Source organism: Arthrobacter sp. 05N429 (assembly GCF_056397045.1).
Map to the genome: position 1 here is coordinate 55883 of NZ_JBFTMQ010000001.1, position 56292 is coordinate 112174.

Genomic DNA, 56292 nt, shown 5'->3' on the forward strand with positions numbered 1-56292 from the left:
TCGAGACAAGGGGACTGATCCGGTGGGTTTCCGCCCCGATGCCCCAGAGGCGTTCCAGCGCCATTGTGACGTCTGCCAGCAGCAGTGACATCGCGTGGGGGCCCTGGGCGGGATTGGACAAATCGCGGAGCGCCAGCGCGGATTGCAGCTCGGCGGGGGTCAGGTAGTTCTTCATGAGGGGTCCTTGGTCTTGTGTGCGGGAAGGGGGAAGCTTCACCCTCAGCCGCTGCACCGGACGGACCCCGGCGGCTGCAGTTATGTGCGCGACAAGAAGCCCGTGCGGCCGGAAAGCGGCCGAGGGCTGATAAATCGCTGCTGCGTATGCATACCGCCCATGCTACTGCAGGCCGTAGGCGTCCGGACCGACCGCCCTGCACGGGCCCTGACCACGGGCCTTGACCTTGACGTAGCGTCAAGATCTAGCATCGGATGACCGGCCCGGAAGCGGCCGGCACGGAGCGGAAGGAGGGTGCCAAGTGGAGTGGTCCGTGCAACAGATCGCCCGAAACGCCGGCACCACGAGCCGGACACTGCGCCACTATGACGACGTCGGGCTGCTCAAACCGAGCCGGACCGGGGCCAACGGCTACCGGTTCTACGACCAGGCTTCGCTCGTGCGGCTGCAGCGCATCCTGCTCCTGCGGGACCTCGGGCTCGGGCTGCCGGCCATCGCGGAGGTCCTCGACCACGAGCCCGACGCCGAACAGGCACTGGGCCGCCACCTGGACTGGCTGCGGCAGGAACAAGACCGGCTGGCGCGGCAAATTGCGTCGGTCCGGCAGACGATTGAAGCACTGAAAGTTGGAGGAGAGATCATGGCGGAGGAAATGTTCGACGGCTTCGACCACACCCAGTACAAGGACGAGGTGGAACAACGTTGGGGCAAGGAAGCGTACGCGGACAGCGACGCCTGGTGGCGCGGGATGGACCCGGCCGGGAAGGAAGCCTGGAAACTGCGTTCCCGCCAGCTGGGCAGTGACTGGACTGCGGCCGCCGAGGCGGGAATCGCGGCGGACAGTGCCGAGGCCCAGGAGCTGGCCCGGCGGCACGTTGACTGGCTGACCGGAATTCCGGGCACGCCGGCCTCGTCTTCCGCGACGGGGAGCGGTGGCGACGTGAAGGGCTACGTCACGGGGCTCGGCGAGATGTACGTTGCCGATCCGCGGTTCGCCGCGAACTACGGTGGCGACGCCGGGGCAGCCTTTGTCCGCGACGCCCTGGGGATCTACGCCGCGAAGCATCTCTAGGGCCGGAGCTTGAGCCCCCGGCCGCAGGGGGCCGAGCTGCGCCGGGACTAAACTTGTCCGGTGACTCCCTCAACGCATTTCACGGCCGGCAACACTCCCGACGCGCCCCGCAGCGACCTCCCCGGCCTGTTGGGTTCCCTGGCCACGGACCTGCACGGCATCGGCTATACCGTTGACGGCGTCGCCGGACTCCTCGGCCCGGCAGCGCACAGCGCCCTGAGCCGCGACCAGCTCGTCCCCGCGCTGATCGTCACCGAGGCGGCCGCTCGGGCGGAGACGACGGCGGCGCTCGCCGCCGTCGTCCGTCTCTGGCTGCTGGCCGAACCGCAGCCGGCTGCAACGCTCGATGCCGCACTGCCCGGCGTCCGCACGGAGGGCCTGCTGGAACTGGGTCTTGTGGAGCCGTCGGCGGAGGGCCGGATGCAGGCCAAGGTGGATCTTCGCCCGTACGGCTGGGACGGCACCCAGGGGGACGGCACCCACGGGGAGAACGCCGTCGGCAGCGGCGGGGCCGAGCTCTGGGTGGCCAGTGACCTGGCTGCCCACCAGCGCCCGGGCGTGCTGCGCCACGACCACGTGCTCGGGATCGGGCAGGCCTCCACCACCCTGGTGCAGGTCACCGCCCGCCGACACGTGGCCCGTGCCCTGGACCTTGGCACCGGCTGCGGCATCCAAACGTTCCACCTGCTGCACCACGCCGAGCACGTCACCGCCACCGATATCTCGGACCGCGCCCTCGCGTTCACGCGCTTCAACCTGTTGCTCAACGCCGGCCAGCTGCTCCTGGACCCCGCCGATCTGGAAGCCCGGGTCAGCCTGCGGCAGGGCTCCCTGCTCGATCCTGTGGCGGGCGAGGAGTTCGAGCTGGTGGTCTCCAACCCGCCCTTCGTGATCACGCCGCGCAGCGTGGGCGAGGCCGCCGCGGACCAGTTCACCTACCGCGACGGCGGCCTGCCGGGCGATGACATCGTCGCCTCGCTGGTCCGGGCCCTTCCCTCGGTCCTCACCCCCGGCGGAACAGCCCAGCTTTTGGGCAACTGGGAGATCCCGGCGGGCGCTGCCTGGGCGGAACGGCCGCAAAGCTGGGCCAGTCCGGACGCGGATGTCTGGTTGATCCAGCGCGAGCAGGTCAGCCCGGAGCAGTACGCCGAGACGTGGCTGCAGGACGCCTCGGAGGCGCGCGACCGGCGGCTCTACCAGGACTCGTACGCCGCGTACCTGGACGATTTCGCCTCCCGCAGTGTCGAGGCCATCGGCTTCGGGATGATCTGGCTGCGGCGGCCCGCCGCCGGCGCCCCGGTGCTGACGCGCTTCGAGGAAATCACCTATCCGATCGAGCAGCCCGTCGGCCCGCACCTCGGCGCCGCCGTGGAGCGCGCCGACTGGCTGGCCGCCCACGATCTGGCGGCCGCGCACCTGCTCGTGGCCGGGGACGTGACCGAGGAGCGGCACCAGCGCCCCGGAGCAGAGCACCCCGGCGTCATCCTGCTGCGCCAGGGTGCCGGCCTGCGCCGCACCAACCTGCTGAGCACCGAACTGGCGGGCTTCGTCTCAGCGTGCGACGGCGACCTGTCCGCCGGGCAGATCATCGGCGCCCTCGAGGCGCTGCTGGGCGGGGGAGAGGGCTGGGACGGGGAGGCCTTCCGTGCCGGCCTGCTCGCCGAGGTGGCCAATCTGGTCCGCGACGGCTTCCTGCTGCCCGCCTGACCCGGCCAACCGTACCGGGGCGCCGGGCGCGGCGTCGTCGGCGGCGGGGACAGCTGCTCCGTCGCTGCCGTAGCGCGGCAGGACATAGACGGTCACGGCGAGGGCCACCAGGACCCCGCCCACCCCGGTGACCAGGAAGCTCACCCGAATGGGGAGCAGCGCGCCAAGCAGCCCGCCCAGCGCGAGCGCCCCGATGGAGACGGCCCGGGTCATGCCGCCGATGATCGCCATGGCCTGGCCGCGTCCGCTTTCCGGGATCCGGAGGATGGCAATCGCCCCGAAGCACGCGTTCAGCACCCCGCAGGCGGCCCCCATGGCCGTGTAGGCCACGAACAGCAGCTCGACGCTCGGCACCAGGGCCATGATTCCCAGGAAGGCCGAGGTCAGGGCCATCGAGGCCAGCAGTGCGCGCAGGCGGGCCGGCGGGGTCTTGATCCGGCTGGCAAGTGCCGCGCCCGAAGCCATCCCGAGGCCGAATGACGCGGCCAGCAGCCCGTACTGCGTCTCGGAGGCGCCGAGCTCGTCGCGGGCAAGGAACACCTCAAGGACGTTGGTCGCCTCGCCGACGGTGATGAAGAACAGCGCGCCGAGGACCAGGGCCCAGACCAGGCCGTCGCGGCGGATCAGGCGCAGTCCATCCAGCAGTGCGGGCTTGTCCCTGCCGACCCGTTCGGCGGCGGTGCCGCGGCGGGTCCGGATCAGCAGGGCGCCCAGGGCCATCGCCAGGTAGCAGGCGCTGGCAGCGGCAAACACGAGGCCGGATCCGCCCCAGCCGCTGAAGAGCCCGCCCGCGGCCGGCCCCACCATGCCCGCGATCATGATGGTTGCCTGCATGGTGCCCAGCGCGCGCGGGGTGCGCTCCTCGCCCACGATCCGGGGCAGCAGGGCCTGCCAGGTCGGCCCGGCCACCGCCTGGGCGGTGTCGAGGAGGAACGTCATGGCGAACAGCACCGGAAGGTAGTTGTCCAGATACTGCATCCCCAGCCCCATGCCGGCGACCGCCGCGGCACTGACCACGGAGGACGCCGTCGCGAGCGTCCTGGAATCCCGGGTGTCGGCCAGCCGGCCGGCCCAGGGTGCCAGCAGCACCAGCGGGAGCGCGGAACAGAGCAGATAGGCCGCGACGAGCCAGGGCCCGGCCACGGCGGTCTGGCCGGCGGCGGCGATGTTCTGCAGGTGCAGCATAACGCTGACGATGACGGCGCCCATGCCGGCCGTGGCAATGAAGCGGGCACTGCTGGCAAGAACGAAATCGCCGTTGCGCCAGAGGGGTTGCGAGGCCACGGAATCGCCGGGCAGGTTATGAAGTGTATGTTTCATAATCGCAAGGTACTCCCCGCCGGAACTTAGTGTCAAGCACTTCTTTCATAGTTTGGCGGCGCTCGGTAGACTGGTGGTGTGAATGCAGAAACCCCAATGGCGGAGGCTCCGCTCCCTCCGGCCACGAAGCGCCGGCAGCGCCCGGAAAAGAAAGTGGAGATCACCGACCCGAAAGCGATCCGGGCGCTGGCCCATGCTGCCCGGCTGGAAGTCATCTCCGAACTGTATTCAACCCAGGTGAGCCGGACGGCCACCGAACTCGCCGCGCAGACCGGCCTCACGCCGAGCGCCATGAGTTATCACCTCCGCGCGCTGCAGAAGTGGGGCATCGTGGTGCCGGCCGCCACGGCCGGTGATGCCCGGGAACGCCGCTGGAAAGCCGCGGGCACCGACTTCACGATTAAGTCGGGCGGAGGCGTTGCGAGCCCCGAGTTCGCCGTGCTGGACCTTGAATTGGACGCCTACCGCCGGCGCGTCAACGCCTATGCCAAGACCCGGGACGAGCGGCGCCAGCGCGGCGAAGCCGGGGACGGCCCCTCCTCCGTGGTGCTTGCCAGCAGTTTGCTCTACCTGACTCCGGCGCAGCGGGCCGAGCTGAACAGCCGGCTCTTCGACCTGCTGCGGGACTACGAGCTGGAGGACCCGGACCACGTCCCCGAAGGTGCAGAGCGGATGGCGACCATGTGGTCGATGATCCCGGATGACCGCGGGAAGGCCCTGGCCAGCCCGTCGGGCACCCCCGCCTGAGGCCATCCCGGCTGCGGTGGCCGCGCCCGGCAGCAGGGGCCGAGGCGCAGGGCACATTACGTCCGGAAGCTGTGTCCGGAGGCCCGCGATTACGGGCTGGATGCGCGGGAATCTGCAAAATATGGTGAACTAGGCGGGTATGGGCGCATCTGCCCGAGAAACCTTTTTCTGTAGGAGCACCGTGCCAAGCAAGGCCAAAACCGGTAAGAAACTCGTGATTGTGGAGTCTCCCGCCAAGAGCAAGACCATCGCCAAGTACCTCGGCGAGGGCTTCATTGTTGAGGCCTCCATTGGTCACATCCGCGACCTTCCGCAGCCTTCGGAACTGCCGGCGGATCTGAAGAAGACCTCGGTGGGCAAGTTCGCCGTCGACATTGATAACGACTTCAAGCCGTACTACGTGGTGTCCCCGGACAAGAAGAAAAAGGTCGCCGAACTCAAGGCCCAGCTCAAAGACGCCGACGCTGTCTATCTCGCAACCGATGGGGACCGCGAGGGCGAGGCCATCGCGTGGCACCTGCTGGAAGTGCTCAAGCCCAAGGTGCCGGTCTACCGGATGACCTTCGGTGAAATCACCAAGGAAGCCATCCACCGCGCCATGGACAACTTGCGCGACGTCGACCAGGACCTGGTGGACGCGCAGGAAACCCGCCGCGTGCTGGACCGCCTCTACGGCTACGAGATTTCCCCGGTGCTGTGGCGCAAGGTTGCCCGCGGACTCTCGGCCGGGCGCGTGCAGTCCGTTGTGACCCGCATGGTGGTGGACCGCGAACGTGAGCGGATGGCCTTCAAAGCGGCCTCCTACTGGGACCTGACCGGCCAGTTCGGCGCCGGGTCCGGCTCCTTCAAAGCGAAGCTGGCCATGGTCGACGGCGCCAAGGTCGCCAGCGGCCGCGACTTCAACGACAACGGTGAGCTGACCTCCCGCAACGCCGTGCACCTCAACGAGGAACTCGCCACCTCGCTTGCCGCCGGCCTGCAGAACGCCGATTTCCGCGTCCGCTCCGTCGACACGAAGCCGTACACCCGCCGCCCCGCCGCGCCGTTCACCACGTCGACGCTGCAGCAGGAGGCCGGCCGCAAGCTGCGCTTCTCCTCCAAGAGCACCATGCAGGTGGCCCAGCGGCTGTACGAAAACGGCTACATCACCTATATGCGTACGGACTCCTCCGCGCTGAGCAACGAGGCCATTACGGCGGCGCGGCGCCAGGCCTCCGAGCTTTACGGCCCGGAATACGTCCCCGCGTCCCCGCGCGTCTACAGCGGCAAGGCTGCCAACGCGCAGGAGGCCCACGAGGCCATCCGTCCCGCCGGTGACTCCTTCCGCACGCCGGCCCAGGTGGCCAAACAGCTCTCCGGCGACGAGTTCCGCCTTTACGAGCTGATCTGGAAGCGCACCGTCGCCTCGCAGATGGCCGATGCCAAGGGCTCCACCGCCACCATCCGCCTCGGCGCTGTCACTGTTGGTGCCCCGGGCGAGAGCCGCGACGCCGAATTCTCGGCTTCCGGCACCGTCATCACGTTCCCCGGCTTCCTCGCCGCCTACGAAGAAGGCAAGGACGAAAGCCGCGGCGACGACGACTCCGAGGAAGCACGCCGGCTGCCCAACGTGGCCAAGGACGACGCGCTCACCGCCTCGGAGATTGTCGCCGTCGGACACGAGACCTCCCCGCCGCCGCGCTTCACGGAAGCGTCTCTGACCGCCGAGCTGGAAAAGAAGGGCATCGGACGCCCGTCCACCTACGCCTCCACCATCTCCACCATCCAGGACCGGGGCTACGTCCGGAAGCAGGGTTCGGCGCTGGTCCCAAGCTGGATCGCGTTCTCCGTGATCCGGCTGCTGGAACAGCACTTCCACGACTACGTGGACTACGAGTTCACGGCCGACATGGAAGCGGACCTGGACAAGATCGCCAACGGCCAGGCGGCCGGGCCCGCCTGGCTCAAGCACTTCTATTTCGGCGAGGATTCCGAGCCGGGCCTGCTGAGCATCGTCAACAACCTCGGCGAGATCGACGCCCGCGAAATCAACTCCATTCCGATCACCGACGGCATCACGCTGCGGGTCGGGAAGTTCGGCCCGTACCTGGAGAGCTCCATCCCGACCGTCGATCCGAAGACCGGCGAAGTCGTGGAGGCCGCCCGCGCCAACGTCCCCGAGGATCTGGCCCCGGACGAGCTCACCGCGGCCAAAGCGATCGAGCTGATGGAAACCGCCGCGCCCGAAGAGCGCGTGCTCGGCGCGGACCCGCACACCGGACACACCGTCGTCGCCAAGAACGGCCGCTACGGCGCCTACGTCACCGAGATCATCCCGGAGATGACCGAGGAGCAGCTCGCCAGCCAGCCGGTGGAGTACTACAAGAACGGCAAGCCCAAGCCCCCGAAGAAGCCCGTGAAGGCCAAGCCCCGCACCGGGTCCCTGTTCGCATCGATGGGCGTGGACACCATCACCCTGGACGAGGCCCTGCAGCTCATGAGTCTGCCCCGGGTGCTCGGCCAGGACGCCGAGGGCACTCCGATCACGGTGCAGAACGGCCGCTTTGGCCCGTACCTGAAGAAGGGCACGGACTCGCGGTCCATCGGCTCGGAAGAGGAAATCTTCACGATCACGCTCGAGCAGGCGCTGGAGATCTACTCCCAGCCGAAGCAGCGCGGCGCCCGCGCCGCCGTCCCGCCGCTGGCGGAGTTCGGCCCGGATCCGGTCTCGGAGAAGAACATCGTGGTGAAGGAAGGCCGGTTCGGCCCGTACATCACCGACGGCGTCACTAACATCACCGTGCCGCGCTCCACCGCGCTGGAGGAGCTGACCCGGGAACAGGCCGTCGAACTCCTCGCCGAGAAGCGCGCCAAGGGTCCGGTCAAGCGCACGACGACGGCGCGCAAGGCCCCGGCCCGCAAGGCTGCCGCGAAGAAGTAGGACTGCCACACCGAAGTCGCCGGAAACGCGCGGATTCGCCGGAAGCTCCCGGCGGCTTCGCGGGTTTCCGGCGATTTCGCGTTTGCGGACCCGGGCGCAACGTGATCGAGTAGAGGCATGACTGAACAGCCCGCCCACTTGGACCTCCAGCCGCTGAACGACCTCGAAGAGAAGCTTGCCGTGGGGGAGCAGCCGGACGCCAACCCCGTTGACGTCATCCTCGCGTTCCTCAACAACGAGGTCTACATCGTCAGCTCCGATGCACTCGAGGGTGCCGATGCCCAGGTCGAGCCGCTGGTGCTGGCCAACTCCTCCGGGAATCCTGTCCTGGCCGTGTTCTCCCACCCGAGCCGCGTCGCCGAGCAGTACCTGGAAGCCGCACCCAACGTGCTCGGCACCGAGGGCGCCGCGATCCTCGGCAACCTCGGCGACGATCTCGGCATGGTCATCAACCCCGGTGCCGCCTTCGGCTTCGAGATCGATCCGGAAGGCGTGGCAAACATCCGCCGCGACTTCAAGCCCGCCGAGGAGCCGGACGATGCCTCCCAGGACGGCCAGGCCTAACCGGGTCGTCCGGACGCGGACCGTTAGGCGGGCCGCGTCCCCGGGGGAATAATGGCACTATGCGTCTTGGCGTCCTTGATATCGGATCAAACACTGTCCACCTGCTGCTCGTGGACGCCCATCCCGGCGCGCGCCCTGTGCCGTTTGCCTCGCACAAACGCCCGCTGTCCCTCGTGCAGTTCCTCGAGAGCGACGGCAGCATTAACGACGACGGCCAGCACGAGCTGATCGAGTTCGTCCTCGAAGCGTGGGAATTCGCGGCCAAGCACAAAGCCGAGGACCTGCTGGCGTTTTGTACGTCAGCGATCCGCGAGGCCACCAACGGTCCTGCCGTGCTGGCCCGGGTCAAGCATGAGACCACTGTGACGCTCCAGGAACTGACCGGCAGCGAAGAGGCCTCCATGACGTTCTTCGCCGTCCGCCGCTGGTACGGGTGGGGCGCCGGTCCCATTCTGAACCTGGACATCGGCGGCGGCTCCTTCGAAATGGCCTACGGGGAGGACGAACTCCCCGAACTGGCGACGTCCGTACCGCTCGGGGCGAGCCGGCTCACCCGGGACTGGCTTCAGGAGGACCCGCCGTCGGCCAAGAGCGTCAAGGAACTCCGCCGCTACATCCGGACCACGCTCAAGCCGGTCGTGCGTGACTTTGAAAAGCTGGGCAAGGCGAACCACGTGGCAGGCACCTCCAAGACCTTCCGCTCGCTGGCCCGCATCGCAGGGGCCGCGCCCAGCGGCGCCGGCCCCTACGTCAAAAGGGAACTGTTCTCCACGGATCTGGGTCTCTGGGCGCAGCGCATCTCGGCCATGGAGGTGGAGGACCGGCTCAACCTGCCGGGGGTCTCCGAAGCCCGCGCCCCCCAACTGCTGGCCGGCGCTCTCGTGGCCGAGGCTGCCCTCGAGATGTTCGAGTTCCCCAGCATGGAGATCTGCCCCTGGGCGCTCCGCGAAGGACTGATCCTCCGCCGGCTGGACCAGCTGGTCTTCGAGGGGCCGCTGGGGCCCGCGCCCCACGTGACCGGGACCGGCCACCCCCCTGTGCTGCAGTCGCCCGACGGAGACGAGGCGGAAGCAACGCAGGGCGCACCGGCCGACGCCCGGTAAGGGGCCACGGCTGCCGGGTTGCCCCGGGTGGCGTGTCGATCCGGACGCCCGCCGTTCGTCTAGAAGGTGAGAGGCCGGTACGGAGCCGGCCCAATCGTCAAGGAGGACACCACCATGGCACAGTACCTGCTCAGTGTTTACCAGCCCGTCGGTCCCGCACCGGCCCCGGAAATCCTGGAGCCCATCATGCGGGACCTCGAGGCCCTGAACCGCGAAATGAAGGCCGCCGGCGCCTGGGTATTCGCGGCCGGCCTGCATCCCGCAGGGTCCTCCACTGTCGTGCGGCAGCAGGGCACCGAGGTGCTCATCACCGACGGTCCCTTCGCCGAAGTGAAGGAACACCTCGGAGGATTCACCGTCATCGAAGCATCCGACCTCGACGCCGCCCTCGGCTGGGCCGGCAAGCTTGCCCGCGCCACCACCCTCCCCATCGAAGTGCGACCCGTCCAGCACTAGGCACCCGGGAACGGTTCGCGCAACCATGCCAGGCGTACCGACGCCGGAACCCGGCGGGACACCGGAGGAGGACATCGCCCGTGTCTTCCGGCAGGAATACGGGCGTGCGGTGGCAGTCCTGACCCGCGTCCTCGGGGACATCGATGCCGCCGAGGACGCCATCCAGGATGCCTTCATGATCGCCGTCCGGCACTGGCCGTCATCAGGCATCCCGCCAAGCCCGACAGGCTGGATCATCACGACGGCCCGGAACCGGGCCGTGGACCGGCTGCGCCGGGAAGCCGGACGCGGGGACAAACAGCGCATGGCCGCGCAGCTGCAGGTGGCCCGCTCGCCGGCAGTGCCGACACCCGAGGAAATCGTGATCACTGAACTCACAAGGGAGGGCACGGTGGACGACGACAGGCTGCGGCTGATATTCACCTGCTGCCACCCGGCCCTGGCCACAAACGTCCAGGTGGCACTGACGCTTCGGCTGCTGGGCGGACTCACGACGGCGGAAATCGCCCATGCCTTCCTGGTGCCGGAATCCACCATGGCCCAGCGCCTTGTCCGGGCCAAAGCCAAGATCCGGGATGCCAGGATCCCGTACCGGGTGCCGCGCGGGGCGGAACTTCCGGGACGGCTGCAACCGGTGCTGGCCGTGGTGTACCTCATCTTCAACGAGGGCTACAGTTCCAGCTCCGGCGGCCCGCCGATCCGCGAGGACCTCTGCCGGGAAGCGGTCCGGCTGGGCCGCCTGCTCGTCGCGCTGATGGCGGACGAACCCGAAGCCAAGGGACTGCTGGCCCTGATGCTGCTGACCGAATCACGACGCGCCGCGCGGGAGGCCGGCGGCGGCCTGGTGCTCCTAGCCGACCAGGACCGGCGGCTGTGGGACCGGACCCTGATCGCCGAAGGCCAGGAGCTGGTGCGCCAATGCCTGCGGCGGAACCAGCCAGGACCGTACCAGCTCCAGGCCGCGATCAACGCCGTCCACAGCGACGCGAACGACGCCGCAGCAACAGACTGGCGGCAGATCCTCCGGCTCTATGACCAGCTCACCGACGCCGCGCCCGGACCCGTCGTGGCCCTCAACCGGGCGGTGGCGCTTGCCGAGGTCGAGGGTCCCGAACCTGCCCTGCTCCTGGTCGACGCGCTCGGGCTCGACAGCTACAGCCTGTTCCATGCCGTGCGTGCGGATTTGCTGGTCCGGCTGGGCCGCCGGGCCGAGGCCGCCGCAGCGTACCGCGCCGCGCTGGAGCTGGTCCGAAATGCTGCCGACCGGAATTTCCTGGATGCCCGCCTGCGGACCGCCGGGCCGGGACCGGCCGTTTAACGACGAAGGCACCGGCCGTCCGCTGCGGGAAAATGGGGGGAAACCCGCTGCAGACCACCGGTGCCGGGCAGACATCCGCATGCCTGCCGCATCACTCGCACCCTCAATGAGGTAACTACTACGCTAGCCGTGGAGTTTGTGAAGACCCTGACCTGAGGATGTGAGCTGGCTGTGAATCGGGGCGGACTGCAATGATGGGGGGATGAGCAACCGAATCGCATTCCTGGGCTGTGGATCAATGAACGAGGCCATTATGGGCGGCCTGATCGCGGGCGGTACTGACCCGGCGGACATCGTCGCCACGGTCCGCCGCGCGGAACGCGCCGACGAACTCGCCAAACGGCATCACGGCATCACGGCGATCGCCGGCGAGGAAGAGCCGGAGAACAACAAACAGGCCGCCACCGGCGCCGGCGTCGTGATCCTGGGCGTCAAGCCCGTGGGCATCGCGGATCTGGCCCGTGAGATCAGCGATTCGCTGGCACCGGACGCGATCGTCATCAGCGTCGCCGCCGCTGTGTCGCTGGAGCAGCTGGAAGCCGCGCTGCCGGCCGGCCAGCCGGTGATCCGGACGATGCCGAACACCCCCGCGAAGCTGGGCCGCGGCGTCGTGTCCGTGTCCCCGGGGACGCACTGCTCCGCCGCGCAGCTCCAGCTGGCCAAAGACGTCCTCGCTGCCGCGGGCACCGTCGTCGAAATCCCCGAGCACCAGGTCGATGCGCTGTCCGCAATCAGCGGCTCTGGCCCGGCGTACGCGTTTTACCTGGCCGAAGCCATGGCGGACGCCGGCGTCGAACTGGGACTCGACCGTGACCTGTCGCTGCTGATTGCGCGTGAAACCGTCGCCGGGGCGGGCTTCATGCTGGCTGAGCCTGGCGCTGATCCGACGGCGTTGCGCAAGGCCGTCACCAGCCCCAACGGCACCACTGAACGCGCCATCGCCACCTTTGATGAGCGCGGGCTCCCCGCGATCATTGCCGGCGGCGCCAGCGCCGCCGCAGCGAGGGCCGCGGAGATCACCAAGCAGCTCGGCTAGCCCAACCCGGGTGAAGCCATGACGCAGACCGGACCGGATGGCAGGATAGGACCCATGGAACTGCACATCACAGGGGATCCCGCGGCGGACAAACTACTCGGCGACGACGCGTTCGCCCTGCTCACCGGCATGCTGCTTGACCAGCAGGTGACCATGGAGTCGGCCTTTGCCGGTCCCGAAAAGATCCGGACGCGCATCGGTTCCATGGACCCCGCCGCGATCGCCGGCTACGATCCGCAGGCATTCGTCGAGATGTTCAAAGAACGCCCGGCCGTCCACCGGTTCCCAGGATCAATGGCAGGCCGCGTCCAGACCCTCGCCGAGACGGTGCACAGCGACTGGAACGGCGACGCTGCTGCCATCTGGACGCAGGGTGATCCCGACGGGCAGGAGGTGCTGCGCCGGCTCAAGGCGCTGCCGGGTTTCGGCGAACAAAAGGCGAAGATCTTCCTGGCGCTGCTGGGAAAGCAGTGTGGACTCCAAGCCGAAGGCTGGCGCGAGGCTGCCGGCCACTACGGGCAGGAGAACGCCTTCCTGTCCGTCGCCGACATTGTGGATCCGGAGTCGCTGAGCAAGGTGCGCGCCAGCAAGCAGGCCGCCAAGGCCGCCGCGAAGGCGGCGAAGACCGCCGGTCCCTGATCCTGCGGTAGCTAAAGGCAGCGACGCCGGGAAGAACGCGCCCGACGGCGGAGGAAACCTAGTGCGTGGAGGTCGGGACCGTGAAGGAACAGCCGCCAGGACGACTCCTTTCCCTCTGGACTGCCACCGGAGGAGCCGCCACCTACCCGTCCCTGGACGTGGACGCTGCCGCGTCCCTGGACGTGGATGTTGCCGTGATCGGCGGCGGCATCGCAGGCCTGACTGCCGCCCTGGCCCTGAAGAGGGCGGGCCGGACGGTGGCCGTGCTGGAGGCGGCGCGGGTGGGCACCGGCGTCACCGGAAACACGACGGGCAAGGTCACCTCACTGCACCGGCTTGCCTACTCCGAACTTGCGGCCCGCCACGGCGTTGGCACCGCCGCCACCTACGGGCAGGCCAACGAGGCAGCAATTGAGCACATTGCGGACGTCGTGGCGGCGGAAGGAATCGACTGCGGCTTCCGGCGGGTGATTAACTACACCTACGCCGAATCCGAGCCTGCGCTTGCACTGGTCCGGGAGGAAGCGGCGCTTGCCGGACGGCTCGGGCTGCCGGCCTCCTTCACCAATGACGTGCCGCTGCCCTTCGCGGTCAGGGGCGCCGTCCGTTTCGACGGCCAGGCCCAGATCCACGCGCTCAGGTACGTGCAGGGCCTGGCCCGGGCCGTGGACGGGGATGGCAGCTTCGTCTTTGAGGAGTCGCCTGCCACGGGTTTCCGGGACGGCTCTCCGGCCGTGGTGGACACGGAGCGGGGATCAGTCCGGGCGAGGGACATCATTGTGGCAACGAACCTGCCTTTCGGGGACAACGGACAATTCGCCGGGCGATGCTATGCGCACCGCTCGTATATCGTCGCCGGACGCAGCGCAGTTCCCCCGCTGGATGCAACCTTTGTCAGCGTCGATGAGCCGATGCGCTCTATCCTGACCGTCGACGTCGAGGGCACCAGCTACGTGTTGGCCGGCGGTGAAGGGCACCCGGCTACCGAAAGCGTTGACTCCGCTGAGCGGTACGGTCGGCTCGCGGCTTTTGCCCGCGACCGCCTGGGCGCCGGGGAGATCGCCTTCCGCTGGTCCACCCAGGACGCCATGCCGGCCGATGGGCTGCCCTACGTGGGCCTCATGGCTCCGGAGTCCCGGCATGTCCACGTGATCACCGGCCTCCGCAAATGGGGCCTCACCAATGGCACGGCCGCTGCCTTGATCCTCCGGGACACGCTCTGCGGCACCGCTAACCCGTGGGCCGCAGTTTTCGACAGCACCAGGAGCGGTGGAGCAATGCGCGCGGCGCCGTCGCACCCGGCAGAGGGGGTGCCCCCGGCCGGCGCTGCCCCGGCGGAAGTAGCCCCGGCGGAAGTAGCCCTGGGAGAGGGGAAAGTGGTGGACGTCAAGGGGGCCAAGACTGCCGTCTACGTCAATCCCGCGGGGGACGTCCAGGCTGTATCGGCCATCTGCACGCACCTCGGCTGCACCGTCGAGTTCAATCCGGCGGACGTGACGTGGGACTGTCCCTGCCACGGCTCCCGTTTTAGCACTGACGGCACGGTTATCCAGGGGCCGGCCACGAGGAATCTGGCCACCGGCCCGGACCCGGACGGCGCCGCCCCCACCCGCGGAGGCGACTAGGCCCGGCCGCCGCCACCGGCGCTATGGCCGGGCGGCGAACCTCTCCAGCAGGTCCACGTGCCCGGAAACGATGAGCATGTCCCGTGAGGACACCTTCGTCTCCGGCCGGGCGTAGGTGAAGTCCTCGCCCGGGGACTTGACGCCCACGATCGTGACGCCGTACTTGGACCGGACCTTGGACTCGTCCAGCGTGAAGCCCACGGTTTCACGGGGCGGATACATCTTCACGATCGCGAAGTCGTCGTCGAACTCGATGAAGTCCAGCATCCGGCCGGAGACCAGGTGCGCGGCGCGGACGCCGGCGTCGGCCTCCGGATAGATCACATGGTTGGCGCCGATCCGGGTCAGGATCTTTCCGTGGGAGGGCGTGATCGCCTTGACCCAGAGGTGCTCGATGCCGAGGTCCACGAGGTTCACCGTGATCAGCACCGAGGATTCGATCGAGGTGCCCACGCCCACGACGGCGGAACTGAACTCCTGGGCGCCGAGCTGGCGGAGGGCATCGATGTTGGTGGCGTCGGCCTCGACCACGTGGGTCAGGACGCTGGACCACTTCTGGACCAGGCTCCGGTCGCGTTCGATGGCCAGCACCTCGCGGCCCTGCTTGACGAGCTGTTCAGCCGTGGATGCGCCGAAGCGGCCCAGCCCGATCACCAGCACGGGGGCGTTGTGGGCGGGGCGGTTGACGGCGCCTGAGGAACTAGCCAATGATGGGTCTCTCTTCCGGGTAGTGGTACAGCTGGCTGCGCTGGCGCAGGGCCAGGGCGGCGGCGAGGGTGACGGTGCCGACGCGCCCGGCGAACATCAGGGCGCTCAGGACGTAAACGCCCGACGGCGGCAGCTCGGCACTCAGGTTCGTGCTGAGGCCGACCGTGGCGAAAGCGGAAATCGTTTCAAACAGCACCCGGTCCAGGGACGCACCGCTGATGTGGAGCAGGAGCATGGCCGACACTGCGACGAGTGTGGCGCCGGCGACGATGACCGAGATGGCCACCCGCATGGTGCCCTCGGGGATGGTGCGGCCGTAGACCTTCACATCGGAGTCGCCGCGGGCCTCGGCCGCGATCGCCAGGAACATCACCGCGATGGTGGTGACCTTGATGCCGCCCGCCGTCGACGCCGAACCGCCGCCGGCGAACATCAGGGCATCGGTCAGGAGCATCGTGGTGGATTCCATATGGTTCTGGTCCACGAGGTTGAAGCCGCCGGAGCGGGTCATCACGGACGCGAAAAGTGAATGAGTGACCTTGTCCGCCACCGTCATATCGCCGATGGTCCGCAGGTTGTCCCATTCCATCAGCCCCCACAGCACGGTCCCGCCGACGAGCAGGATCAGCGAGACCTGGATGGTCAGCTTGGTGTGCAGGTTCCACTTCTTCCAGTTCAAACCGTTCTGCTGCAGCACCATCACCACCGGGAACCCCAGGCTGCCCAGGAAGACGCCCAGCATCAGCGGGACCAGGATCCACAAGTCGGTCTCGTACGGGACGATGCCGTCCGAGTGCGGCGTGAAGCCGGCGTTGTTGAACGAGGAAATCGAGTAGAACACACCATGCCAGACAGCTTGGCCGAAGCTTTCGCCCAGCAGCAGGAACCGGGGGATCAGCGCCAGCGCCAGCGCGGCCTCGATGACCACGGACGTCACAATGACGATCCGCAGCAGGGTGCCCACCTCGCCAAGGCGGCCGGCGTTCATGGCCTCCTGGGCGATCAGCTTGCCGCGCACACCCAGCTTCTTGCTCACCATGAGGGCCAGCAGCGAGGCCAGCGTCAGGGTGCCCAGGCCGCCCACGAAGACGCCGACCAGGATGACGAGCTGGCCGAAGAAGGACCAGTGCACGGCCGTGGACACCACGGTCAGGCCCGTGACGCAGACCGCCGACACCGCGGTGAACAGGGACTGGTATAGCGGGGTGAACTCACCCGCGGCTGAGGACACCGGCAGGGACAACAAGGCGGTGAACACCAGGATCACCACGCCGAACGCGGTCAGTGCCAGCCGGGCAGGGGAGGTGTTGGCGATGTTGTCGATGAAGTCGCGAAGGCGTGTAAAAATCCACAGGCCCTCCCGCTCCGGAATGCCGGGGTGCCAGCTGGCCGGGCTCTTGGACCTCGACTGGCTTTGCGTCATGTGTGACATTTCCTTGCTAGAAACTGTTTCCTTCAGTAGTAAACCACTAAACCCCGCGCAATGACTGGGGAGCGGGCTCCCGCGCTCGGGTAGCCTGTGATTGATGACATACCTGCCGGGGCTCACACAGGCCGCACTGCCGACGACGGTTGTGTGGGACCCTGCCATGACCGCCTATAACTTTGGCCACGGCCACCCGATGGCCCCGGAGCGGATGGAACTCACCGCCAGGCTGGCGGGAAGCCTCGGCCTGCTGGATCTGGACCACGTTACGGTCTCGGCCCCGGACGTCGCCAGCGACGCGGAGCTGTGCACGGTCCACAGCCCGGACTTCGTCGCCGCCGTGCGGCGGGTGAGCGCGGATCCCGGGACCCCGGACCTGGAACGCGGGCTCGGTACCGAGGATGACCCGGCTTTCGCCGGCATGCACGAGGCCAGTGCCCGGCTGGCCGGCGGCTCCCTCCTGGCCGCCGCCGCCATCCTGGACGGCACCGCCGTCCGGGCGGTGAACTTCGGCGGGGGCATGCACCACGCGGCCCGCGAACGCGCGAGCGGTTTCTGCATTTACAACGACGCGGCCCTCGCCATCCAGCGGCTGCTCGACGGCGGTGTGCAGCGCGTGGGGTACATCGACATTGACGCCCATCACGGCGACGGAACCCAGAGCATCTTCTGGGACGATCCGCGCGTGCTGACGATTTCCCTGCACGAGACGGGGCTGACCCTGTTCCCGGGCACTGGGTACGCCAACGAGATCGGCGGGCCCAACGCGCAGGGCAGCGCCGTGAACGTGGCCCTGCCGGCTGGGACCGGGGACGGCGGCTGGCTCCGGGCCTTCCACGCCGTCGTGCCGCAGCTCGTGGGGGCATTCGAGCCGGAGGTCATCGTGAGCCAGCACGGCTGCGACTCCCACCGGCTGGATCCGCTGACGCACCTCAACATCAGCGTCGACGGCCAGCGGGAGGCCGCCACTGCCATCGGCAACCTCGCTGCCCGGTACTGCGACAACCGCTGGATCTCCACGGGCGGCGGCGGCTACAACGTCGTCACTGTGGTGCCGAGGTCATGGAGCCACCTGATCGCGATCGCCGCCGGGCGCCCTGTCCCGCTCCGCACACCGGTCCCGGAGGACTGGCGCAGCTATGTGAAGGACACCTACGGGTCAAAATACGGAGTGGACGCACCGGAAATGATGGGCGACGACGTCGACCTTTGGTGGCGATCCTGGGAAGTCGGCTTCGATCCGAACGACGAAGTGGACCGGACAGTGATGGCCACCCGCAAGGAAGTCTTTCCGCTCTACGGACTGGACCCCTGGTTCGACTAGCCGGCTGTTGCGGTTAACCCGCGGCGGAAGGTTCGGGGCTGGGTTTCTCGGTCTGGAACACCACCCCGGCGGCGCCGATGATCCAGCCCAGCAGCGAGAGCGAGAACGCCCCGATCAGGTCGGAAGAGGCGGTGCCCTTCACCAGCCACACGCCGAGCACCAGCAGCCCGATCGCGAGGTACACCATCAGCGCCGTGATGACCCGGCCGGAGAGCTTCGTGGTGATCCCTCCGGCGTCGAAGACACCGGCCTGGGCCTTCCCCGCGGCCTCCCCGCTGCTTTGCTCCTCCCGGCGCACTTCGGCGATGGTGAAACCGAGGGCGGAGGCGGTCAGCGAACTCAGCGAGGTGGACAGCGCCCCGGCGGCGCAGACGACGGCGCCGTTCAGCTGGGGCGGGGTGCCCGGTATCTCCGGGACGAACACCCAGACCTGAATCAGGACGTTGCCCCAGACGATCACGAACAGGGCCAGGAACACGGCAGCGATGATGTTGAACAGCTGTTTCCGGAAGAAGTCCCCCATGGCGTCCACTCCTCTGGGTCGGTGGGCTGCGGCCTCACCTGCCGGGCAGGCGGTGTGTCCGTTCTAGCACCGCCCCTGGTGCGGGGCAATGCCCGGCGGGTACCGTCGGCGGCGGCAATTGGTGGATGCCATCCGGCGTATATGTCGCTAGTGTGGAGGGCATGGTGACAGACGACGTATTTGCCGTCATTGCTGAGGCAACCCGGCGTGACATTCTGGTGTCCCTCCGCAAGGGGGACAAAGCGGTGGGGGAGCTGGTCCAGGAGCTCGAGGCCAGCCAGCCCACCATTTCCAAGCATCTCAAGGTACTCCGCGAAGCGGACCTGGTGAGCATGCGCGCCCAGGGCCAGAAGCGCTACTACACGCTCAATCCCAAGCCGCTGGCCGGGATCGCCAGCTGGCTGGAGACATTCGGCGTCGGCGCTTCCGCCCCGGCGCCGGCACCGGCGATGTCAGCTGCGCCGTCACCGGCCCGGACGCCGGACCACCGGCTCCAGACCGTCCCGGACACCCTGGCCGAGGCCGCCACCTCCGCGCCCGCCCCGGCCTCACAGCCTGCCGCGGCGCTCGCCGGACGGGCCGCGGGCAGCCCGCTGAGTCCCGCCGTCGTTCTCCCGGTCGGCACGGCAGGCGAGGACAAAATGCCCCAGCAGATCGGCCGTACTGTCGGCCGGGCCGCCACCAAGGCCGCCGACCTCCTGGCCAACCTGCCGAAGTTCGGCCGCAAGAAGTAGCCCTTCCCGTTTGTGCTCCCCATCACCCCGTTCCTGTCACACGGGGCAATTAGCGGCGCCCGAATGGATATCGGTTCCGGCGCGGTGCAACCATGGAAAGGCTTGTTTTGTCGCGCCCGACGAGGGGCGCTGAAAAGTTTGAGGAGTTGCAATGGACGCACGGCTTGAAGCCATCAGGGACACGGTGCTGGCACGGAATCCCGGCGAAGGGGAGTTCCACCAGGCCGTCACCGAGGTCTTCGAAAGCCTCGGCCCGGTGCACGACCGGCACCCGGAGTTCCTTGAAGGCGCCGTCCTCGAGCGGCTCTGCGAGCCCGAACGGCAGATCATCTTCCGGGTCCCGTGGGTCGACGACGCCGGCCGCTTCCAGATCAACCGCGGCTTCCGGGTGGAGTTCAACTCGGCCCTGGGGCCCTTCAAGGGCGGGCTGCGGTTCCACCCGTCGGTGAACCTGGGCATCGTGAAGTTCCTCGGCTTCGAGCAGATCTTCAAGAATGCCCTGACCGGCATGCCGATCGGCGGCGGCAAGGGCGGCTCCGACTTCGACCCCCGCGGGCGTTCGGACGCCGAGATCATGCGCTTCTGCCAGTCCTTCATGACCGAGCTGTACCGCCACATCGGCGAGTACACGGACGTCCCGGCCGGGGACATCGGCGTCGGCGGCCGAGAAATCGGCTACCTCTTCGGGCAGTACAAGCGGATCACCAACCGCTACGAATCCGGCGTCCTCACCGGCAAAGGCATCTCCTGGGGCGGCTCACTGGTGCGCCCCGAGGCCACCGGGTACGGCACCGTGATCTTTGCCGAGGAAATGCTCAAGACCCGCGGCCTCTCCTTCGACGGGCAGCGCGTGGTGGTCTCCGGCTCCGGCAACGTCGCGATCAACGCGATTGCCAAGGCCCAGACCCTCGGCGCCACGGTCGTGGCCTGCTCCGATTCCTCCGGCTACATCGTGGATGAGGCCGGGATCGACGTCGCTCTGCTGCGTCAGATCAAGGAGGTCGAGCGCGGACGGCTCAAGGACTACGAAGCCCGGCGTTCCGCCGTCACGTACGTCGACGGCGGCTCCGTCTGGGACCTCGACGCGACCGTCGCGCTGCCGTGCGCCACGCAGAACGAGCTCGACGGCGCCGCCGCCGCCCGGCTGGTCCGCAACGGGCTGCTGGCCGTGGGGGAGGGCGCCAACATGCCCTCGACCCGTGACGCCGTCGCGGTCTTCCAGGAAGCGGGCATCCTGTTCGGCCCGGGCAAGGCCGCCAACGCGGGAGGCGTGGCAACGTCCGCGCTGGAAATGCAGCAGAACGCCAGCCGCGACTCCTGGTCCTTCGCGCACACCGAGGAACGGCTCACGGAGATCATGGTTGGAATCCACGACCGCTGCGCAGCCACCGCCGAAGAGTACGGGGACCCCGGGAACTACGTGCTGGGCGCGAACATCGGCGGCTTCGTGAAGGTGGCCGACGCGATGCTCGCCCAGGGGCTCATCTAGGAGTTCCCGCGCCCCAGCGCCCGCCGAGTTGGCAGTTCGCGGCAATGTCGTCGACTGACATTGCCGCGAACTGCGCACTCGCGGAACCGGGAGCTGCGATCCGTGGCTACCTCTTGAGGATCCGCACGTGGTCCGGCGTCAGCTCGGAGATCCGGCTGACGCCCAGCAGGGCCATGGTGCGGAGCATGTCCTTTTCCAGGATCTCGATAGCCCGGTCCACGCCGGCCCTTCCACCGGCCATCAGCCCGTAGAGGTATGCGCGGCCAATCAGCGTGAAGTCGGCGCCCAGGGCCAGCGCGGCGATGATGTCCGCGCCGCTCATGATGCCGGTGTCCAGGATGACCGCCGCGTCGCTGTTGTCCGCCTTGAGCGCCGCCGAGACGTCCGGGAGCAGGTGGAACGGGATCGGGGCCCGGTCCAGTTGGCGGCCGCCATGGTTGGAGAGCACAACGCCGTCGGCGCCGTGGTCCACCACCCGGCGGGCGTCCTCCACGGTCTGGATGCCCTTGACCACAAGCTTGCCCTTCCAGGTTTCACGCAGCCAGTCGAGGTCATCGAACGTCAGGGTGGGGTCGAACATCGAGTTGATCAGGTCTGCGACGGTTCCCGTGTAGCGGGAAAGCGACGCGAAGGTCAGCGGCTCGTGGGTGAGGAAGTTGAACCACCACGCCGGCCGGTAGGAGGCGTCCAGCACGGTCTTGACCGTCAGCGCCGGGGGGATGGTCATGCCGTTCCGGACGTCGCGCAGCCGGGCGCCGGCGACGGCGGTGTCCACCGTGACCATGAGGGTGTCGTTGCCGGCCTTGGCCGCGCGTTCGATCAGCTCCAACGAACGGTCGCGGTCCGTCCACAGGTACAGCTGGAACCAGTTCCGGCCGTCCGGTGCGGCGGCGGCCACGTCCTCGATGGAGGCCGTGCCCATGGTGGAGAGCGTGTACGGGATCCCGGCGGCCGCGGCTGCCTGGGACCCTGCGTATTCACCCTCGGACTGCATCATCCGCGTGAAGCCGGTGGGTGCGATGCCGACCGGGAGCCGCGACGGCTTGCCAAGGATCTCGGTGCCCAGGTCCACGCGGGACACATCGCGCAGGATGCCGGGACGGAACTCGATGTCCAGGAATGCCTCGCGGGCCCGGCGGAGCGTGATTTCGGCCTCGGCGGCGCCGTCGGTGTAGTCGAACGGGGCCTGCGGCGTGCGGCGCTTCGCCATGTCCCGGAGGTCCCAGATGGTGCTGGCGCGCCGCAGCCTGGCGGCGCGGCTGAACTCCGGCTTCTTGAACTGCATCAGCGGGGCCAGGTCCGAGTACTTGGGGACGCGGCGCTTGAGGGCGGCCGGAACGCTTCCCGGGGTGGCTGCGGCGGAGGGGTGGCCCGCGCCGGTATCGTCCGCTTGGGTGGGCGCCTCGGGGTTGCCGGGTTCTATCGTCTGAGTCATTGCTGCCTCCGGGCAGGTCTCGTGTTACTGGTGTCGAGTCCCCCAGAGGACAAAGCCGCCGGGAGTGTGGTCCAACCACAGTCTAGGCATGTGGTCCAACCACATCAAGTAGGATGAACCCATGCGTACCCACCAGCTCGTCTTGCAGTGGATCGAGGGCCAGTTCTCCAGCGGTCAGCTCACCCTGGGCGGCCGGCTTCCGGCCGAGCGCTCGCTCGCCGAGCAGCTTCAGGTCTCCCGCACGTCCGTCCGCGAAGCCATCCGCGTCCTGGAGGCCATGGGTGTACTCCGGGCCGGGGTGGGGTCGGGTCCAGATGCGGGGACCGTTGTCATCGCCGACCCGGCTGCGGCGCTGGGCTCAGCGCTCCGGCTGCACGTGGCCACCTCGCACCTGCCCGTCAAGGACATCGTGGAGACGCGCGTACTGCTGGAGTCCTGGGCCGCTTCCCGGGCCCGCCCGGAATCGCCCGCGCTGGCCGAGGCGGCCCGGCTGCTGGAGCAGATGGACAATTGCGCGGAGACGGAGGCGTTCCTGGCGCTGGACGTCCGCTTCCACCTGGCCCTGGCGGATGCAGCGGGCAACGCCGTGGTCAGCGCCATGATGGGCTCCCTGCGCGAAGCCATCCAGGACTATGCCGGCCGGCTCACCAGAAACCTCCCGGACTGGGACGCCACTGCTGCGCGGCTCCGTGCGGAACATCGGGGCATCCTGGCGGCCATCACCAGGCACGACGGCGGCCACGCGGCCCAGCTGGTGGCGGACCACATCCAGGGCTTCTACGCCGAGGCCGGGCTGGGTTCGGGGGACTGATTCGCTGCCTGATGTGCAGGCTGATCCTGCACCTGACCAGCCGGCCGGGGCCTCAATGTTACGTGCCGGATTTTGCTGTCATGACAACCGCCGGGCTATGGTCGGGGCATGACTAACCGTTGGTATGCGTATTTTTCGTTGGCTCTGGAGGGGCCCGCGTCTAGCTGACACGCATCCAACCTTCCTTCAGAGCCAACAGGGCAGAGATCATTCTCTGCCCTTCGCCATTTCCCGGCGGGTTCTGATCTGGGCCCGCTCCGCACACCGGAACAGGACCCCCAAACATGAGCATCGAAGCAGCCCCCGAATCCCAGCTGTCCACCTCCAACCTGCGCGTCAGCGAGTTCACCCCGCTGCCGACCCCGCAGGATATGGTCGCAGAGTTGCCGTTGGATGCCCGCCTGGCCGAGGTCGTCGCGAGGGGCCGGGACGAGGTCCGCGCGGTCATGGACGGGGTCGATGACCGCGTGCTGGTCATTGTGGGTCCCTGCTCCATCCACGATCCCAAGGCCGGCCTGGAGTACGCCCGCCGGCTGGTCAGCCAGGCCGAAAAGCACAAGGAAGACCTGCTGATCGTGATGCGGGCGTACTTCGAGAAGCCGCGCACCACGGTGGGCTGGAAAGGCCTGATCAACGATCCCCGGCTCGACGGCAGCCACGACATCGCAGCCGGGCTGCGCGCCGCACGCCGGTTCCTGCAGCAAGTCACGGCCCTCGGGCTGCCCGCGGGCACCGAGTTCCTGGAACCGATCAGCCCGCAGTACATGGCGGACCTTGTCTCCTGGGGCGCCATCGGTGCCCGCACCACCGAAAGCCAGATCCACCGCCAGCTGGCGTCGGGACTGTCAATGCCGATCGGGTTCAAGAACGGGACGGACGGCGACCTGCAGGTCGCGCTGGACGCGTGCAGCGCCGCCGGGGCGGCCCAGGCGTTCCTCGGCATCGACGGCGACGGCAGGGCCGCACTGGTTTCCACCGCAGGCAACCCGGACACGCACATCATCCTCCGCGGCGGACGCAAGGGCCCCAACTACTCCTCAGCCGATGTTGCGGCCACGACGGCCAAGCTGGCCGACAAGCAGCTCAACCCGCGGCTGATCGTGGATGCGAGCCACGCCAACAGCGGCAAGAACCACCACCGGCAGGCGGAAGTCGCCCTCGAAATCGGCTCACAGCTGGAGGGCGGCAGCGCCTCGGCGGGGGCCATCGCCGGCGTCATGCTGGAGAGTTTCCTGGTTGGCGGGGCGCAGAATCTGGATGTCGCCGAGCACGCCGCCGGTACGGACGCGCTGGTCTACGGCCAGAGCGTGACCGACGCCTGCATGGACTGGGACGTCACGGCTTCGGTCCTGGCTCAGCTTGCGGCCTCCGCGCGCATCCGCCGGAGTCGTGTCTAGGAGGCCGGGCGGGGGGAGGTAGTGCCAGAAAAAACTGTGACCGGACCCGGAGATTCCCGTGCAGCTCTTTCACATTGGCACCATCAGCCCCTAGAGTATCTAACACATGGTTGTTTGATGGCTCAGCATCGGCACACCGCCATGTCGTTTAGATGGGGCTGCCGTTCGCTTGAGTAAAGGAATAGGGAAATGTCTTCGGAGGCTAACTTCTCCAACGCACGCTTCTTGACCGTGGCCGAAGTCGCGGATGTGATGCGCGTGTCCAAAATGACCGTGTACAGGCTTGTTCATTCCGGTGAGATGCCGGCCGTCCGTTTCGGGCGCTCCTACCGGGTGCCGGAAACCGCCGTCGAACAGTACCTCAAGGGTGCTGTCGTCGACGGGCACACGGAAACAGCCTGAGTCTTCCGCGTCTTCTGCGGCCGGAATGAGGACCTGCAGGCGCCCCGGGGTGCCTGCGGTCGTGGTGTGCCCCCGATAGGCGGTACCCTGTTAAGGAACGTTTTACGTCATTGTAAGAACCTGTCAGTTGTACAGTCTGCTGCTTAGCCCGCGGACCCTTTCCAACAGGCAGGTACTGCATCTAGCCGGTAAGGAACTTTCGTGGGTTCAGTTATTAAGAAGCGTCGCAAGCGTATGGCCAAGAAGAAGCACCGCAAGCTGCTTCGCAAGACGCGCCACCAGCGTCGCAATAAGAAGTAGAAATACTTCACATCATGTGAATGCCCGTTGCCTTTCCGGCAGCGGGCATTTTCTTTGGTCTTTCGCCCCTGATCCGTCTGGCCGACGCGGCTTCAGCTGTGCGACACGGTTGCAGGTCGCCGACGCGCAGTGGAATGACAGACCTGGGGTGGCATCGGCGCTGCGGTTTCGGGCAGGCGACGCGGTTGTAGACCCACGCTGCGCGGATCCGCGCAGCGTCCGTCCGAAAGCACAGCCCTGAGCCGGAAGCGCAGCGGAAGTGGTGGGGCGGAGGTTCAGGTCAGCCCTGAGCGGGGCATTGGCAGCCGGCGCGGGTTGGCATCGGCGCTGCGGTTTCGGGCAGGCGACGCGGTTGAGCCGGAAGCGTAGCGCTGAGCCGGAAGCGCAGCGGGGAGCGGTCCGGCAGCGGCGCCGGAAGAGTCAGACCGTGGGGCCCCGGAAGCGGGAGAACCCCCGCCAGAGGCCGTAGATAGCCCCTCCGGCGGTGGCAGCTTTGAGCCCCAGGGTGGCCGCGCGCCGTCCGGAGCGGAAGTCGTAGACCGGCCAGTTGTGTTCGCGGGCGTGGCGGCGGAGCCGGGAGTCGGGGTTGATGGCCACGGGGTGCCCCACCATGCTCAGGAGCGGGATGTCGTTGTGCGAATCGCTGTACGCCCAGCACCGGGCCAGGTCCAGGCCCTCGGCCTCGGCGATCGCGCTGACGGCCACCGCTTTTGCGGGGCCGTGCAGGATGTCGCCGACCAGCCGGCCGGTGTAGGAGCCGTCTCGGATTTCGCCCACCGTGCCGAGGGCGCCGGTGAGGCCCAGCCGGGTGGAGATCACCGTGGCCACCTCGATCGGAGTCGCCGTCACGAGCCAGACCTTGCGTCCCACCCGGAGGTGCTGTTCGGCCAGGGCCTTGGCCCCGGGCCAGATCCGGGATTCAATCATTTCGTCATAGACTTCTTCGCCGAGCGCCTCGATGTCCTCAACGGTGAATCCGGAGGCTAGGCCCAGGGCGGTGTCGCGGACCGCGTGGACGTCGTCCATGTTTTCCCCGCGCAGCACGAACATCAGCTGTTTCCAGCCGAATCCGGCGGCCTGGGGAATGGTGAACGCCCCGCGCTGATGCATTTTGCGGGCCACATGGAACAGGCTGGCACCCCGCATGAGGGTGTTGTCGACGTCGAAGAACGCGGCTTCGCCGAGCTGCGGTGCTGCAACAGGCTCTGTGGCCACAGCGACGTACTTCTCTTCGGACATGCCACGAGTCTAGTCAACGCCGGGGCCCGCTCCTGCCGCCCGGGCCGCGGCGGCGCTACCGGATGCGTCCGGCGCGTCGACGCGGGACGGGCCGGCGGGCTACCGTGGAGCCATGCCAAAGCCCGACGTCGTCCTCATCACCAAAGCTGACTGCCACCTGTGCTCGGCGGCTCGCGCCGCCGTCGAGCGCGTGACAACAGGCCTGGGGATCGGATGGAGGGAGCAGCCGGTGGATGACGACGCCGAACTGCGGGAACGCTTTGCGGAGGAGATACCTGTGGTGCTGGTGGACGGTGTCCAGCGGGACTTCTGGAAGATCGACGAAGTCCGGCTGGAGCGGACGCTGCGGCGGGTGCTGGACGGGCCGGCCTGAAACGCCGGGGAGCGGCCGGAGAGCTCTGCTTTGTCCGCTGATCGGCGGGGGCTCTAGAGTGGAAGTCACAACGCGACAATGGAGCAGATAGTGACTTCGCTGGATTCATCCCCTGACGCGCTGCCCGGGGGAACAGGGACTGCTTCCAAGCAGATTCCGCCCGCGGCAGTGGCCCGGCTGACCATCTATCTGCGCGCCCTCACCACCCTGCTTTCCGAGGGTGTTGACAGGGTCTCCTCCGAATCCCTGGCCGAGGCCTCGGGCGTCAGTTCCTCCACGCTCCGCAAGGATCTTTCCTATGTCGGCTCCTACGGGACCCGGGGCGTCGGCTACGAAGTGCAGTACCTCAACCGGCATATTGCCGCGGCACTGGGCCTGACGCACGACTGGAAGGTCGCCATCGTCGGTGCCGGCAACCTGGGTAAGGCCCTGGCCCGGTACGGCGGGTTCGAGTCCCGGGGTTTCGATATTGTTGCGATCTTCGATGCGGACCAGCTGGTGGTGGGCAGCGAGGTGGGTTGGCTACGTGTCAGTGATGCCGCGGACCTCGAACCGGTGCTGCAGCGGACCGGCGCCAACATGGTGGTGCTGGCCCTGCCGGCCGCCGTGGCCCAGGGCGTCTGCGACCGTGTGATTGCCGCCGGTGTGCGGAGCATTCTCAGCTTTGCCCCCGTGATGCTGCAGGTGCCGCCCGGGGTCAACCTGCGCAAGGTGGACATGGCCACCGAACTCCAGATCCTCGCCTATCACGCACAGAGGGCGCAGGACCCGGAGGATGCTGACTAGCTTCAGTCAGCCCGTCCGGCTCCCGCGCCCTCCGCGGTGGTGCCTTGCTGTTTAGTACTGTCCGCCCGGCTGCCCGTACGGGTTGGCGAACGGCTGCTGCTTGCTGAAGTAGGGTGACGCTGCCGGCAGGTACAGCATCACGATGCCGGCGATGCCGAGGAGGACTGCCAGCGTGCCGAGGCTCAGCGGGAAAATGCTGAAGATCGACAAGGCGGCGAAGACAGTGCCCAGGATGCGTGCCCAGTTCTTGCCCTTGCGGACGTTCAGGGCGACCAGGGCGTAAAGCCCGGCGCTGATCAAGGCGAACACCAGGATGCTCCCGACGAGGACGCCCCGGATGTCCTCATAGGGAATGTCGGCGCCGCTCGCGGCCATCTGCTGTTCGAACATGTTCCGCATCTCCGGAGAATCCAGGGTGCCGAGGGCCATCAACAGGGAGAGGATCCATACCGCGCCGGACGCGACGATGAGCCAGAACGCCGTGTTGACGCTCTTGGGCATGCCGGCCGCGGTCTTCGGCTGCTCGGACGGGTAGTTGGCGTAGGGGGACTGGCCGTACGCGGGCTGTCCGAACTGCGGAGCCTGCTGCCCGGGCTGGTTGTACTGCGGCTGGTTGTACGGGGGCTGGTTCTGGCCGTACTGGGGAGCCTGCGGGGCGTTCTGGCCATACTGCGGCGCCTGCTGACCGTACTGCGGCGCGGACGGCGCCTGGCCATACTGGGGCGCGGAGGGTGCATTCTGCCCGTACTGCGGGGCGGACGGCGGCTGCTGGCCGGGCTGGGGTGTGTTCTGGCCGTAACGGGGCGCCTGCTGGTCGCCCGGCTCGGGGGCTTCCGGGTTCGACGGCGGGACTGGCGGGATGCTCATGGGCGTTCCTTTGCGTGGCGGTCTTGGTCAGATACCGGAAACAGCTTCCTGCCCTGCCCCCAGCATGGTTAAGTCCACCGTACCGCGGGCCGGTGCCGGTGTGGATCATTCCGGAGAGGTATTCTCGCCGGCGCCCGGGCGGCCGCCGCGGGGTCACGTCAGCGAACAGCTGGAGGCGCCACGGCGTGCGTCGGGACGAAATTCAGAGGCGGTTCAGCTGCGCCCCCGCAGTGAGGCGAACCAGGCCTGCGAGTTGGGCAGCCACATCAGCACGGTCGCCACCAGGCTGATGACGAAGCTCGGCCAGCTCCCGCCGCCCCGGCCCTCAGCGGCGTTGGCGTTGAGGATGGCCAGCAGCAGGGAAATGCCGGCGACGATCGTGAGGGCGAACCGGGCCCACTCGCGGCCCTCCTTCATCTTCATGGCCAGGATGACCTGTGCCGCGGCGAGGGCGAGGGCCACGAGCACCAGCAGGAGCACCACGATTCCCAGGCCAGGAGCCACCGCCAGGAGCACGAACGACCCGAAGAGGCCGATGACTCCGCCCAGCAGGCCCAACAGTCCGCCGATGAGCCAGATCCAATAGGCGACTTTTAGCTCTGTCGGCAGCCACGTGACCGTAAACATGCCGGCGAAGCCCCCGCTGGGCATGGCGTCGTTGAAGTTCCGCGGCCGGTCCGTGGGCAGTTCGAAGCGGAAACCGCCGGACGGCTGGTCCGGCGCCTGATAGGCGGGCGGCGGCTGGTAACCCTGCTCCGGCGGCTGATATCCGGGCGGGGGCTGGTGGCCAGGTGCCTGATAGCCCGGCGGAAGGTTTCCGTCCGGCAGGTTTCCATCCGGAAGGCTTCCGGCCGGCAGGTTCCCGTCCGGCGCCGCCGGAGTGCCCCGAGGCGCGTCGTCGCCGGCGGGAGGAACGCTGCCCGGCTGCGGTGGCCGGACGCCCGGCTGCTGCGGCGGAGGTACCTCATCAGGGTTGCTCATGGCTCTCACTGTAGACCGCGAATGTACCGGCATCTAGGGAATATGGCCGTGTTGCCGGGCATGACGGGACGCCGCCGAGAGGGGCCCGTGCAGACTGCACGGGCCCCTCAGGAGCCGCAGCAGCCCCAACTAACCGCAGCACCCGGGTTAACCGCAACATCCCGCTCCGTCACTGGGACGAAGCGGGGTGCCTGCGGCTGCAAGTCTCAGGGTTCCGGTCCCAAAAGAACCGGCCCAGTGTTGCGGACTAGGCTGCGGGGGCGATGAAGGCCAGTTCCAGGTTGATGGCAACCTTGTCGCTGACCAGCACGCCGCCGGCTTCGAGGACTGCGTTCCAGGTGAGGCCGAAGTCCTTGCGGCTGATCGTGGTCTCGGCGGACAGGCCGGCGCGGGTGTTGCCGAACGGGTCGACGGCAACGCCGTTGAATTCGGTCTCGAGGGCCACCGGGCGGGTAACGCCCTTGATGGTGAGATCGCCCTGGAGTTCGTAGGCGTCACCCTTGGGGACGATGGTGTTGGAGACGAAGGAGATCTCGGGGAACTGCTCGACGTCGAAGAAGTCTTCGCCGCGGACGTGGCCGTCGCGGTTGACATCGCCGGAGTCGAAGCTGGCCGTCTTGATCGTGGCGTTCACCTTGGAGTCGGTGACGTCCTCGGCGAGGTCAAGGGTGGCGGCGGCGTCGGTGAACTGGCCGCGGACCTTGCTGATGCCCGCGTGGCGGACGGTGAAGGCGATCTCGCTGTGCGACGGGTCGAGGGTCCAGGTGCCGGTGGTGACGTTGGCGGGAAGTGCCATGGTGGTTCTCCTTGAGTCGGGTGGGTCGTTCGGTGGTCTGATCGTCAGTTGAAGGATCATTTGTTGAAGTCTCAACTAACTGCTTCACCCAGTATAAACATGCATTTGCATCTTTTATTCCAACTCCGGGGAACATTTCTCAAAACACTTCAGTTCTACTTCTTGTAGAAGATTTCGTCATTGCCCCTGCCCTTTGAGAAACTGGTACACATGCCCCAAGCCACTGTTCATTTGCTCCGCCACGGCGAGGTCTACAATCCCGACGGCGTCCTGTACGGAAGGCTGCCCGAATTCCACCTCTCCGAGCTCGGCCAGGAGATGGCCCGGATGCTCGCGGAGCACTTCAGTGCGAGGGCCGCGCAGGGATCCAAGATCGTCCACCTCGTCGCCTCGCCGCTGACCCGCGCGCAGGAGACGGCGCAGCCCATCTCCGAGGCGCTCAACCTCCAGATCACCACCGAGGCCCGCATCATCGAGGCCGCCAACTACTTCGAAGGGCTCCACGTCGACAAGGCGGAGATCCTCAAGCCGAAGCACTGGCCCATGCTGCGCAACCCGTTCCGGCCGTCCTGGGGAGAGCCCTACAAGGACCAGGCCGCCCGGGTCATGGCCGCCGTTCAGGACGCCCGATTGCGGGCACTCGAACTCGGCGGCGAGGGTGCCGAAGCCATTCTCGTCAGCCACCAGCTGCCCATCTGGGCCACCCGGCTCAGCGCCGAGGGCAAGCCCCTGTGGCACGATCCGCGCAAACGCGAATGCACCCTCACCTCGGTCACCTCCCTGACGTTCGACGGCGCCGGGAACCTTCTGGGCGTCGAGTACAGCGAGCCTGCGGCCGCCCTCCTTCCCGGTGCATCCAGCACCCCCGGAGCCTGAGCATGAGCGCTAACAACGGCAATCCGTCGCCTCTGACCCGCCGCAGCCTCCTGACAGCCGGCGGCGCGGCGCTCGCCGTCGTGCTGGGCCTGTCCGGATGTGCCCAGGAGGATGCGCTGGCCCAGCAGGCCAAGGCCGGCGACAACAAGAACTACGTGGCCGGCGACGGTTCGGTGACGGAATTCGCCGTCGCGGACCGCAAGAGCCCGATTGCCATTAAGGGCACGCTGTTCGATGGCACTGCTGTCACTGCCGAGGCTTTCCAGGGCCAGGTGACCGTGCTCAACTTCTGGTTCGCGGCCTGCGCGCCCTGCCGGGTTGAGGCACCGTCGCTGGAGGCCCTCCACCAGGAGTTCAAGGGCCAGGGCGTGCAGTTCTTCGGCGTCAACCTGCGCGACGAAAAGGCCACGGCGGAGGCGTTCGACAAGACCTTCAACCTGACCTACCCGAGCTTCAACGACAAGGACGGCGCCGTGCTGCTGGCCGTTTCCGGCCTCGTTCCGCCCGGTGCCGTACCCACCACGCTGGTGCTGGACAAACAGGGCCGCGTGGCGTCCCGAGTCCTCGGGGAGATCCAAAAGGGCACCCTGAAGTCCCTCATCGCCGCTGCCGTGGCCGAGTAAGGGCCAGCCACCGTGAACAGCCCCTTCGCCGAAGCCATCCTGAGCGGATCGCTGCTGCTTGCCATCCCGGTTGCACTGCTCGCAGGCTTCGTCTCCTTCCTGTCGCCCTGCGTGCTGCCCCTCGTGCCCGGGTATCTGGGCTACGTCACCGGCCTGACCGGCGTCGACCTCCAGAAGCAGAAGCGCGGCCGCATGCTGGCCGGCATCGGGCTCTTTGTCCTGGGGTTCTCGGTGATCTTTGTGCTGCTTGGCGGCGCGTTCGGGCAGCTGGGGACGCTGATCACCGGCTCGCAGAACGCCTGGATCACCCAGGTCCTTGGCATCCTCGTGATCATCATGGGTGTCGTGTTCATGGGCGGCTTCGGCTGGCTCCAGCGCGATGCCAAGATCCAGTCCAAGCCGCCGGCCGGTCTGTGGGGGGCGCCGCTGCTGGGCATCACCTTCGGCCTGGGCTGGGCGCCCTGCATCGGCCCGACCTATTCCGCGGTCCAGCTGCTGAGCCTCTCCGGCGGGTCGTCGGCGGCCAAGGGCGCGTTCCTGGCGTTTATCTACAGCCTCGGCCTGGGCATCCCGTTCCTGCTGATCGCCCTGGCCGTGCGCCGCGGCATCGGAGTGATGTCCTTCTTCCGCAAACACCGGCTCGCCATCCAGCGCATAGGCGGCGGAATCCTGGTGGGGCTGGGCCTGCTGATGGCCACCGGCGTGTGGGGGACCTGGGTGTCCGAGTTGCAGTACTGGTTCCAAACCGATGTGAAATTGCCGATCTGATGAGCGAGCGAGTGAACGAAGAGAAGAATTTCCCAGCCAACGGCACGAAGCGCACCGGCGCTGAGCCCGACGGCACGCCTGGTGGTGCCACGTCCGATGCCGGTGCCGGTGCCAAGTCCGGCGGTGCCGGCGGCGCCACCGCGTCCGGAGGCGCCAGTCCCGTCGCCGCTGCGAAGGCCGAGGCTGTCCTGCCCGCGCTCGGCCCGATGGGCATGCTCCGCTGGGCCTGGACCCAGCTGACCAGCATGCGCACCGCGTTGTTCCTGCTGCTGATGCTGGCCGTGGCCGCGGTCCCTGGCTCGCTCTTCCCGCAGCGGCCCGCCAACCCCTCGATCGTCACGCAGTACATCAAGGACAACCCGGACTACGGCAAGATCCTCGACTCGCTCCAGCTCTACGATGTGTACTCCTCGGCGTGGTTCTCGGCGATCTACATCCTGCTGTTCATCTCGCTGATCGGATGTGTGGTCCCGCGCGCCATCGCACACTACAAGGCGATGCGTTCCCAGCCCCCGCGGACACCCGCACGGCTGTCCCGGCTGCCCGAATACGGCACACTCGTGATCCCCGCCGACGCCGGGATCCCGGCGTCGCGCGCCATTTCCGACGCCGCGGGGGTGCTGAAGAAGCGCGGTTACCGCGTCGAAGTCCGCGACCGCGACGGCGCCCGGCCGTCGATCGGTGCCGAACGCGGCTTCCTGCGCGAGGTCGGCAACCTGGTCTTCCACACCTCGCTGATCGGCGTGCTTGTGTCCGTCGCAATCGGCGGACTGTTCGGTTACAGCGGGCAGCGGATCCTCGTGGAGGGCGACACCTTCGTCAACACCCTCGTGGGCTATGACCAGTTCACCCCGGGCACCAACTTCCAGAGCAGCCAGCTGCAGCCGTACTCGGTCCAACTGGACAAGTTCCAGATCACTTTCGACCGGGAGTCCCAGGGCAAGAACGGCCAGCCCATTGACTTCAAGGCTGACGTGACCACGAAGGAAACCCCGGATGCGCCTGCCAAGAAGGAGGTGCTGAAGGTCAACGATCCGCTCACCCTCGGCGGCACCAGCATGTACCTCACCGGCAACGGCTACGCCCCGGTGGTCACCATCCGCGACGGCGCCGGAAACGTCGCCATGCAGGGACCGGTCGTGGCCAAGCTGCAGGGCGACAACTACTACTCCTCCGTCGTCATCAAGGTCCCGGATGCCAAGCCGGATCAGCTCGCCTTCGCCGGGTTCTTCCTGCCCACCGCGTTCATTACCGAGGAGGGCGTGTCCTTCAGCGGCGATCCGGAGCTGTTCAATCCGCAGCTGACCCTGAACTCGTACTACGGCGACCTCGGCCTGGACGACGGCGCCCCGCAGAACGTCTTCGAACTCGACGTCAAGAAGCTCACACCGCTCAACGCCCGCAACCTCGACGCCGGGGGCATCACCCTCGCCCCGGGCGCGAGCTACACCCTGCCCGACGGCAAGGGGTCCATCAGCTTCGACGGGGTGAAGCGCTACGTCGGCGTCGACATCCACCACAATCCGGGCCAGCTGTACGCCCTGATCTTCGCGCTCCTGGCGGTGGCCGGCCTGGTCACCTCGCTGTACGTGAACCGCCGCCGCGTCTGGGTCCGGACCGGAACCCATGACGACGGCCGCACCATGGTCGAATACGGTCTCCTGGCCCGCGGCGAGGACCACCGGCTGGCCGGGGAGGCAGCGGCGATCCGCAAGCTGCTCGCGGGTGCCTGGGATCTTGGGGACTCCCAGTCAACTCCCAGCGGGACAGCGGATAATGACCGGGCGGATACCAACCTGCCCGGTGCCGGGGCTTCGCATGTCCCGACGGACCACCCCGCAGCAGACTTCATCCAGTCAACAGCCGGCTCTTCAGAGTCAAAGAAGGATCAGTAATGCTCCCCATCAACGAAACCATGGGCCAGTACAGCGAGTTGTTTATGCTCCTCGCGGCGGGCACCTACACGGTGGCTTTCATCGCCTTCGCGTGGGACCTGGCCAAGAGCAGCAAGACGCTTCGTGCCGTGGACCTGAAGGCCGCCCAGCTGTCGGGCGCCGACGCCGCCCGCGTTCCGGTGGCTGCCGGCGTCGGGTCCTCCTCCGGTGCTGTTGACCGGGCCGACGCGGACGTGTCCGGGCCCGTCGGCCGGGCAGAACGCCCGACGTCGTCCGTTGCCGCTGCCGGGAACACGGACGGGATCGGCCAGACCGCCGACGGCGCCATGCGCTACTCCGCCGCCGAGCGCCGCGTCCCCGCCAGGGTCGCCGTCGCCCTGACCGTCCTGGGTGCCGCCATCCACGCGGCTGGCGTCATCACCAGGGCCATCGGCGCGGGCCGGGTGCCGTGGGGCAACATGTACGAGTTCCTGACCACCGGCGCGTTCGTGGCTGTGGCCGTGTTCCTGCTCGTCCTGGTCCGGCGTGACCTGCGCTTCCTGGGCACGTTCGTGGTGGGCCTGGCGATCATCATGCTGGTTGCTGCCTCGGTGGCGTACTGGACGCCGGTGGGGCACCTCGTTCCCGCGCTGCAGAGCTACTGGCTGATCATCCACGTCTCGATCGCTGTGCTGTCCTCCGCACTGTTCACCCTGACGTTCGCGATGTCTGCGCTGCAGCTGGTCCAGTCGCACCGGCAGAAGACCATCGCGGCCGGCGGCGGCGACAAGCTCGGCTTCATGCGGCTCGTCCCGTCCGCGCTGAGCCTTGAGAACCTCTCCTACCGGATCAATGCCATCGCGTTCGTCGGCTGGACCTTCACACTGATGTTCGGTGCCATCTGGGCCGAGAAAGCCTGGGGCCGCTTCTGGGGCTGGGACACCAAGGAAGTCTGGACGTTCGTGATCTGGGTGGTCTACGCCGGCTACCTGCACGCCCGCGCCACCCGTGGCTGGACCGGAACCCGCGCGGCCTGGCTCTCGATCGTGGGCTACCTCTGCGTGGTCTTCAACTTCACGATCGTGAACCAGTTCTTCAACGGCCTGCACTCCTACTCGGGTCTGTAACCCGCGGTCTCAAGACTCCGCGATCCGCCCAGTTGCCACCAATGGCCGCTAAGCCCCGCGCTTAGCGGCCATTCGCGTCAGGTGGGCGCATGGCGGGTGCGGTGCTGGCCACGACATCGCCCCTTGCCACAAGTGGCCGCTATTCCGCCCCGGTTAGCGGCCATTCGTGTCAGATGGGTGCATGTCTGGTTGGGGTTGGCGCTACCGGGGTCGAGGTTGATCTGTGAACCGGGTGTTCCAGACAGCCCCTGCGACCCGCATTCACTACGCCGATTCGCCACAAATGGCCGCTAAACACCTCGAACATCACCCATTCGCCACAAGTGGGCCATATGCGTCAGATGGGTGCAGGGCTGGTTGGGATTGGCGCTACCTGGGCTCGAAGGTGGTCTGTGAATCGAGTGTTCCAGACAGCTCCACCACCCACGCTGTCCGTCGATTCGCCAGGAACGGCCGCTAAACCACCTCGAACATCACACATTTGCCACAAGTGGCCGCTATTCCGCCCCAGCTAGCGGCCATTCGCGTCAGATGGGTGGCCGAGGAGGTGCCGTGCTGGCCAAGACATCGCCCATTTGCCACATGTGGCCGCCAAGTTACCCCGCTTAGCGGCCATTCGCGTCAGGTCGGTGTGGCAGTGGCGGTACGCCTTGGGCTCCGACGTGGTTCGGGCGTCCAGCCGCGCTCCGTCAGCGCCGCCCGTACCCGGGTCACGGCAGTCGGGTCCATGCCGGGTGCCAACGGCTCAAGGTCCCGCTGCGTCAGGACCACAACGCGCCACCCGGCATCCCTGGCGTTTTCGTCCCGGTAGATGTCGCTGCGGCGCTGCGACGGATCGGCATGATGCCCGCCGTCGTACTGGATCGCAATCTTCTCCCGATCGTAGGACAGGTCCGGGTCCTGGATCCAACCGCCGGTCTCGTCGAAAATCGGGACATTGATTCCGGGTTCCGGCAGACCGTGGCGGATCAGGAGAAGCCGGAGTTCGGTCTCTTTGGGGGAGTCGGTGTTGGCGCGCATCAGGGCCCGGGCACGCAAGGCACACCGGTAGCCCGTCCTGCCCTGTTTCCCTGCGAGGAATGCGTCCAGGGCATCGACCGTGGTCAGCGGGTTCCTCCGGCGCAGAAGGAAGTCGCCGGCAATCACCAGTTCATGGAGGCTCAGGATGCCAGCGAGGTCAAACCAGGTCCGCAGCGGAGAAGTGCAGCGCACCCTGACCCCGGCCACGATCTCCTCAGGTTTGAGTGACTGCTGGTGGCCTACGACATTCTTGTGCCGCACGGCCCGCCGGCCCGAATCATTGGTCAGATGGACAACAGCCAGGTCCTCCAATGCCAGTGGCAGGGGAAATCCCCACAGAACTGCTGCAGACAGGTGGCTCACGACGGCGCCGGTCACAGCAGCCAGGGCACGCAAACGTTCCAGCAGAGTGTCCTTTGTGGCAGCCGCGGCGCGCACTCCGTGGCAGGGCTTGACGAGATCCCGGGCCCTGGTCCGACGTCGGCTCAGCCCGGCGGCGTGGGCCTCGGCCACGGTGAAGGGCCGGCTTCGAAGCTGCGAGGGAAGCGCGCTGGGCTGGTGCATACGAGCATTCTGGCCCCGAAGGGAGGGCGCTAGGTGGTTATCCACAGAGTGGAGGAGAAGTTCCTATGGACAAGTCCTCACATGCGACCATCCCGAAATCGACACATGATCGAAGAGCCTGCGACGGTAATCAGCGCGGCAACAATGCCCGTGACGCCACCTATCCAAGATCCAACGATTAAGCCCACCCCTCGAAGGTCCAGTCCTCGACCTTCTGACAGACCGGGGACATATGGAGGCGGGATCAGCTGCGCAACCACGCCACCCGCAAACGCCGCGTAGATAAGGCAGCCAAGGATGCCGAGGATCAGGTATCGAGGCACCCACCCTTTGGATAACCTGCGGTGAGCGACATTTCCCGTCATCACCAGGAGACCGCTTGGGACGCTGGACAACACCAAAAACGCGACAAGCTCGAAGTCGTTGTAATCCACAGTCCCTTGGTCCGCCCTCTCGGCGCTGCTTGGGCACCTCGTTCAAGCACCCGTCCGCCAGCCTAGCGGTGCACACCAGCCGGCCCTTCTCTCCCCAGTGAGGTTCCCATAATCAGGTGGCGGTTTTGTGGTGTCGGGACGTGGCGCGCCTTTCCGTCGCCAGAATGCTGAAATGATCCTTATGCATTCACCGGGAGTGCACAAAGGGGGAAATTAAATGCTGACCTGCATTCGCGAGCGGCAGGAGGCGCTGGGAGCTACTCGGGGTCGACGCATTTACAGCTATGCCTCTGGCGCTGTGATCCTTGTCCTCATGGCTCTGGTTTTTGCGGGCCTCGCACCTCAGGGGATTTTCTGGATCGTATTCCCTGTGTCCCTCGTTTTGGACGGCTTCTTGACCAGAAAATGGATCAGAGAGGATGTTCTCAAGGCTCACCGAGCCGGGCTGGCTCAGTAAAGTAGCTGCGCCCGCGTCAGCGCGATCGTTGGCCGGAGGAGCTGTGCGGGGGAGGCGTACGCCTTGTGGCCGGCAGCCGCGGGGTGCGGTTGAGCGGTGGCGATTTACCGGAGATTGCCGCTAAGAGGGACCGTATTCCGGCCATCTGTGGCGAACGGCTGCAGCTAGGGTCCGGGGGTGCTGGCCCTGAGCGGCCGCAAATGGACGGGACCGATGACCGGAAGCGGCGGCCCGGTGCTACTTGACCTCGTCGGTGCCCTGCGTGTCGCCGCTGCCGGAGGCCTCGCCGGACTCGGAGCCGCGGGGGTCGTGGGTGCCCTTAGCGTCGTCGGCCTTGCGCTCCTTGGCGTCCAACTCGTCCTTGAGCTTCTTGAGCCGGTCGGCTTCGGCCTGCTTGCGGCGGCGGAGTTCGAGGTTGCGCAGGAAGTCCGGGTCGTCGTCGGGCGCGATGGGGTGGCTGTAAGTGGGGCGCGCCGGGCTGGTGCCGCGCGGCCGGCCAATGAGGAACCACAGGATGGCACCGATCACCGGCAGGACGATCTGCACTACAATCCATGCCGGCTTCGAAATGCCCTTTGTCTGGCGAGGGTCAGTGCGGATCACGTCGACGAGTCCGTAGACAAACACGACGATAACGGCGACGACAATCACTACGCGGAGCATGTAATCAGTCTAGCCTCCGGGGGAGTCTCCGGCTTCTTCCGATATTCCGGTCTCCGAGGACCGCCGTCGGAGCATCCCCTAGGGCGAGCGGAGGGGCCGGATGCAGGCCGCGGTGGGCCGGGCCGCCGCCGGGCGGCTAAACTTGGAGCGTGGCTTTCCTGAAATACTCCCTGATCCGGCTGGCGCTCTTCGTGCCGTTGTTCGCGCTGTTCGTCTACCTCCAGCTCGGATGGTTCCTGGCCGTCCTCTGCGCGGGAATGATGGCGTTCGCGATCAGCTTCCTCTTCTTCCAGAAGCAGCGCGACGCCGCCGCCGCATCGCTCCACCAGCGGTTCTCAGGCAATGCCAAGCCGTTGCGCAGCGCCGGGGAAGTGGACGACGCCGACGCCGAAGACCGCCTGGTCGACGAACACCCGGACATCACCGTCCACACGGACAGCCGCCCGAAGGACAGCTAGCCGCTAACGGACCTCAGCGGCCGGAGAGCGGGTGGCTCCCCGGCGGCACCTGGCCCCGGAGGCACCCGGCTCACGGAGCCGATCCTGCTAGTGCGCCACCCCTAGAACCCGTGGCTCAGCACCAGGCCCAGTGAGAAGAGGACCGCGTAGCCGAGGTTGATCAGCCCGGTCTGCTTGAGCACCGGAATCAGGCTCTTGCGGCGCCGGCCGGCGATCATCAGCCAGGACGGCATCAGGCTGGCCGGGATCAGCAGCAGCACAATCAGCATCCACGGACGGGTCGGCGCCAGCACGATCGGCAGCAGGATCGCGACGGCGAGCATCAGCACGTAGGCTTCCCGGGCATGCTTGTCGCCGAGCCGCACGGCCAGGGTCTTCTTCCCGGCCTTCCGGTCGGTGGGGATGTCACGGACGTTGTTGGCCATCAGCAGCGCGCAGGCGATCAGGCCCGTCCCGATCGCGCCGATGATGGCGGCGAGGCTGATCTGCCCGGCCTGCGTGTACGTCGTGCCCAAGGTGGCAACCAGGCCGAAGAACACAAAGACAAACAAGTCGCCCAGGCCCATGTAGCCGTAAGGGTTCTTACCGCCCGTATAGCCCCACGCCGCGAGGACACAGCCGATGCCCACCAGGATCAGCCACCACGTCTGCGAGAGGATGACCAGGGCCAGCCCGAACACCATCGCCAGTCCGAACGCGGCGAACGCGGCGTACTTGACGTGCTCGGGCTTGGCGGCGCCGGAGCCGACCAGCCGGAGCGGGCCCACCCGGTCCTCATCGGTGCCGCGGATGCCGTCCGAGTAGTCGTTGGCGTAGTTCACGCCGATCTGCAGCAGCAGGGCCACCAGCGCGGCCAGCACGGCATGGAGCGGCAGGAATGCGTCCATCTCGTATGCGGCGGCGGTGCCGATCAGGACAGGCGCGATCGCGGCCGGCAGGGTGCGCAGTCGGGCGCCTTGGATCCATTGAGCGGCTGTTGCCACGTTCAGTACCTCGTGTTGGTTTGGTGAGACCGGGAGTGCCCGGCGGTTCTATTTTCCCTGATGCAGCTCGGTGAGCCGAACCGTCATCGCCAGGCGGTCCGGTTTCCCGTTCGGGAGCATCAGAAGTTCACCGGCGGCCAGCACGGTTTTCGGGGCCGTCGGGCCCAGAGCCGGCGCCCAGTCAGCCGATGCGCTGAAGGCCCGGATGCCTTCCGGCGAGCTGTCGGACAGCGCCACGTACGCGGCAAGCGCCTGCCCCCACTCGGCGGACGGAACCCCGGCGACGAAGGCGGCCCGAACGCCGTCGAGCTTCTCCAGCTCCGCCTGCACATGCGTGGCGGAGACTTTCACGCCGCCGGTGATGACGACGTCGTCGGCCCGGCCCAGGACGGTCAGCTTCCCGTCGGCGTCCAGCTCGCCGAGATCGTTGGTCCGGTACCAGCGGACTCCGTCGTCCTCCACAAACGCCTCAGCGCTCATTTCCGGGGCATCCAGGTAGCCGGCGGCGATCGTGGCTCCGCCGAGCAGGATCCGGCCGTCCGCATCCACCCGGACCAGCACGTCCTCGAGCGGGACGCCGTCATACACGCAGCCTCCGCAGGTCTCGGCCGAGCCGTAGGTGGTCACCACCCGGACGCCGGCGTCGCGGGCGGCGGCCAGCAGCTCGGGTGCCGCCGGACCTCCGCCCAGCAACACCCCGTTGAAGCGCCGCAGCACAGCCAGCGTCCCGGCCGACGGCGAGTCCAGCAGCCGCTGCAGCTGGGTGGGCACGAGCGAGGTGAAGCGGATCTTGTCCGTCAATTCCAACGCCGCCTCGGTGAAAGCCTCGGGGGTAAACCCGCGGCTGAGGTCCATCGCCCAGGGCCGGGTGCCGGCGAACAGCGAGCGGACCAGCACCTGGACACCGGCCACGTACTGCACGGGCAGGGCGAGCAGCCACTGTCCCTCGCCCTTCAGCGCGACGGCTGTTGCCACCGAGGACGCCGCCAGGGCGTCCACGGTCAGGACGGTCGCTTTGGGCGTGCCGGTGGAGCCGGAGGTCCGCACCACGACGGCGGCGTCCTCGTAGCCCGCTGTGTCCAATGCGGAGACCACAACGCTTCCATCGGGGCCGGCGGAAAGTTCGACGGCGGGACCCTCGCCGTGGAGGGCGTCCGCCAGGGCCTTGAGCGCGGGCTCGATGTTCGGGTGCTGGGAGGTCAAGGGGCTGCCTTCGGTGTAGAACGGGGATTAGAAGTAGTACGGGAACCGGGACCAGTCCGGATCGCGCTTCTCCAGGAAGGCGTCCTTGCCCTCCACCGCCTCGTCCGTCATGTACGCGAGCCGGGTGGCTTCCCCGGCGAACACCTGCTGGCCGGCCAGGCCGTCGTCGGCCAGGTTGAAGGCAAACTTGAGCATCCGGAGGGCCTGCGGGGACTGCCGGGCGATGTCCGCGGCGTATTCCAGCGCGACCTCTTCGAGCCGCTCGTGGTCCACGGCCTCGTTGACGGCGCCCATGCGGACCATGTCCTCGGCCGAGTATTCCCGCGCCAGGAAGAAGATCTCACGTGCGGCCTTCTGGCCGATCTGGCGGGCCAGCAGCGCCGAGCCGTAGCCGGCGTCGAAACTGCCCACGGTGGCGTCGGTCTGCTTGAACTTGCCGTGCTCGCGGGAGGCGATGGTCAGGTCCGAGACGACGTGCAGGGAATGCCCGCCGCCGGCCGCCCAGCCGTTGACGACGGCGATGACCACCTTGGGCATGGTGCGCATGAGCCGCTGGACTTCCAGGATGTGCAGCCGGCCGGCGCGGGCGGGGTCGATGGTCTCCTGCGTTTCACCCTCCGCATACCGGTACCCGTCACGGCCGCGGATCCGCTGGTCGCCGCCGGAGCAGAACGAGTGGCCGCCGTCCTTGGCTGAGGGGCCGTTGCCGGTGAGCAGCACGGTGGCGACGTCCGGGGTCATCCGGGCGTGGTCCATGGCGCGGTACAGCTCGTCCACGGTGCCCGGGCGGAAGGCATTGCGCACCTCGGGCCGGTTGAAGGCGATGCGGACCGTGGGCAGGTCCCGCACCACGGTGCCGTCCGCGGAACGCTCCACCTGCCGGTGGTAGGTCATGTCCTGGAAGTCGTCGAAGCCGGACACAGTGCGCCAGCGGGTGGGGTCAAAGACGTCGGACACCTTGGCGGGGATTTCGTTGCTCACAGTCCGAGTCTAGTAATCGGCTCAGCTGATGCAGAACTCGTTGCCTTCGGGGTCCGCCATGGTGTGCCAGGAATGCGGCCCCTGGCTGGCCGTCCAGAGGAAGGTGGCGCCGCGGGCTTCGAGGGCGGCGCGCGCCTGGTCCTTGTCCGCTCCGGCGAGCCTTACGTCCCAATGGATCCGGTTCTTGATGGTCTTTTCCTCCGGGACGGTCTGGAAGAGGATGCGCCGCTCGGGCGATTTGGAGTCGAGTTCCTCGGGCGGGCGGATTGCGGCCCCGGCACCCCACACCAGCTTGCCCTGATGCAGCTTTGTTTCCGCCTCCGTGGCGAATCCCTGTGCGATCATCGAGCGGATGAAGGCCTCGTCCTGCGGTTCCACGGCCCACTCAAGCGTTTCGGCCCACCAATCGGCGAGCTCATGCGGGTTCCGGCAGTCGACGGCAATCTGGATGTTGAGTGTCATGGAAAGAACCTACGACGTCGGCGCGTGCGGCGGTAGGGGTGCCGGTTCCTGACAACCCGCGCGAGTTGGCATTTCGCGGCAGTGTTCCCGCCCGGGACTGCCGTCAACTGCACAGTCGACGGCGGGATGTTCGACGGCGGCACGCGACGGGACGCCGGACCTCAGGGTGCGCCGGGGGAGCCTTTGCCATCGCGGCCAACGAGACTCCGGACTAAGGCAACGATCTGGGCGATGATGCCGATCGCCGAGCCCGCCATCGCCGCCACCAGCACAACGCGTGCAACCAGGGCCCAGTCCAGGGTGTAGCCGCTGAAATCGAACGGAAAGACCTGCCAGAGTTGCGCCAGAACCAGCAACCCGATGCCGAGGGTGGCGAGGTTGGCCAGTGCTTTCATCCACGGACGGTCAATCAACAGGCAGGCGAAGTTGGCCACCATGCCGGCAATCAGCGAAAAATTCACGATGCCGATCACCTGGCGGGTGTCTTCGGTGAGGAAGGGGAGCGCCCACCAGCCCGGCCACACGTTGCCGGCGTACAGCAGCGCGGCGTTGACCGCGATGCCGATGGCATAGCCCGGCCGGCGGGAAGCGGACCCGCGCCGGCCGCGCAGGGCCGCAGTGGCGCTGTCAGGGTCAGGGCTGGACATTCTGGAGTTGCTCCATCAGGTCCGGCGGGATGGCGTAGATGAAGATGACGGCCAGCAGGTTCTTCGAGGCGTGGACGAAGTAGGCGAACATCACGTTCTTGCCGGTCCAGACGTACACGAAGACCAGGACGGCGCCCATCGCGAGGTAGGGCATCAGTACCGGAAGGGTCAGGTCCTCCTGGCCCACGATGTGCAGGCCCGCGAACAGCACGACGGACAAGGCGCAGCACACCCACAGGTTGACCCGCCGGCTGAGCTTGCCGATCAGCAAGTGCCGGAAGATGTACTCCTCCACGAAGGGACCCACGATCACCAGCAGGGGCACCATCAGCCAGGCCGGCACCTGCTGCATGAGCGCCTGCAGGCCGGCCTGGTTGGCGGACGTCTGCGGCGGACCGGTCAGCGAGACGAAGATCGCCGTGAGGATCATCATGGCCACCACCGCGACGGGGACCATCAGCATGGTGAACCACGGTCTGGTGGCAAGGACCCTCAGGTCCCGGGCCGCGACCTGCCGGACGGCGGCCAGGGCAAGGATCCCGATGCCGCCATAGAAGATCAGGTTGACGGAGTATGACGCCACGGCCGGGTTCGGCGACAACTGCAGCATCAGCGGGACCAGCAGCCCGCCGGCCACGGCGAAGAAGACGGCCACAGCCACATAGAGGCCAGCCGTAAAGAAATCGAGCCGCGAGAACCGGTAAAGTTCCGGCCGCGGTGCGGGTGGTGTGCGGAGAGCGGTGCCCATGCCCCCAGCCTAGCGTCGGGGGAGGACAGCGTGGTCAAGTAAGATATTCGGCATGCCTAAATATTTGTTTCGGTGCGCCAAAGTCGTCCGCCGGGCCCGCTGCCTCCGCACTGCCGGACGCGGCCCCAAAAGTGGCGGAGCCGCCGTCGCCGCCGTTCTTCTGTGCCTGTCCCTGGCCGCCTGCGGAGGCGCCGGCCAGGGCGCCGGGGACGGGAAGCCCGTGGTGCTGACCACGTTCACCGTGCTGGCCGACGTGGCGCAGAACGTGGCCGGGGATAAGCTGCAGGTCGAATCCATCACCAAGGCCGGCGCGGAAATCCACGGGTACGAGCCCACGCCGGGGGACATCCGCAAGGCGTCGAGGGCGGACCTGATCCTGGACAACGGACTGAACCTTGAGGCGTGGTTTGGGCAGTTCGTGGAAGGCCTGGACGTCCCGCACGCCGTGGTGAGCGAGGGTGTGGAGGTGATGTCCATCAGCGAAGACTCGTACCAGGGCAAACCGAACCCGCATGCGTGGATGTCGCCGGTCAACGTCCAGATCTATGTGGACAACATGGTGGAGGCATTCTCGAAGCTCGACCCGGATAACGCCGCGGTCTTCGAGGCGAACGGCGCGGCCTACAAGGCCGAGCTGCAGTCCGTGAAGGACGAAATGGTCGAGAAGCTCGCCACCGTCCCCGAGGCGCAGCGCGCGCTGGTGACGTGCGAGGGCGCCTTCTCGTACCTGGCGCGCGACGCCGGCCTCCGTGAGGTCTACATCTGGGCCGTCAACGCCGAACAGCAGGCCACCCCGCAACAGATCACCAAGGCCATCGAATTCGTGAAAACCAACAAGGTCCCCGCCGTCTTCTGCGAGTCCACGGTATCCGACGCCCCCATGCGCCAGGTGGTGGGAGCCACGGGTTCGACGTTCGGCGGGGTGCTCTACGTCGATTCGCTCTCCGAGGCGGACGGGCCGGTCCCCACGTACCTGGACCTCATCCGGCACGACTCCAAACTCATCACCGAAGGCCTGACGGGAGCGGCATCATGAGCAGTCCGGCCATCCTCGTGGAAAACGTCACCGTCCACTACGGCGACGTCCTGGCGCTCGACGCCGCGTCGCTGTCCCTCGACGCCGCCCGGATCTGCGGCCTCGTGGGCATGAACGGCTCCGGCAAATCCACGCTGTTCAAGGCGATCATGGGCATGATCAAACCCGACGCCGGCCGTGTCCTGATCAATGGTGAACCGCCGGCCAAGGCGCGCAAGGCCGGCGGAATCGGCTACGTCCCGCAGAGCGAGGACGTGGACTGGCAGTTCCCGCTGTCCGTCCGCGACGTGGTGATGATGGGCCGCTACGGACACCAGGGGTTCACCCGCCGGGCTTCCAAGGCGGACCGCGCCGCCGTCGACCTCGCCCTGGACCGGGTGGAACTGTCCGAATTCGCCCACCGGCAGATCGGCCAGCTCTCCGGCGGCCAGAAGAAGCGCGCCTTCGTGGCCCGGGGAATCGCCCAGGGAGCCACCATGATGCTCCTGGACGAGCCGTTCGCCGGGGTGGACAAGCGCTCCGAGGCCACCATCACGCGCCTGCTCAAAGAACTCGCCGCGGACGGCTGCACCATCCTGATCTCGACCCATGACCTGCACGCCCTGCCCCAGCTCTGCGACGAAGCCGTGCTCCTGATGCGCAAGGTCCTGATGCACGGCCCGCCCGAGGTGGTGCTGCAGCCGGAGCACCTGGCCATGGCGTTCGGCCTCGACGTCCTCAACCGGGAGCCGCCTGACGCCGGCCGCGCTGACCGGGAGCTTCCCGACGCCGGCCTTTCCAACCAACTGGGCAGGAGCTGAACCATGGAACTCTTCGACATCCTGCTGGAACCGCTGGGCTACGACTTTATGGTCCGCGCCATCGTCACCACGGCGCTCGCCGCGATCGTGTGCGCCGTCCTGAGCTGCTGGCTGGTGCTGATCGGCTGGTCGCTGATGGGCGACGCCGTCTCCCACGCCGTGCTGCCCGGCGTCGTGCTCGCCTACATCGTCGGGGCGCCCTTCGCGCTGGGGGCCCTCGTGTTCGCGCTGATTGCCGTGACCCTGATCGGGGTGGTCCGCAACACCAGCCGGGTCAAGGAAGACGCCGCGATCGGGATCGTGTTCACCTCGCTGTTCGCTCTGGGCCTGGTGCTCATCTCCGTCACACCGAGCCAGACCGACCTGAACCACATCATCTTCGGCAACCTGCTCGGCGTCAGCATCCCCGACCTCATCCAGGTCCTGGTCCTGGGCGTCGTCGCTTTCACCATCCTGATCCTTAAGCGGCGCGACCTGACGCTGTACGCCTTCGACCCCACGCACGCCCACGCGATCGGCCTGTCCCCGAAACGCCTCGGAGCCCTGCTGCTGGGCCTCCTGGCCCTGACCTCCGTGGTGGCGCTGCAGACCGTGGGCGTGGTGCTCGTGGTGGCCATGCTGATCATCCCCGGCGCCACGGCCTACCTGCTGACGGACCGGTTCTCCCGCATGCTGGTGATCGCTCCGGTCATTTCGGCGGTGTGCTCCATCGCCGGCATCTACCTCAGCTACTACCTCGACACCGCCTCCGGCGCCATGGTGGTACTGACGCAGGCTGCCGCCTTCGCCGTCGTCTATCTGTTCAGCCCCCGGCAGGGCCTGATCGGGACCCGGCTGGCGAAGGCCCGCCGCAAAAAAGCGGTTGCGCTCGCGGTCTGAGCAGCCGTCCGACGGCGGCACGCGCCGCAGTACCAAAGGGACAGCCGACGGTGTCATACTTGACGACGCAAGCCGCCACCGGGCCGGCTGGGCACCCAATTGCGAGGACTCCTTGAGCGAACATCTCCATCTTTCGGGCGTATCCCACGGTTACGGGGACCGCCAGCTGTTCGCCGGCGTCGACATTGCCATCACGGCCGGTGAGCATGTGGCGATCGTCGGCGAAAACGGTGCGGGAAAATCCACGCTGCTCCGGATTCTGGCCGGACTCGAGGTCCCGGACGAGGGCAGCGCCGTCAGCCAAGGCAGAGTTGGCTATCTTGCCCAGACCCTGGGCCTGCCTGCCCCGTTCACCGTGAGCAACGCGATCGACGCGGCACTGGAATCGCTCCGCGCACTGGAGGCTGAGCTGGACCGGCTGGAAGACGGGCTGGCCGGCGCGGAAGCGGAAGAACTGGAGCGCTACGGAAACCTGCAGACCCAGTACCAGCTCAGGGAAGGCTACGCCGCGGAATCCCGGGTCGAGGCGGCGCTGGACAGGCTTGGACTGGGCGGGCTGGACCGGATGCGGACCCTGGGCTCGCTCTCCGGCGGGGAGCAGGAACGCGTGGCACTGGCCTGCGTGCTGGCTGACCCTGCGGACATCCTCCTCCTGGACGAACCCACCAACCACCTGGACGCCAGCGGCACGGCCTGGCTGGAGGCGCGGCTGGCGGCGCACCGCGGAAGCGTGGTGGTGGTCTCCCACGACCGCGTGCTGTTGCGCAAAGTGGCCTCAACCGTGATTGAGGTGGATGCCGAACGCCGGACCGTCAACCGGTACGGCAACGGCTACGAAGGCTACCTGCGGGAGAAGGCTGCCGAACGCCAGCGCTGGGCGCAGCAGTACCACGGGTGGCTGGACGCGATGGCTGCCGAACAGCTCCAGGCGGACACAGTCGCGGGGAAGATGGGCTACGCCCGCCGGCGCGACGGCGACAAAATGGGGTTCGACTTCAAGGCCGGCACGTGGCAAAAGGCGGCCAGCAGCAAGGTCCGCAATGCCCAGGAGCGCCTCCGCCGGCTGGAGGCAAACCCCATCGACCGTCCCCCGGTGCCCCTGACGCTGGCAACGGACCTGCGGGCGGACGTCGCGGCAGGCCCCGCGCTTGAAGCGAAGGGGGTGGCCGTGCCCGGCCGCCTGGAACCGACGGACTTGCGGGTCGAAGCGGGGCAGAAAATCCTCATCACGGGCCCCAACGGTGCCGGCAAGTCCACGTTGCTCTCCGTCCTCGCGGGCGCGCTGGCGCCGGCCCAGGGAACCGTCGTGCGGCACGGCCGCATCGGCTACCTGCAACAGGAGTTGGAGCTCCCGCAGCGCCCGGGATTGCGGCTCTTGCCCGCTTTTGCCTCGGGCCTGGGCGGCAACATCGATGAGCACGCCGAGGCGCTGCTGCGCCTGGGGCTGTTCCGGACCAGCGAATTCCACGTCCCGGTCGGCAGCCTTTCCGCAGGGCAACAGCGCAGGCTGGCGCTCGCCCGGCTCCTGCTGGGCGGGTTCGGGACGATGCTGGTGGACGAGCCCACCAACCATCTGGCGCCCGTGCTCGTGGAACAGCTTGAAGCGGCCCTCTCGGACTTTGCAGGAACACTGGTCATGGTCAGCCACGACCGCGCGCTGGGGGAATGGTTCAGCACGTGCACGGGGGAAAACAGCCCCGGGAGCCGCCCGGGGGATGGCGCCGGAAACTGGCTCCGTTATGCCATGCGGGACGGCGCCCTGGCCTAGCAGCCGGAGTCGCCCACGACATTAGCCGAACATCATTCGGCAATCTGGTCCTTGTGGCGTCATTGATTAGCGGTGGCACCCGTCTGATGTTGCCCGGGTCACGCCGGGGTCCTGAATGCTAGTACGATAGATGAGCCGCGCGAGCTTCGACACTTGTGAGGTTCGGTACATGTCTTGGCCCCTGTAAAGGGCTGAGGCCCGAATTATGTGTACCTGAATCCACGGTCCTGTCCCGGCCATACCTCGACCTACAAGGAAACAGCTGTGCCATCAATGACCCCCACAGAACTTAAGAGCCCGACAGCGCAATCCGCCGTCGTCGACTCGACTCTCAGCGCCGAGGGCTACAAAAAGTCCCTGAGCGGCCGTCAGGTCACCATGATCGCAATGGGCGGCGCCATCGGCGTCGGCCTCTTCATGGGTGCCGGCGGGCGCCTGGCCTCCACCGGGCCCGCGCTGATCTTCTCCTACGCCATTGCCGGCGTCATCGCTTACCTGCTGATGCGGGCCCTGGGTGAACTCATCATGTACCGCCAGACGTCGGGCTCGTTCGTCAGCTACGCCGGCGAAATGTTCGGCAAGAAGGGCGCGTACGTGTCCGGCTGGATGTACTTCATCAACTGGGCCATGACCGGCATCGCCGAGCTCATCGCGATCGGCCTGTACTTCCAGTTCTTCTTCCCCAACGTGCCGGTCGAACTGACGGCAATCGCGGCCCTGCTGCTGCTCGTGGGTGTCAACCTCCTGAGCGTCAAGGCATTCGGTGAATTCGAATTCTGGGCGTCCTGCCTCAAGGTCGGCGCCATCGTCATCTTCCTGGCCGTGGGCACCTTCATGGTGGTCACCAACGCCCAGGTGGGCGACGGCAACGCCTCGGTCAACAACCTCTTCGCTGCTGAAGGCGGGATGTTCCCCAAGGGTGCCCTCGTCATGATCCTGGTCCTGAACGCAGTGATCTTTGCCTACAACGGCATTGAGCTCGTCGGCATCACCGCCGGCGAAATGCAGGACCCGGCCAAGGAAGTGCCCAAGGCCATCCGCGCCGTCGTCTTCCGCATCGTGGTGTTCTACGTCGGTTCCGTGACGCTCCTGGCCATGCTGCTGCCCTCGGACCAGTACGTGGCCGGCACCTCGCCGTTCGTCACCGTGTTCGGCCAGATGGGCCTCGGCTGGATGGGCGACGTCATGAACATGATCGTCATCACCGCCGCGCTGTCCTCCTGCAACTCGGGCCTGTACTCGATCGGCCGGGTCTTCCGCACCATGGCCAACAATGGACATGCCCCGGAGTGGCTGACCAAGATGTCCAAGAGCCACGTGCCGTACGCCGCCATCCTGGCCATCGGCGGCGTCTACCTCGTAGGCATCCTGCTGAACATCTGGCTCGGCGGATCGCACGCCTTCGACCTCGCCCTGAACTCCGCATCGATCGGCGTCATCTTCACGTGGGGCGCCATCTTCGCCAGCCAGATCGCGCTGCGGAAGACCAAGGGCAAGGTTTCATCCCTGCCCGCGCCCGGCGGAGTCTGGGCCAGCTGGGCCGGCCTGATTGCCCTGCTGGCCATCACGGTGCTGATCGGCTTCGACACCATGACCAGCAAGACCGGCGAGGTCTTCCACCTCGGCCTCTGGACCCTGGCGACCATCCCGTTCTTCGCGCTCCTGCTGTGGCTTGGCTGGCACAAGGTCAAGAACAACGAACCCAAGAACGCGCTGTTCAACTAGCCTCACAAGGCAAGAACCAACGTGTACGACGGCGGGCCTCCGGTGAGGGGACCCGCCGTCGTTCGTTTAAGGGGTGGGCTGCCTGCGAGGGTGCGGGGGTGCTTTCCGGCGCTGCGCGCGGGTGGCCCGTGCGCAGGATGCGCCCATATGACGCGAATGGCCGCTAACCGGGGTGGTTTAGCGGCCATATGTGGTGAATCGGTGGGCCCGGGTGCAACATCAACCTGCCCACACAAGAACCCGGGCACACAAGAAAGGCGGCGCCGGACATCCCCCAAAGGAACGTCCGGCGCCGCCGTCTCGAAGGACTAATCCTTCTTGAAGGTGTCCTTGACGTTCTCGCCGACCTTCTTGGCGTCTGCGACTACCTGGTCCTTCTGGCCCTCGGCGCGCAACTCGTCATTGTTCGTCGCGTTTCCAGTAGCTTCCTTGGCCTTGCCGCCGAGGTGCTCTGCTTCGTTCTGAATCTTGTCTCCGATACCCATGGTGTGAACACCTTTCGTTTCCGGTTGAAATTCAACGTTCATTCACCCTAACACAAAGCATGCTTACTAATTCAAGGGGTTACCACGGGAGTGTCCGGTTCAAAAGAGGTGAAATGTGCCGCGGAGCCGGACTAGGCTCAATCCCATGGACCACAAAATCAGCCTGACCCAGCACGTCAACGCCCCGGCGGAGAAGGTGTGGGCGGTCATTTCCGACATCCCCGGATCCGCCGCGACCCTGTCCGGCATCGACTCGATCCAGATGCTGAGCGACGGACCCTACGGCGAGGGCACGCGCTGGAAGGAGACCCGCACCATGATGGGCAGGTCGGAAACCGTGGAGATGTGGGTGGCCCAGTCCGAACCGCCGCGGAGCACCACGGTGAAGGCGCTGCAGGGCAGGGCGGACTACACCTCACGCATGACACTGGCCGGCCGCGACGGCGGCACGGACCTGACAATGACGTTCGGCGCCGACCTGGTCAATCCCTCCCGGATGAGCAAACTGGCGATGGCGGTTTTCGGGAAGCTCGGCCTGCGCATCACCCGCAAGGCCCTCGCCAAGGACCTGGCGGAAATCGCGGCCAAGGCCGAGTCGCTCTAGTGGCGCGGGGCACCGCAGCGTCCAAGACGCCTAAAGTCACCGCACCGCGGCTTAGCCCCGTCCGGCTGGACGAGCTTCGGGACGACCCATCCCCGGACTTCCAATCCGGGGAGCGGTACGACGGCGTCCGGTACAGCAGGGCATCGGCCGACGGGCTGGAACTTGCCGGCACCGACTTCGCCGAGTGCGAGTTCCAGGGCGTTTCCTTCAATGAGACCCAGCTGCGCGGCGCCAGTTTCCGCGACTGCATCCTGGCGGAGGTGTACGCCCCCGTGTTCATGGCGGCCCGGAGCACCCTGCGCGACGTCGAGATAGGGAACCCGCGCTGGGGTTCCGCGGAGCTTTACGAGAGCGGCTGGCAGTCCGTACGGATCGACGGCGGCAAACTCGACTACGTGAACCTGCGCGGTTCCAAGCTCACGGACGTCCAGATCAGCGACTGCATCATCAGCGAACTGGACCTGGGCTCCTGCGCCGCGACGAGGGTGGCGCTGAAGAACTGCACCATCGGCACCCTCGACGTCGCTGGCGCCAGGCTTAAGGACTTCGACATCCGCGGCACGGACTTCCGCGCCATCAGCGGCCTGGAGAGTCTCGCCGGCCTCGTGATCGATGACTACCAGCTCGGCCTGCTGGCCCCGCTCATGGCGAGCCATCTCGGCGTCGTGGTTGCGTAATCCGGCGGTGTTCTGATTGACCCCCTTGCCGCGCCGTGTAATCTTTATAGAACGAACGGTCGGTAAATTGGCGCGCTCCGCGGATTGAACGTGGATGCCGCCGCCGATCAGAGTTCTTTCGATGACAGAGACGTTTATCGCGTGAAGGGTGTACCCATGGCATCAGCAGCAGGACCACAGGCATTTCTCGTAGGCGGTGCCCGCACCGCGGTGGGCCGCTACGGCGGAGCACTCTCCGCGGTCCGCCCCGATGACCTGGCCGCCCTCGTGGTCCGCGAGGCCGTGGCCCGGGCAGGGCTGGACCCCGACAGCATCGACGAGGTCATCCTGGGCAACGCCAACGGCGCCGGCGAGGAAAACCGCAACGTCGCCCGGATGGCCACCATCTTGGCCGGCCTCCCGCTGCACATCCCCGGCATCACCGTGAACCGGCTCTGCGCTTCGGGCCTGAGCGCCATCATCATGGCCAGCCAGATGATCAAGTCGGGAGCCGCGGACATCGTGATCGCCGGCGGCGTGGAATCGATGAGCCGCGCCCCCTGGGTCCAGGAGAAGCCGCAGACCGCCTTCGCCAAGCCGGGCCAGATCTTCGACACCTCCATCGGCTGGCGCTTCGCCAACCCGCTGTTCCAAAAGGGCGAACTCTCCCGCGGCGGCAAGATGACCTACTCCATGCCGGAGACGGCCGAGGAAGTCGCCCGCGTGGACGGCATCAGCCGCGAGGACGCCGACGCCTTCGCCGTCCGTTCCCACGAACGCTCCCTCGCGGCCATCGCCGCCGGACGCTTCGCCGACGAAATCGTCCCGGTCACCGTCAAGACCCGCAAGGGCGAAACTGTCGTCGACACCGACGAGGGCCCCCGCGCCGGCACCACGATGGACATCCTGGCCGGTCTCCGCCCCGTCGTCGCCGGCGGCTCGGTGGTCACGGCCGGCAACTCCTCCACCCTCAACGACGGCGCCTCCGCCATCATCGTCGCCTCCGAAGCCGCCATCGAGAGGCTCGGCCTCATCCCGCGGGCCCGGATCATCGACGGCGCCTCCGCCGGCTGCGAACCTGAAATCATGGGCATCGGCCCCGTCCCGGCCACCCAGAAGGTGCTGGCCAGGACCGGTCTCAGCGTCGGCGATCTCGGCGCCGTCGAACTCAACGAAGCCTTTGCCACCCAGTCGCTGGCCAGCATGCGCCGGCTCGGGCTGGACCCCGAGATTGTCAACCGCGACGGCGGCGCAATCTCCCTGGGTCACCCGCTGGGTTCGTCCGGGTCACGGATCGCGATCACCCTGCTGGGCCGGATGGAGCGCGAAGACGCCAAAATCGGCCTCGCCACCATGTGCATCGGCGTGGGCCAGGGCACCGCGATGCTGCTGGAGCGGGTGTAGTGGTGGCCCCGGCGACGGGCCTCAACCCGCAGGATTTCAGCACGCTCCTGGTCGACGAGCGCCCGGACCGGATGGTGGTGCAGCTCAACCGCCCCGAGGTCCGCAACGCGATCGACCAGCAGATGGTCGACGAGCTCCACGCCGTCTGCGCCGCGCTGGAACAGACCCCGAAGGTGTTGATCATCGCAGGCACGGAGGGGGTTTTCGCCTCCGGGGCGGACATCGGCCAGCTGCGCGAACGCCGCCGCGACGATGCCCTGCAGGGCATCAACTCCACCATTTTTGTGCGGATCGCCAAGCTTCCCATGCCCGTCATTGCGGCCCTTGACGGCTTCTGCCTGGGCGGCGGCGCCGAGCTGGCGTACGCCGCGGACTTCCGGATCGGCACACCGTCAGTCCGGATCGGGAACCCGGAGACGGGTCTGGGCATCCTCGCCGCCGCCGGTGCAAGCTGGCGCCTGAAGGAGCTGGTGGGGGAGCCGGTGGCCAAGGAAATCCTGCTGGCCGGCAGCGTGCTGCGCGCCGAACGGGCCCTCGCCGTCAACCTCATCACCGAAATCCACGAGGCACCCGAACTGATGGCGGCGGCCCACGCCCTGGCCGACAGGATCGCCGGCCAGGATCCCCTGGCCGTCCGGATCACCAAGTCGGTGTTCCACGCGCCCGCCGAGGCCCACCCCCTGATCGACCAGCTGGCCCAGGGCATCCTCTTTGAGTCCCAGGCCAAATTCGACCGCATGCAGGCCTTTCTCGATAAAAAGGCTGCCAAGAAACCAGCCACAAAGTCCGAGCAGGAGAAGAACTGAAGATGAGCAACTCCGCACACCCCTCAAACCTTCCCGACTCCGTCGGGGTGCTCGGCGGCGGCCGCATGGGGGCCGGCATCGCCCACGCCTTCCTAATCAACGGCGCCAACGTCCTCGTCGTCGAACGCGACGAGGAGTCCGCCGAGGCTGCCCGCGAGCGGGTGGAATCGGCGGCTGCCAAGAGCATCGAGCGCGGCGCCATCGACGGCAACCTGGACGAGATGGTCTCTCGGCTCTCCGTGACAGTGGACTACGACGATTTCAAGGACCGCCAGCTCGTCATCGAAGCCGTCCCCGAAGACTGGGACCTGAAAGTGGCCTCCCTGCGGGGAATCGAGGAACGGCTGTCCGACGACGCCTACCTCGCCTCGAACACGTCCTCCATCTCCGTCAACGCCCTGGCCGGCGAGCTGCAGCGCCCGCAGAACTTCCTGGGCCTGCACTTCTTCAACCCGGTCCCGGCGTCCACCCTGATCGAAGTGGTCCTCGGCGAGCACACCTCGGAGCAGCTGGCCCAGACGGCCCGCAGCTGGGTCGAGGCGCTGGGCAAGACCGCCGTCGTCGTCAATGACGCACCCGGCTTCGCGTCCTCACGGCTGGGGGTCGCGATAGCCCTAGAGGCGATGCGCATGGTCGAGGAAGGCGTGGCGTCCGCCGAGGACATCGACAACGCCATGGTCCTGGGCTACAAGCACCCCACCGGGCCCTTGCGGACCACGGACATCGTGGGACTGGACGTCCGCCTCGGCATTGCCGAATACCTCGCCTCCACGCTGGGTGAGCGCTTCGCGCCGCCGCAGATCCTGCGCGACAAGGTGGCCCGCGGCGAGCTGGGGCGCAAGACCGGCAAAGGGTTCTTCGACTGGACCAGCTGACCGGCGATTAGCCAAGCCCCTAGGATGGTGCGGTGACTTCCATTGCCCCCATCACGCTGACCGGCAGATACGTCGTCCTTGAGCCGCTGAGCCCGGACCACCACGACGGCCTCGTCGAGGCGGCCCGCGACGGCGACCTGTGGCAGCTCTGGTACACCAGTGTGCCCGCCCCGGAGCAGATGGCCGCCGAGATCGAGCGGCGCCTGGCACTGCAGGAAAGCGGCGACATGCTGCCCTTCACCACGCGGCTGCTTGACCCCGCCACCGGCGGTCCGGGCCGTGTGATCGGCATGACCACCTACATGAACATCGACGCCGCCACGCCCCGGGTGGAGATCGGCTCCACCTGGAACGCGGCGTCAGCCCACGGCAGCGGCAGCAACCCGGACTCCAAGCTGCTGCTGCTGCGGCACGCCTTCGAAACGCTGGGCTGCCCCGCCGTCGAGTTCCGCACGCATTGGCTCAACCACCAGTCACGCGAGGCGATCGCGCGGCTCGGCGCCAAACAGGACGGCGTGCTCCGCAGCCACACCCGCAGCAGCGACGGCGCACTGCGGGACACCGTGGTGTACTCCATCCTGGAACACGAATGGCCGATGGTCCGCAACGCCCTCGAGTTTCGGATCGCCAGGCACCGGTAGCCGCTGCCTGGCCTGCCGGACGCGGGCCAGGGCTAGGGGACCCGAAGCGCAGCAAGGGCCGCGGCGTAACCGCCGGAATAGCCGGTGGCGGTGGGATGGAAAGCGTCAAACGGGCTCGGGCTGCAATTGATCGCCAGGGTGCAAAGACCTGTGGGCGCCACAATCCAGGGGTTCGCCGATCCGATTCCGTGGCCGGAGAACTTCTCCGTGACGCTGACGTATCCGACTCTGTTCACCAGGGCAGAGAACGCGATGGTGGCGTTGAGCAGGTCGGCCGCCGAATTCATCGACCGTGCCGCCTGCGTCTGTTCGGCGGTGAGCCCGGCACTCACGGTGAAGAGCCGGGGGTAGCCAGTCAGCACGATCCTGGCATTAGGGGCCGTGCTCTTGACGGTCTTGAGCATCTCCTTGATCTTGCCCGGCAGCTCGCGGAGCTTCACCACCAGCGAGTT

At 67.3% G+C, this 56292-nt stretch carries 56 protein-coding genes and 1 pseudogene (2 of these 57 only partly in view); 37 read left to right on the forward strand and 20 right to left on the reverse strand.

What is annotated here, in order from left to right:
• Positions 1-175, reverse strand: partial view of a PheS-related mystery ligase SrmL gene (gene srmL / locus AC1DF4_RS00275; protein ID WP_476911025.1) — the 5' end (the start) only. Its footprint begins 983 nt before the window's first position; 175 of the gene's 1158 nt are visible here — the first part of the coding sequence; the start codon lies at positions 173-175; the stop codon falls past the left edge of the window.
• A 301-nt stretch (positions 176-476) separates the two neighbouring features.
• Between srmL and AC1DF4_RS00280 the strand changes: the two genes are divergently transcribed.
• Both AC1DF4_RS00280 and AC1DF4_RS00285 read left to right on the forward strand, forming a co-directional pair.
• A complete protein-coding gene (locus AC1DF4_RS00280; RefSeq protein ID WP_476911026.1) occupies positions 477-1247 on the forward strand; it encodes a MerR family transcriptional regulator in 771 nt (256 codons plus the stop codon).
• A gap of 60 nt (positions 1248-1307) precedes the next feature.
• Entirely contained in the window at positions 1308-2954 is a 1647-nt protein-coding gene (locus AC1DF4_RS00285) for a DUF7059 domain-containing protein (RefSeq protein WP_476911027.1), read from the forward strand.
• A 48-nt stretch (positions 2955-3002) separates the two neighbouring features.
• Here the strand turns inward: AC1DF4_RS00285 and AC1DF4_RS00290 are convergent.
• A pseudogene (locus AC1DF4_RS00290) lies at positions 3003-4274 on the reverse strand (MFS transporter); the annotation flags it as partial.
• A gap of 78 nt (positions 4275-4352) precedes the next feature.
• On the opposite strand from AC1DF4_RS00290, the gene AC1DF4_RS00295 reads away from it, so the two are divergent.
• The 9 genes from AC1DF4_RS00295 (at position 4353) to AC1DF4_RS00335 (ending at position 14682) form a co-directional block, all read left to right on the forward strand.
• A complete protein-coding gene (locus tag AC1DF4_RS00295; protein ID WP_476911028.1) occupies positions 4353-5021 on the forward strand; it encodes an ArsR/SmtB family transcription factor in 669 nt (222 codons plus the stop codon).
• Positions 5022-5202: 181 nt separating this feature from the next.
• Positions 5203-7941, forward strand: coding sequence for a type I DNA topoisomerase (topA, locus tag AC1DF4_RS00300; protein ID WP_476911029.1), 2739 nt, complete (start codon positions 5203-5205; stop codon positions 7939-7941).
• A gap of 117 nt (positions 7942-8058) precedes the next feature.
• A complete protein-coding gene (locus tag AC1DF4_RS00305; protein WP_476911030.1) occupies positions 8059-8505 on the forward strand; it encodes an SseB family protein in 447 nt (148 codons plus the stop codon).
• 59 nt (positions 8506-8564) lie between these two features.
• On the forward strand, positions 8565-9608 hold the full coding sequence (locus AC1DF4_RS00310; protein ID WP_476911031.1) for a Ppx/GppA phosphatase family protein: 1044 nt from the start codon (positions 8565-8567) through the stop codon (positions 9606-9608).
• A gap of 114 nt (positions 9609-9722) precedes the next feature.
• Complete coding sequence (locus AC1DF4_RS00315; RefSeq protein WP_476911032.1) at positions 9723-10064, forward strand: YciI family protein; 342 nt, start codon at positions 9723-9725, stop codon at positions 10062-10064.
• Between the two features lie 25 nt (positions 10065-10089).
• Positions 10090-11382 carry an RNA polymerase sigma factor gene (locus AC1DF4_RS00320; RefSeq protein ID WP_476911033.1) on the forward strand — a complete coding sequence of 431 codons (1293 nt, stop codon included), beginning with the start codon at positions 10090-10092 and terminating at the stop codon, positions 11380-11382.
• Positions 11383-11584: 202 nt separating this feature from the next.
• Positions 11585-12418, forward strand: coding sequence for a pyrroline-5-carboxylate reductase (gene proC / locus AC1DF4_RS00325; protein WP_476911034.1), 834 nt, complete (start codon positions 11585-11587; stop codon positions 12416-12418).
• Positions 12419-12472: 54 nt separating this feature from the next.
• A complete protein-coding gene (locus AC1DF4_RS00330; RefSeq protein ID WP_476911035.1) occupies positions 12473-13057 on the forward strand; it encodes an HhH-GPD-type base excision DNA repair protein in 585 nt (194 codons plus the stop codon).
• A gap of 80 nt (positions 13058-13137) precedes the next feature.
• Entirely contained in the window at positions 13138-14682 is a 1545-nt protein-coding gene (locus tag AC1DF4_RS00335; protein ID WP_476911036.1) for an FAD-dependent oxidoreductase, read from the forward strand.
• 21 nt (positions 14683-14703) lie between these two features.
• Here the strand turns inward: AC1DF4_RS00335 and AC1DF4_RS00340 are convergent, their stop codons facing one another.
• Together AC1DF4_RS00340 and AC1DF4_RS00345 are read right to left on the reverse strand one after the other, a co-directional pair.
• Positions 14704-15342: a potassium channel family protein gene (locus tag AC1DF4_RS00340; protein ID WP_175558467.1), complete on the reverse strand. Its 639-nt coding sequence runs from the start codon at positions 15340-15342 to the stop codon at positions 14704-14706.
• A 40-nt stretch (positions 15343-15382) separates the two neighbouring features.
• Positions 15383-16813: a TrkH family potassium uptake protein gene (locus AC1DF4_RS00345; RefSeq protein WP_476911037.1), complete on the reverse strand. Its 1431-nt coding sequence runs from the start codon at positions 16811-16813 to the stop codon at positions 15383-15385.
• Positions 16814-16916: 103 nt separating this feature from the next.
• Between AC1DF4_RS00345 and AC1DF4_RS00350 the strand changes: the two genes are divergently transcribed.
• Positions 16917-18140 (forward strand): acetoin utilization protein AcuC, encoded by a 1224-nt coding sequence (locus AC1DF4_RS00350; RefSeq protein ID WP_476911038.1) that lies wholly within the window; start codon positions 16917-16919, stop codon positions 18138-18140.
• Between the two features lie 13 nt (positions 18141-18153).
• On the opposite strand, the gene AC1DF4_RS00355 is transcribed toward AC1DF4_RS00350, so the two are convergent.
• Complete coding sequence (locus tag AC1DF4_RS00355; RefSeq protein WP_476911039.1) at positions 18154-18663, reverse strand: hypothetical protein; 510 nt, start codon at positions 18661-18663, stop codon at positions 18154-18156.
• Positions 18664-18824: 161 nt separating this feature from the next.
• Between AC1DF4_RS00355 and AC1DF4_RS00360 the strand changes: the two genes are divergently transcribed.
• Together AC1DF4_RS00360 and gdhA are read left to right on the forward strand one after the other, a co-directional pair.
• Entirely contained in the window at positions 18825-19397 is a 573-nt protein-coding gene (locus tag AC1DF4_RS00360) for an ArsR/SmtB family transcription factor (RefSeq protein ID WP_476911040.1), read from the forward strand.
• A gap of 151 nt (positions 19398-19548) precedes the next feature.
• Complete coding sequence (gene gdhA / locus AC1DF4_RS00365; RefSeq protein WP_476911041.1) at positions 19549-20886, forward strand: NADP-specific glutamate dehydrogenase; 1338 nt, start codon at positions 19549-19551, stop codon at positions 20884-20886.
• A 106-nt stretch (positions 20887-20992) separates the two neighbouring features.
• On the opposite strand, the gene AC1DF4_RS00370 is transcribed toward gdhA, so the two are convergent.
• Positions 20993-22321 carry an alpha-hydroxy acid oxidase gene (locus tag AC1DF4_RS00370; RefSeq protein ID WP_476911042.1) on the reverse strand — a complete coding sequence of 443 codons (1329 nt, stop codon included), beginning with the start codon at positions 22319-22321 and terminating at the stop codon, positions 20993-20995.
• 121 nt (positions 22322-22442) lie between these two features.
• On the opposite strand from AC1DF4_RS00370, the gene AC1DF4_RS00375 reads away from it, so the two are divergent.
• The 4 genes from AC1DF4_RS00375 to AC1DF4_RS00390 all read left to right on the forward strand — a co-directional run bounded on the left by AC1DF4_RS00375 (position 22443) and on the right by AC1DF4_RS00390 (position 25231).
• Positions 22443-23132 (forward strand): FadR/GntR family transcriptional regulator, encoded by a 690-nt coding sequence (locus AC1DF4_RS00375; RefSeq protein WP_476911043.1) that lies wholly within the window; start codon positions 22443-22445, stop codon positions 23130-23132.
• A gap of 284 nt (positions 23133-23416) precedes the next feature.
• A complete protein-coding gene (locus AC1DF4_RS00380) occupies positions 23417-24529 on the forward strand; it encodes a 3-deoxy-7-phosphoheptulonate synthase (protein ID WP_476911044.1) in 1113 nt (370 codons plus the stop codon).
• 189 nt (positions 24530-24718) lie between these two features.
• Complete coding sequence (locus tag AC1DF4_RS00385) at positions 24719-24931, forward strand: helix-turn-helix domain-containing protein (RefSeq protein ID WP_024365616.1); 213 nt, start codon at positions 24719-24721, stop codon at positions 24929-24931.
• A 201-nt stretch (positions 24932-25132) separates the two neighbouring features.
• Complete coding sequence (locus AC1DF4_RS00390) at positions 25133-25231, forward strand: 30S ribosomal protein bS22 (protein ID WP_003792170.1); 99 nt, start codon at positions 25133-25135, stop codon at positions 25229-25231.
• 420 nt (positions 25232-25651) lie between these two features.
• Here the strand turns inward: AC1DF4_RS00390 and AC1DF4_RS00395 are convergent, their stop codons facing one another.
• On the reverse strand, positions 25652-26470 hold the full coding sequence (locus tag AC1DF4_RS00395) for an HAD family hydrolase (protein ID WP_476911045.1): 819 nt from the start codon (positions 26468-26470) through the stop codon (positions 25652-25654).
• 112 nt (positions 26471-26582) lie between these two features.
• Between AC1DF4_RS00395 and AC1DF4_RS00400 the strand changes: the two genes are divergently transcribed.
• Complete coding sequence (locus tag AC1DF4_RS00400) at positions 26583-26843, forward strand: glutaredoxin family protein (RefSeq protein ID WP_476911046.1); 261 nt, start codon at positions 26583-26585, stop codon at positions 26841-26843.
• A gap of 90 nt (positions 26844-26933) precedes the next feature.
• Positions 26934-27629, forward strand: a complete 696-nt coding sequence (locus AC1DF4_RS00405; RefSeq protein ID WP_476911047.1) for a redox-sensing transcriptional repressor Rex — start codon at positions 26934-26936, stop codon at positions 27627-27629.
• A gap of 51 nt (positions 27630-27680) precedes the next feature.
• On the opposite strand, the gene AC1DF4_RS00410 is transcribed toward AC1DF4_RS00405, so the two are convergent.
• The 3 genes from AC1DF4_RS00410 to AC1DF4_RS00420 all read right to left on the reverse strand — a co-directional run bounded on the left by AC1DF4_RS00410 (position 27681) and on the right by AC1DF4_RS00420 (position 30273).
• Positions 27681-28496, reverse strand: a complete 816-nt coding sequence (locus tag AC1DF4_RS00410; protein WP_476911048.1) for a hypothetical protein — start codon at positions 28494-28496, stop codon at positions 27681-27683.
• Between the two features lie 213 nt (positions 28497-28709).
• Positions 28710-29477 (reverse strand): hypothetical protein, encoded by a 768-nt coding sequence (locus AC1DF4_RS00415; RefSeq protein ID WP_476911049.1) that lies wholly within the window; start codon positions 29475-29477, stop codon positions 28710-28712.
• 247 nt (positions 29478-29724) lie between these two features.
• The gene (locus AC1DF4_RS00420; protein WP_476911050.1) at positions 29725-30273 is read right to left on the reverse strand and encodes a YceI family protein; all 549 of its coding nucleotides are present in this window, start codon (positions 30271-30273) and stop codon (positions 29725-29727) included.
• A gap of 210 nt (positions 30274-30483) precedes the next feature.
• Between AC1DF4_RS00420 and AC1DF4_RS00425 the strand changes: the two genes are divergently transcribed.
• From AC1DF4_RS00425 to ccsB, 5 genes are all read left to right on the forward strand, one after another.
• Positions 30484-31149 (forward strand): histidine phosphatase family protein, encoded by a 666-nt coding sequence (locus AC1DF4_RS00425; protein WP_476911051.1) that lies wholly within the window; start codon positions 30484-30486, stop codon positions 31147-31149.
• 2 nt (positions 31150-31151) lie between these two features.
• Positions 31152-31772: a TlpA family protein disulfide reductase gene (locus tag AC1DF4_RS00430; RefSeq protein WP_476911052.1), complete on the forward strand. Its 621-nt coding sequence runs from the start codon at positions 31152-31154 to the stop codon at positions 31770-31772.
• A 12-nt stretch (positions 31773-31784) separates the two neighbouring features.
• Positions 31785-32540, forward strand: coding sequence for a cytochrome c biogenesis CcdA family protein (locus tag AC1DF4_RS00435; RefSeq protein ID WP_476911053.1), 756 nt, complete (start codon positions 31785-31787; stop codon positions 32538-32540).
• Between the two features lie 206 nt (positions 32541-32746).
• Entirely contained in the window at positions 32747-34435 is a 1689-nt protein-coding gene (gene resB, locus AC1DF4_RS00440; protein ID WP_476911607.1) for a cytochrome c biogenesis protein ResB, read from the forward strand.
• Positions 34435-35541 (forward strand): c-type cytochrome biogenesis protein CcsB, encoded by a 1107-nt coding sequence (gene ccsB / locus AC1DF4_RS00445; protein ID WP_476911054.1) that lies wholly within the window; start codon positions 34435-34437, stop codon positions 35539-35541. Before resB ends, ccsB begins: the two co-directional genes overlap by 1 nt.
• 621 nt (positions 35542-36162) lie before the next feature.
• On the opposite strand, the gene AC1DF4_RS00450 is transcribed toward ccsB, so the two are convergent.
• Together AC1DF4_RS00450 and AC1DF4_RS00455 are read right to left on the reverse strand one after the other, a co-directional pair.
• Positions 36163-37125 carry a hypothetical protein gene (locus AC1DF4_RS00450; RefSeq protein WP_476911055.1) on the reverse strand — a complete coding sequence of 321 codons (963 nt, stop codon included), beginning with the start codon at positions 37123-37125 and terminating at the stop codon, positions 36163-36165.
• A 1128-nt stretch (positions 37126-38253) separates the two neighbouring features.
• Positions 38254-38679, reverse strand: a complete 426-nt coding sequence (locus tag AC1DF4_RS00455; protein WP_476911056.1) for a PLD nuclease N-terminal domain-containing protein — start codon at positions 38677-38679, stop codon at positions 38254-38256.
• A 149-nt stretch (positions 38680-38828) separates the two neighbouring features.
• Between AC1DF4_RS00455 and AC1DF4_RS00460 the strand changes: the two genes are divergently transcribed.
• Positions 38829-39137: a DUF4229 domain-containing protein gene (locus AC1DF4_RS00460; protein WP_476911057.1), complete on the forward strand. Its 309-nt coding sequence runs from the start codon at positions 38829-38831 to the stop codon at positions 39135-39137.
• Positions 39138-39238: 101 nt separating this feature from the next.
• Here the strand turns inward: AC1DF4_RS00460 and AC1DF4_RS00465 are convergent, their stop codons facing one another.
• The 6 genes from AC1DF4_RS00465 to AC1DF4_RS00490 all read right to left on the reverse strand — a co-directional run bounded on the left by AC1DF4_RS00465 (position 39239) and on the right by AC1DF4_RS00490 (position 44161).
• Positions 39239-40120: a 1,4-dihydroxy-2-naphthoate polyprenyltransferase gene (locus AC1DF4_RS00465; RefSeq protein WP_441406377.1), complete on the reverse strand. Its 882-nt coding sequence runs from the start codon at positions 40118-40120 to the stop codon at positions 39239-39241.
• 48 nt (positions 40121-40168) lie between these two features.
• Complete coding sequence (locus tag AC1DF4_RS00470) at positions 40169-41323, reverse strand: AMP-binding protein (protein ID WP_476911058.1); 1155 nt, start codon at positions 41321-41323, stop codon at positions 40169-40171.
• 27 nt (positions 41324-41350) lie between these two features.
• Positions 41351-42304: a 1,4-dihydroxy-2-naphthoyl-CoA synthase gene (locus AC1DF4_RS00475; RefSeq protein WP_476911059.1), complete on the reverse strand. Its 954-nt coding sequence runs from the start codon at positions 42302-42304 to the stop codon at positions 41351-41353.
• A 21-nt stretch (positions 42305-42325) separates the two neighbouring features.
• Entirely contained in the window at positions 42326-42766 is a 441-nt protein-coding gene (locus AC1DF4_RS00480) for a VOC family protein (RefSeq protein WP_476911060.1), read from the reverse strand.
• A gap of 161 nt (positions 42767-42927) precedes the next feature.
• Positions 42928-43413: a hypothetical protein gene (locus AC1DF4_RS00485; protein ID WP_476911061.1), complete on the reverse strand. Its 486-nt coding sequence runs from the start codon at positions 43411-43413 to the stop codon at positions 42928-42930.
• On the reverse strand, positions 43400-44161 hold the full coding sequence (locus AC1DF4_RS00490) for a lysostaphin resistance A-like protein (RefSeq protein ID WP_476911062.1): 762 nt from the start codon (positions 44159-44161) through the stop codon (positions 43400-43402). The genes AC1DF4_RS00485 and AC1DF4_RS00490 overlap by 14 nt, the downstream gene beginning before the upstream one ends.
• 52 nt (positions 44162-44213) lie before the next feature.
• On the opposite strand from AC1DF4_RS00490, the gene AC1DF4_RS00495 reads away from it, so the two are divergent.
• The 5 genes from AC1DF4_RS00495 (at position 44214) to AC1DF4_RS00515 (ending at position 50369) form a co-directional block, all read left to right on the forward strand.
• Positions 44214-45197, forward strand: a complete 984-nt coding sequence (locus AC1DF4_RS00495) for a metal ABC transporter substrate-binding protein (RefSeq protein ID WP_476911063.1) — start codon at positions 44214-44216, stop codon at positions 45195-45197.
• Positions 45194-45997, forward strand: a complete 804-nt coding sequence (locus AC1DF4_RS00500; RefSeq protein WP_476911064.1) for a metal ABC transporter ATP-binding protein — start codon at positions 45194-45196, stop codon at positions 45995-45997. The genes AC1DF4_RS00495 and AC1DF4_RS00500 overlap by 4 nt, the downstream gene beginning before the upstream one ends.
• 3 nt (positions 45998-46000) lie before the next feature.
• Positions 46001-46876, forward strand: coding sequence for a metal ABC transporter permease (locus tag AC1DF4_RS00505; protein WP_476911065.1), 876 nt, complete (start codon positions 46001-46003; stop codon positions 46874-46876).
• A gap of 112 nt (positions 46877-46988) precedes the next feature.
• On the forward strand, positions 46989-48644 hold the full coding sequence (locus AC1DF4_RS00510) for an ABC-F family ATP-binding cassette domain-containing protein (RefSeq protein ID WP_476911066.1): 1656 nt from the start codon (positions 46989-46991) through the stop codon (positions 48642-48644).
• A 264-nt stretch (positions 48645-48908) separates the two neighbouring features.
• Positions 48909-50369, forward strand: a complete 1461-nt coding sequence (locus AC1DF4_RS00515) for an amino acid permease (protein WP_476911067.1) — start codon at positions 48909-48911, stop codon at positions 50367-50369.
• Positions 50370-50677: 308 nt separating this feature from the next.
• Here the strand turns inward: AC1DF4_RS00515 and AC1DF4_RS00520 are convergent, their stop codons facing one another.
• A complete protein-coding gene (locus tag AC1DF4_RS00520) occupies positions 50678-50854 on the reverse strand; it encodes a CsbD family protein (RefSeq protein WP_069949555.1) in 177 nt (58 codons plus the stop codon).
• Between the two features lie 145 nt (positions 50855-50999).
• Here AC1DF4_RS00520 and AC1DF4_RS00525 point away from each other — a divergent pair, with 145 nt between their 5' ends.
• From AC1DF4_RS00525 to AC1DF4_RS00550, 6 genes are all read left to right on the forward strand, one after another.
• Entirely contained in the window at positions 51000-51458 is a 459-nt protein-coding gene (locus AC1DF4_RS00525) for an SRPBCC family protein (RefSeq protein WP_476911068.1), read from the forward strand.
• Positions 51458-52135, forward strand: a complete 678-nt coding sequence (locus AC1DF4_RS00530) for a pentapeptide repeat-containing protein (RefSeq protein ID WP_476911069.1) — start codon at positions 51458-51460, stop codon at positions 52133-52135. The genes AC1DF4_RS00525 and AC1DF4_RS00530 overlap by 1 nt, the downstream gene beginning before the upstream one ends.
• A gap of 156 nt (positions 52136-52291) precedes the next feature.
• Positions 52292-53518, forward strand: a complete 1227-nt coding sequence (locus tag AC1DF4_RS00535) for a thiolase family protein (protein ID WP_476911070.1) — start codon at positions 52292-52294, stop codon at positions 53516-53518.
• 71 nt (positions 53519-53589) lie between these two features.
• Positions 53590-54324 (forward strand): enoyl-CoA hydratase/isomerase family protein, encoded by a 735-nt coding sequence (locus AC1DF4_RS00540; RefSeq protein ID WP_476911608.1) that lies wholly within the window; start codon positions 53590-53592, stop codon positions 54322-54324.
• Between the two features lie 2 nt (positions 54325-54326).
• On the forward strand, positions 54327-55199 hold the full coding sequence (locus AC1DF4_RS00545) for a 3-hydroxyacyl-CoA dehydrogenase family protein (protein ID WP_476911071.1): 873 nt from the start codon (positions 54327-54329) through the stop codon (positions 55197-55199).
• Positions 55200-55231: 32 nt separating this feature from the next.
• Positions 55232-55840, forward strand: coding sequence for a GNAT family N-acetyltransferase (locus tag AC1DF4_RS00550; RefSeq protein WP_476911072.1), 609 nt, complete (start codon positions 55232-55234; stop codon positions 55838-55840).
• Between the two features lie 32 nt (positions 55841-55872).
• On the opposite strand, the gene AC1DF4_RS00555 is transcribed toward AC1DF4_RS00550, so the two are convergent.
• Positions 55873-56292, reverse strand: the final stretch of a protein-coding gene (locus AC1DF4_RS00555; RefSeq protein ID WP_476911073.1) for an SGNH/GDSL hydrolase family protein. The gene runs 429 nt beyond the window's last position; only the last 420 of its 849 coding nucleotides appear in the window; its start codon lies beyond the right edge, outside the window — the gene reads right to left on this strand; its stop codon occupies positions 55873-55875.

Coding starts and splice junctions, on each gene's coding strand:
- AC1DF4_RS00355 (WP_476911039.1), bottom strand. CDS start 18,663: ATGGGGGACTTCTTCCGGAAACAGCTGTTCAACATCATCGCTGCCGTG.
- AC1DF4_RS00520 (WP_069949555.1), bottom strand. CDS start 50,854: ATGGGTATCGGAGACAAGATTCAGAACGAAGCAGAGCACCTCGGCGGC.
- AC1DF4_RS00455 (WP_476911056.1), bottom strand. CDS start 38,679: ATGCTCCGCGTAGTGATTGTCGTCGCCGTTATCGTCGTGTTTGTCTAC.
- AC1DF4_RS00540 (WP_476911608.1), top strand. CDS start 53,590: ATGGTGGTGCAGCTCAACCGCCCCGAGGTCCGCAACGCGATCGACCAG.
- AC1DF4_RS00450 (WP_476911055.1), bottom strand. CDS start 37,125: ATGCACCAGCCCAGCGCGCTTCCCTCGCAGCTTCGAAGCCGGCCCTTC.
- AC1DF4_RS00480 (WP_476911060.1), bottom strand. CDS start 42,766: ATGACACTCAACATCCAGATTGCCGTCGACTGCCGGAACCCGCATGAG.
- AC1DF4_RS00415 (WP_476911049.1), bottom strand. CDS start 29,477: ATGAGCAACCCTGATGAGGTACCTCCGCCGCAGCAGCCGGGCGTCCGG.
- AC1DF4_RS00420 (WP_476911050.1), bottom strand. CDS start 30,273: ATGGCACTTCCCGCCAACGTCACCACCGGCACCTGGACCCTCGACCCG.
- AC1DF4_RS00315 (WP_476911032.1), top strand. CDS start 9,723: ATGGCACAGTACCTGCTCAGTGTTTACCAGCCCGTCGGTCCCGCACCG.
- AC1DF4_RS00380 (WP_476911044.1), top strand. CDS start 23,417: ATGAGCATCGAAGCAGCCCCCGAATCCCAGCTGTCCACCTCCAACCTG.
- AC1DF4_RS00525 (WP_476911068.1), top strand. CDS start 51,000: ATGGACCACAAAATCAGCCTGACCCAGCACGTCAACGCCCCGGCGGAG.
- AC1DF4_RS00505 (WP_476911065.1), top strand. CDS start 46,001: ATGGAACTCTTCGACATCCTGCTGGAACCGCTGGGCTACGACTTTATG.
- ccsB (WP_476911054.1), top strand. CDS start 34,435: ATGCTCCCCATCAACGAAACCATGGGCCAGTACAGCGAGTTGTTTATG.
- AC1DF4_RS00375 (WP_476911043.1), top strand. CDS start 22,443: ATGCGTACCCACCAGCTCGTCTTGCAGTGGATCGAGGGCCAGTTCTCC.
- AC1DF4_RS00395 (WP_476911045.1), bottom strand. CDS start 26,470: ATGTCCGAAGAGAAGTACGTCGCTGTGGCCACAGAGCCTGTTGCAGCA.
- AC1DF4_RS00400 (WP_476911046.1), top strand. CDS start 26,583: ATGCCAAAGCCCGACGTCGTCCTCATCACCAAAGCTGACTGCCACCTG.
- AC1DF4_RS00545 (WP_476911071.1), top strand. CDS start 54,327: ATGAGCAACTCCGCACACCCCTCAAACCTTCCCGACTCCGTCGGGGTG.
- AC1DF4_RS00430 (WP_476911052.1), top strand. CDS start 31,152: ATGAGCGCTAACAACGGCAATCCGTCGCCTCTGACCCGCCGCAGCCTC.
- AC1DF4_RS00495 (WP_476911063.1), top strand. CDS start 44,214: ATGCCTAAATATTTGTTTCGGTGCGCCAAAGTCGTCCGCCGGGCCCGC.
- AC1DF4_RS00350 (WP_476911038.1), top strand. CDS start 16,917: ATGACATACCTGCCGGGGCTCACACAGGCCGCACTGCCGACGACGGTT.
- AC1DF4_RS00410 (WP_476911048.1), bottom strand. CDS start 28,496: ATGAGCATCCCGCCAGTCCCGCCGTCGAACCCGGAAGCCCCCGAGCCG.
- AC1DF4_RS00330 (WP_476911035.1), top strand. CDS start 12,473: ATGGAACTGCACATCACAGGGGATCCCGCGGCGGACAAACTACTCGGC.
- AC1DF4_RS00490 (WP_476911062.1), bottom strand. CDS start 44,161: ATGGGCACCGCTCTCCGCACACCACCCGCACCGCGGCCGGAACTTTAC.
- AC1DF4_RS00535 (WP_476911070.1), top strand. CDS start 52,292: ATGGCATCAGCAGCAGGACCACAGGCATTTCTCGTAGGCGGTGCCCGC.
- AC1DF4_RS00320 (WP_476911033.1), top strand. CDS start 10,090: ATGCCAGGCGTACCGACGCCGGAACCCGGCGGGACACCGGAGGAGGAC.
- resB (WP_476911607.1), top strand. CDS start 32,747: ATGGGCATGCTCCGCTGGGCCTGGACCCAGCTGACCAGCATGCGCACC.
- AC1DF4_RS00305 (WP_476911030.1), top strand. CDS start 8,059: ATGACTGAACAGCCCGCCCACTTGGACCTCCAGCCGCTGAACGACCTC.
- AC1DF4_RS00360 (WP_476911040.1), top strand. CDS start 18,825: ATGGTGACAGACGACGTATTTGCCGTCATTGCTGAGGCAACCCGGCGT.
- AC1DF4_RS00370 (WP_476911042.1), bottom strand. CDS start 22,321: ATGACTCAGACGATAGAACCCGGCAACCCCGAGGCGCCCACCCAAGCG.
- AC1DF4_RS00485 (WP_476911061.1), bottom strand. CDS start 43,413: ATGTCCAGCCCTGACCCTGACAGCGCCACTGCGGCCCTGCGCGGCCGG.
- AC1DF4_RS00500 (WP_476911064.1), top strand. CDS start 45,194: ATGAGCAGTCCGGCCATCCTCGTGGAAAACGTCACCGTCCACTACGGC.
- AC1DF4_RS00345 (WP_476911037.1), bottom strand. CDS start 16,813: ATGACGCAAAGCCAGTCGAGGTCCAAGAGCCCGGCCAGCTGGCACCCC.
- AC1DF4_RS00425 (WP_476911051.1), top strand. CDS start 30,484: ATGCCCCAAGCCACTGTTCATTTGCTCCGCCACGGCGAGGTCTACAAT.
- gdhA (WP_476911041.1), top strand. CDS start 19,549: ATGGACGCACGGCTTGAAGCCATCAGGGACACGGTGCTGGCACGGAAT.
- proC (WP_476911034.1), top strand. CDS start 11,585: ATGAGCAACCGAATCGCATTCCTGGGCTGTGGATCAATGAACGAGGCC.
- AC1DF4_RS00310 (WP_476911031.1), top strand. CDS start 8,565: ATGCGTCTTGGCGTCCTTGATATCGGATCAAACACTGTCCACCTGCTG.
- AC1DF4_RS00385 (WP_024365616.1), top strand. CDS start 24,719: ATGTCTTCGGAGGCTAACTTCTCCAACGCACGCTTCTTGACCGTGGCC.